General features: G+C 62.4%; 55 protein-coding genes and 1 pseudogene (1 of these 56 cut by a window edge). 29 read left to right on the forward strand and 27 right to left on the reverse strand.

Going from position 1 to position 55,615, the window contains the following annotated elements; all coding sequences use genetic code 11:
• Positions 1-1,350: replication initiation protein (locus P0D84_RS20980; RefSeq protein ID WP_323045013.1), on the forward strand; the 1,350-nt coding region annotated here is incomplete at its 5' end.
• A gap of 67 nt (positions 1,351-1,417) precedes the next feature.
• On the opposite strand, the gene P0D84_RS20985 is transcribed toward P0D84_RS20980, so the two are convergent.
• Together P0D84_RS20985 and parA are read right to left on the reverse strand one after the other, a co-directional pair.
• Positions 1,418-2,473 (reverse strand): ParB/RepB/Spo0J family partition protein, encoded by a 1,056-nt coding sequence (locus tag P0D84_RS20985; RefSeq protein ID WP_408339997.1) that lies wholly within the window; start codon positions 2,471-2,473, stop codon positions 1,418-1,420.
• Positions 2,474-2,497: 24 nt separating this feature from the next.
• Entirely contained in the window at positions 2,498-3,160 is a 663-nt protein-coding gene (parA, locus tag P0D84_RS20990) for a ParA family partition ATPase (RefSeq protein ID WP_054034704.1), read from the reverse strand.
• A gap of 791 nt (positions 3,161-3,951) precedes the next feature.
• On the opposite strand from parA, the gene arsC reads away from it, so the two are divergent.
• Positions 3,952-4,311, forward strand: coding sequence for an arsenate reductase (glutaredoxin) (gene arsC / locus P0D84_RS20995; RefSeq protein ID WP_408339999.1), 360 nt, complete (start codon positions 3,952-3,954; stop codon positions 4,309-4,311).
• Between the two features lie 35 nt (positions 4,312-4,346).
• Here arsC and P0D84_RS21000 read toward each other — a convergent pair.
• Positions 4,347-5,033 (reverse strand): annotated as a pseudogene (locus tag P0D84_RS21000) (ABC transporter substrate-binding protein); the annotation flags it as partial.
• Between the two features lie 92 nt (positions 5,034-5,125).
• On the opposite strand from P0D84_RS21000, the gene P0D84_RS21005 reads away from it, so the two are divergent.
• A complete protein-coding gene (locus tag P0D84_RS21005; protein WP_408340001.1) occupies positions 5,126-6,502 on the forward strand; it encodes a GntT/GntP/DsdX family permease in 1,377 nt (458 codons plus the stop codon).
• A 135-nt stretch (positions 6,503-6,637) separates the two neighbouring features.
• Positions 6,638-6,928 (forward strand): DUF1272 domain-containing protein, encoded by a 291-nt coding sequence (locus P0D84_RS21010; protein WP_408340003.1) that lies wholly within the window; start codon positions 6,638-6,640, stop codon positions 6,926-6,928.
• A gap of 111 nt (positions 6,929-7,039) precedes the next feature.
• Here the strand turns inward: P0D84_RS21010 and P0D84_RS21015 are convergent, their stop codons facing one another.
• Both P0D84_RS21015 and P0D84_RS21020 read right to left on the reverse strand, forming a co-directional pair.
• The gene (locus tag P0D84_RS21015; protein WP_408340005.1) at positions 7,040-7,243 is read right to left on the reverse strand and encodes a zf-HC2 domain-containing protein; all 204 of its coding nucleotides are present in this window, start codon (positions 7,241-7,243) and stop codon (positions 7,040-7,042) included.
• Complete coding sequence (locus tag P0D84_RS21020; protein ID WP_408340007.1) at positions 7,230-7,838, reverse strand: RNA polymerase factor sigma-70; 609 nt, start codon at positions 7,836-7,838, stop codon at positions 7,230-7,232. The genes P0D84_RS21015 and P0D84_RS21020 overlap by 14 nt, the downstream gene beginning before the upstream one ends.
• Before the next feature lie 459 nt (positions 7,839-8,297).
• Between P0D84_RS21020 and P0D84_RS21025 the strand changes: the two genes are divergently transcribed.
• From P0D84_RS21025 to P0D84_RS21035, 3 genes are all read left to right on the forward strand, one after another.
• Positions 8,298-8,429: a hypothetical protein gene (locus P0D84_RS21025; RefSeq protein ID WP_408340009.1), complete on the forward strand. Its 132-nt coding sequence runs from the start codon at positions 8,298-8,300 to the stop codon at positions 8,427-8,429.
• Between the two features lie 540 nt (positions 8,430-8,969).
• The gene (locus P0D84_RS21030) at positions 8,970-9,254 is read left to right on the forward strand and encodes a hypothetical protein (protein ID WP_179739894.1); all 285 of its coding nucleotides are present in this window, start codon (positions 8,970-8,972) and stop codon (positions 9,252-9,254) included.
• A gap of 11 nt (positions 9,255-9,265) precedes the next feature.
• On the forward strand, positions 9,266-9,538 hold the full coding sequence (locus P0D84_RS21035) for a DUF6723 family protein (RefSeq protein ID WP_408340012.1): 273 nt from the start codon (positions 9,266-9,268) through the stop codon (positions 9,536-9,538).
• A 133-nt stretch (positions 9,539-9,671) separates the two neighbouring features.
• Here P0D84_RS21035 and P0D84_RS21040 read toward each other — a convergent pair whose 3' ends face one another.
• Positions 9,672-9,878 (reverse strand): hypothetical protein, encoded by a 207-nt coding sequence (locus tag P0D84_RS21040; RefSeq protein ID WP_408340014.1) that lies wholly within the window; start codon positions 9,876-9,878, stop codon positions 9,672-9,674.
• Between the two features lie 297 nt (positions 9,879-10,175).
• Between P0D84_RS21040 and P0D84_RS21045 the strand changes: the two genes are divergently transcribed.
• Entirely contained in the window at positions 10,176-10,730 is a 555-nt protein-coding gene (locus tag P0D84_RS21045; protein ID WP_408340016.1) for an NADPH-dependent FMN reductase, read from the forward strand.
• A 93-nt stretch (positions 10,731-10,823) separates the two neighbouring features.
• Here P0D84_RS21045 and P0D84_RS21050 read toward each other — a convergent pair whose 3' ends face one another.
• On the reverse strand, positions 10,824-11,858 hold the full coding sequence (locus P0D84_RS21050; RefSeq protein ID WP_408340018.1) for a hypothetical protein: 1,035 nt from the start codon (positions 11,856-11,858) through the stop codon (positions 10,824-10,826).
• Between the two features lie 227 nt (positions 11,859-12,085).
• Positions 12,086-14,374, reverse strand: coding sequence for a hybrid sensor histidine kinase/response regulator family protein (locus P0D84_RS21055; protein WP_408340020.1), 2,289 nt, complete (start codon positions 14,372-14,374; stop codon positions 12,086-12,088).
• 692 nt (positions 14,375-15,066) lie between these two features.
• Here P0D84_RS21055 and P0D84_RS21060 point away from each other — a divergent pair.
• From P0D84_RS21060 to P0D84_RS21090, 7 genes are all read left to right on the forward strand, one after another.
• Positions 15,067-15,435: a response regulator gene (locus P0D84_RS21060; RefSeq protein ID WP_408340022.1), complete on the forward strand. Its 369-nt coding sequence runs from the start codon at positions 15,067-15,069 to the stop codon at positions 15,433-15,435.
• Positions 15,428-16,051 (forward strand): chemotaxis protein CheC, encoded by a 624-nt coding sequence (locus P0D84_RS21065; protein ID WP_408340024.1) that lies wholly within the window; start codon positions 15,428-15,430, stop codon positions 16,049-16,051. The genes P0D84_RS21060 and P0D84_RS21065 overlap by 8 nt, the downstream gene beginning before the upstream one ends.
• Complete coding sequence (locus tag P0D84_RS21070) at positions 16,048-16,998, forward strand: sensor domain-containing diguanylate cyclase (protein ID WP_408340026.1); 951 nt, start codon at positions 16,048-16,050, stop codon at positions 16,996-16,998. Before P0D84_RS21065 ends, P0D84_RS21070 begins: the two co-directional genes overlap by 4 nt.
• 186 nt (positions 16,999-17,184) lie before the next feature.
• Complete coding sequence (gene hpnD, locus P0D84_RS21075) at positions 17,185-18,033, forward strand: presqualene diphosphate synthase HpnD (RefSeq protein WP_408340029.1); 849 nt, start codon at positions 17,185-17,187, stop codon at positions 18,031-18,033.
• Between the two features lie 4 nt (positions 18,034-18,037).
• Positions 18,038-19,303, forward strand: coding sequence for a hydroxysqualene dehydroxylase HpnE (gene hpnE, locus P0D84_RS21080; RefSeq protein WP_408340031.1), 1,266 nt, complete (start codon positions 18,038-18,040; stop codon positions 19,301-19,303).
• Positions 19,300-21,357 (forward strand): squalene--hopene cyclase, encoded by a 2,058-nt coding sequence (shc, locus tag P0D84_RS21085; protein WP_408340033.1) that lies wholly within the window; start codon positions 19,300-19,302, stop codon positions 21,355-21,357. Before hpnE ends, shc begins: the two co-directional genes overlap by 4 nt.
• A 3-nt stretch (positions 21,358-21,360) precedes the next feature.
• Positions 21,361-22,077 carry a phosphorylase gene (locus P0D84_RS21090; RefSeq protein ID WP_408340035.1) on the forward strand — a complete coding sequence of 239 codons (717 nt, stop codon included), beginning with the start codon at positions 21,361-21,363 and terminating at the stop codon, positions 22,075-22,077.
• A gap of 456 nt (positions 22,078-22,533) precedes the next feature.
• Here the strand turns inward: P0D84_RS21090 and P0D84_RS21095 are convergent, their stop codons facing one another.
• The gene (locus P0D84_RS21095) at positions 22,534-23,601 is read right to left on the reverse strand and encodes an MlaA family lipoprotein (RefSeq protein WP_408340037.1); all 1,068 of its coding nucleotides are present in this window, start codon (positions 23,599-23,601) and stop codon (positions 22,534-22,536) included.
• Between the two features lie 2 nt (positions 23,602-23,603).
• A complete protein-coding gene (hpnN, locus tag P0D84_RS21100; RefSeq protein WP_408340039.1) occupies positions 23,604-26,219 on the reverse strand; it encodes a hopanoid transporter HpnN in 2,616 nt (871 codons plus the stop codon).
• A 212-nt stretch (positions 26,220-26,431) separates the two neighbouring features.
• Between hpnN and P0D84_RS21105 the strand changes: the two genes are divergently transcribed.
• Positions 26,432-27,037, forward strand: a complete 606-nt coding sequence (locus tag P0D84_RS21105; protein WP_408340041.1) for an MlaC/ttg2D family ABC transporter substrate-binding protein — start codon at positions 26,432-26,434, stop codon at positions 27,035-27,037.
• Between the two features lie 120 nt (positions 27,038-27,157).
• Here P0D84_RS21105 and hpnH read toward each other — a convergent pair whose 3' ends face one another.
• Entirely contained in the window at positions 27,158-28,318 is a 1,161-nt protein-coding gene (gene hpnH, locus P0D84_RS21110; protein WP_179739922.1) for an adenosyl-hopene transferase HpnH, read from the reverse strand.
• Between the two features lie 10 nt (positions 28,319-28,328).
• Complete coding sequence (gene ispH / locus P0D84_RS21115) at positions 28,329-29,273, reverse strand: 4-hydroxy-3-methylbut-2-enyl diphosphate reductase (RefSeq protein ID WP_408340043.1); 945 nt, start codon at positions 29,271-29,273, stop codon at positions 28,329-28,331.
• Positions 29,274-29,605: 332 nt separating this feature from the next.
• Here ispH and hpnC point away from each other — a divergent pair, with 332 nt between their 5' ends.
• From hpnC to gmtX, 6 genes are all read left to right on the forward strand, one after another.
• Positions 29,606-30,472, forward strand: coding sequence for a squalene synthase HpnC (gene hpnC, locus P0D84_RS21120; protein WP_408340045.1), 867 nt, complete (start codon positions 29,606-29,608; stop codon positions 30,470-30,472).
• An 11-nt stretch (positions 30,473-30,483) separates the two neighbouring features.
• Positions 30,484-31,656: a glycosyltransferase gene (locus P0D84_RS21125; protein WP_408340047.1), complete on the forward strand. Its 1,173-nt coding sequence runs from the start codon at positions 30,484-30,486 to the stop codon at positions 31,654-31,656.
• Between the two features lie 265 nt (positions 31,657-31,921).
• Entirely contained in the window at positions 31,922-32,221 is a 300-nt protein-coding gene (locus P0D84_RS21130) for a hypothetical protein (RefSeq protein ID WP_408340049.1), read from the forward strand.
• Between the two features lie 14 nt (positions 32,222-32,235).
• On the forward strand, positions 32,236-33,636 hold the full coding sequence (gmtY, locus tag P0D84_RS21135) for a gamma-mobile-trio recombinase GmtY (RefSeq protein WP_408340051.1): 1,401 nt from the start codon (positions 32,236-32,238) through the stop codon (positions 33,634-33,636).
• A gap of 9 nt (positions 33,637-33,645) precedes the next feature.
• Positions 33,646-36,255 carry a gamma-mobile-trio integrase GmtZ gene (gene gmtZ / locus P0D84_RS21140; protein ID WP_408340053.1) on the forward strand — a complete coding sequence of 870 codons (2,610 nt, stop codon included), beginning with the start codon at positions 33,646-33,648 and terminating at the stop codon, positions 36,253-36,255.
• Entirely contained in the window at positions 36,252-36,911 is a 660-nt protein-coding gene (gene gmtX / locus P0D84_RS21145) for a gamma-mobile-trio protein GmtX (protein ID WP_408340055.1), read from the forward strand. Before gmtZ ends, gmtX begins: the two co-directional genes overlap by 4 nt.
• A gap of 156 nt (positions 36,912-37,067) precedes the next feature.
• On the opposite strand, the gene P0D84_RS21150 is transcribed toward gmtX, so the two are convergent.
• Positions 37,068-37,646, reverse strand: coding sequence for a hypothetical protein (locus P0D84_RS21150; RefSeq protein WP_408340057.1), 579 nt, complete (start codon positions 37,644-37,646; stop codon positions 37,068-37,070).
• A gap of 339 nt (positions 37,647-37,985) precedes the next feature.
• Positions 37,986-38,996 (reverse strand): hopanoid-associated sugar epimerase, encoded by a 1,011-nt coding sequence (hpnA, locus tag P0D84_RS21155; protein WP_408340059.1) that lies wholly within the window; start codon positions 38,994-38,996, stop codon positions 37,986-37,988.
• A 420-nt stretch (positions 38,997-39,416) separates the two neighbouring features.
• Here hpnA and P0D84_RS21160 point away from each other — a divergent pair, with 420 nt between their 5' ends.
• Entirely contained in the window at positions 39,417-39,710 is a 294-nt protein-coding gene (locus P0D84_RS21160) for an acylphosphatase (RefSeq protein ID WP_179739934.1), read from the forward strand.
• A gap of 193 nt (positions 39,711-39,903) precedes the next feature.
• Here the strand turns inward: P0D84_RS21160 and egtD are convergent, their stop codons facing one another.
• The gene (gene egtD, locus P0D84_RS21165; protein WP_408340061.1) at positions 39,904-40,887 is read right to left on the reverse strand and encodes an L-histidine N(alpha)-methyltransferase; all 984 of its coding nucleotides are present in this window, start codon (positions 40,885-40,887) and stop codon (positions 39,904-39,906) included.
• 610 nt (positions 40,888-41,497) lie between these two features.
• Between egtD and rarD the strand changes: the two genes are divergently transcribed.
• A complete protein-coding gene (rarD, locus tag P0D84_RS21170) occupies positions 41,498-42,394 on the forward strand; it encodes an EamA family transporter RarD (RefSeq protein WP_408340063.1) in 897 nt (298 codons plus the stop codon).
• A 141-nt stretch (positions 42,395-42,535) separates the two neighbouring features.
• Here the strand turns inward: rarD and P0D84_RS21175 are convergent, their stop codons facing one another.
• Positions 42,536-43,075 (reverse strand): Mpo1 family 2-hydroxy fatty acid dioxygenase, encoded by a 540-nt coding sequence (locus tag P0D84_RS21175; protein WP_408340065.1) that lies wholly within the window; start codon positions 43,073-43,075, stop codon positions 42,536-42,538.
• Positions 43,076-43,166: 91 nt separating this feature from the next.
• Between P0D84_RS21175 and P0D84_RS21180 the strand changes: the two genes are divergently transcribed.
• Both P0D84_RS21180 and P0D84_RS21185 read left to right on the forward strand, forming a co-directional pair.
• Positions 43,167-43,880, forward strand: coding sequence for a Crp/Fnr family transcriptional regulator (locus P0D84_RS21180; protein ID WP_408340067.1), 714 nt, complete (start codon positions 43,167-43,169; stop codon positions 43,878-43,880).
• A 238-nt stretch (positions 43,881-44,118) separates the two neighbouring features.
• Positions 44,119-44,667, forward strand: coding sequence for a lytic transglycosylase domain-containing protein (locus P0D84_RS21185; protein WP_408345876.1), 549 nt, complete (start codon positions 44,119-44,121; stop codon positions 44,665-44,667).
• Between the two features lie 68 nt (positions 44,668-44,735).
• Here the strand turns inward: P0D84_RS21185 and P0D84_RS21190 are convergent, their stop codons facing one another.
• From P0D84_RS21190 to P0D84_RS21215, 6 genes are all read right to left on the reverse strand, one after another.
• Positions 44,736-45,620 carry a 4-hydroxy-tetrahydrodipicolinate synthase family protein gene (locus P0D84_RS21190; protein ID WP_408340069.1) on the reverse strand — a complete coding sequence of 295 codons (885 nt, stop codon included), beginning with the start codon at positions 45,618-45,620 and terminating at the stop codon, positions 44,736-44,738.
• Between the two features lie 2 nt (positions 45,621-45,622).
• Entirely contained in the window at positions 45,623-45,964 is a 342-nt protein-coding gene (locus tag P0D84_RS21195) for a hypothetical protein (RefSeq protein ID WP_408340071.1), read from the reverse strand.
• Positions 45,965-46,260: 296 nt separating this feature from the next.
• Positions 46,261-46,632 (reverse strand): hypothetical protein, encoded by a 372-nt coding sequence (locus tag P0D84_RS21200; RefSeq protein ID WP_408340073.1) that lies wholly within the window; start codon positions 46,630-46,632, stop codon positions 46,261-46,263.
• Positions 46,633-46,885: 253 nt separating this feature from the next.
• Positions 46,886-47,146: a hypothetical protein gene (locus P0D84_RS21205; RefSeq protein WP_408340075.1), complete on the reverse strand. Its 261-nt coding sequence runs from the start codon at positions 47,144-47,146 to the stop codon at positions 46,886-46,888.
• On the reverse strand, positions 47,139-47,888 hold the full coding sequence (locus P0D84_RS21210; RefSeq protein WP_408340077.1) for a DNA/RNA non-specific endonuclease: 750 nt from the start codon (positions 47,886-47,888) through the stop codon (positions 47,139-47,141). Before P0D84_RS21210 ends, P0D84_RS21205 begins: the two co-directional genes overlap by 8 nt.
• 380 nt (positions 47,889-48,268) lie before the next feature.
• Positions 48,269-48,628 carry a DUF3564 domain-containing protein gene (locus P0D84_RS21215; RefSeq protein WP_408340079.1) on the reverse strand — a complete coding sequence of 120 codons (360 nt, stop codon included), beginning with the start codon at positions 48,626-48,628 and terminating at the stop codon, positions 48,269-48,271.
• Between the two features lie 159 nt (positions 48,629-48,787).
• Between P0D84_RS21215 and P0D84_RS21220 the strand changes: the two genes are divergently transcribed.
• Positions 48,788-49,459 carry a DUF4410 domain-containing protein gene (locus P0D84_RS21220; RefSeq protein WP_408340081.1) on the forward strand — a complete coding sequence of 224 codons (672 nt, stop codon included), beginning with the start codon at positions 48,788-48,790 and terminating at the stop codon, positions 49,457-49,459.
• Positions 49,460-49,546: 87 nt separating this feature from the next.
• On the opposite strand, the gene P0D84_RS21225 is transcribed toward P0D84_RS21220, so the two are convergent.
• The 5 genes from P0D84_RS21225 to P0D84_RS21245 form a co-directional block, all read right to left on the reverse strand.
• Positions 49,547-51,232 (reverse strand): acid phosphatase, encoded by a 1,686-nt coding sequence (locus P0D84_RS21225; protein ID WP_408340083.1) that lies wholly within the window; start codon positions 51,230-51,232, stop codon positions 49,547-49,549.
• Between the two features lie 104 nt (positions 51,233-51,336).
• On the reverse strand, positions 51,337-51,624 hold the full coding sequence (locus P0D84_RS21230; RefSeq protein ID WP_408340085.1) for a hypothetical protein: 288 nt from the start codon (positions 51,622-51,624) through the stop codon (positions 51,337-51,339).
• Positions 51,625-51,757: 133 nt separating this feature from the next.
• A complete protein-coding gene (locus P0D84_RS21235; RefSeq protein ID WP_408340087.1) occupies positions 51,758-52,219 on the reverse strand; it encodes a GNAT family N-acetyltransferase in 462 nt (153 codons plus the stop codon).
• 214 nt (positions 52,220-52,433) lie between these two features.
• Positions 52,434-53,537 (reverse strand): NAD(P)/FAD-dependent oxidoreductase, encoded by a 1,104-nt coding sequence (locus tag P0D84_RS21240; protein WP_408340089.1) that lies wholly within the window; start codon positions 53,535-53,537, stop codon positions 52,434-52,436.
• 147 nt (positions 53,538-53,684) lie between these two features.
• Positions 53,685-53,888 carry a DUF3562 domain-containing protein gene (locus P0D84_RS21245; protein ID WP_408340091.1) on the reverse strand — a complete coding sequence of 68 codons (204 nt, stop codon included), beginning with the start codon at positions 53,886-53,888 and terminating at the stop codon, positions 53,685-53,687.
• Between the two features lie 332 nt (positions 53,889-54,220).
• Between P0D84_RS21245 and P0D84_RS21250 the strand changes: the two genes are divergently transcribed.
• Together P0D84_RS21250 and P0D84_RS21255 are read left to right on the forward strand one after the other, a co-directional pair.
• A complete protein-coding gene (locus P0D84_RS21250; RefSeq protein WP_408345879.1) occupies positions 54,221-54,823 on the forward strand; it encodes a lipocalin family protein in 603 nt (200 codons plus the stop codon).
• Between the two features lie 85 nt (positions 54,824-54,908).
• On the forward strand, positions 54,909-55,615 hold the 5' portion of the coding sequence (locus P0D84_RS21255) for a DUF1295 domain-containing protein (protein WP_408340093.1). 70 nt of this gene lie beyond the right edge of the window; the window shows 707 of its 777 coding nt (coding positions 1-707); it begins with the start codon at positions 54,909-54,911; its stop codon lies off the right edge, out of view.

The following is a 55,615-nucleotide window of genomic DNA, read 5'->3' on the forward strand; positions in this document are numbered from 1 at the left end:
ATGGCCACGAAGCGCGCGAAGAAGACCGATGTAGTCAGCCCGAGCTCAGCCGAATTGCGCAAGGCCGTCGAGGCGATTGCGATTCAGCCCAAGAGCGGCAAGATCACGCTCCTCACCCGCAAGCTATTCAACGTGCTGCTCGCGGTTGCTCAGCAAGCGGACGAGTCCGGTGACACTTATCGGGCCCTGCTGTCGGACATCGTCGCCAATTCGGCGTTCGATTCGAACGACACGGCGCTCGTCAAGGAGCATCTGCGGCGCATGGTGTCGGTGCAGGTTGAATGGAGCACGGGCACGTCCAGTCAGAAGCCGGGCCGTAAGTGGGGTATTTCCACGCTGATTGCCGACGCGGAAATTCTCGAAGACCCTACTACCCGCCGCGTCTGGGTGGAGTTCTCGTTTGCGCCGAAGATCAAGAAGAAGCTGCTTGATCCGGTTCAGTACGCGCGCCTGAGTCTGCAGTTCCAAAGCCAGTTGCGCAGTAGCGCGGGTCTCGCACTTTACGAGATTTGCGTTCGCTATCTGACCAACCCGAGCCATCTTACGATGCGGGAAACATGGGAATGGTGGCGTCCTATCCTCTCCGGCACACCGGATACGGAAGCGGGCGACGAGGCGAAACGCGAGTACAAGTACTTCAAACGTGATTATCTGCGCCCGGCCATCGCCGAGGTGAATGCTGTCACCAACATCTTCGTCGAGTTGATCGAGCACCGGGAAGGGCGGCGTGTCGCCGAGATCCAGTTCCGTGTGACCGAGCGCAAGCAACCCATGCTTGCACTCGACGAACACCCGAACGTGTTCGACAGCACACTGGTCGACCGGATGGTGAAGATCGGCATTCCGCTGAAGGAAGCGCAAACGCTGTACGCCGATAGTGAGGAAAACCGGATTCGCGCAGCGCTGCAAATGACCGAGCAACGCATGCGCAGCACGTCGTTGCCGGCTGTGCGCAGCGCGCCCGCGCTGTTCAAGGATGCGTTGAAGAAAGGCTATGCGCCGCCGGTCGAAGCGCTGCCGTCCGGCAGCGGTGGTAAGGCCGCCGTGGCGGCGCCGGCGGACGATCTGAAAGCACGTCTGCTCGGCGAGTACTCGGCGTATCGCCGTAAGGAAGCGCGCGAGCTTTACGACGAGCAAGGTGAGTCCGAGCGGGAGATCGCGCGGAAGTCGTTTGAGGAAGATCAGCTGCCGGATCTCGGCACTCACATGCGAGATGATTGGCGCCGTCGTGGGCTGGATTCGAAGATCGTTGAAACGGCGTTCTTCGATTGGCTGGCTCGCAAAACATGGGGCGAACCCACCGATGGCGACTTGCTCGCCTTCACGCTGAGCCAATCGCGCGCGGCATAATTGTCAAGAAAAACGGCGGCCACTCTCGTGCGCCGCCGACTCTTTCCGCCTGATACTTTCCCTGCTGTTACTTCAGCATCTTTTCAATCTGTCGAAGAATGTCGTCACGCTTTTCGCGCGTGAGGCCCTTCAGGCGCAGTTCGATTCGATCGTCGCCGTACGATTTCAGATCACCTACTGCGACACCGCCGAGCTTGATTTCCAGACGCTGCGCATAGCGCTGCCGTCCCACCGGCTTGGTGCTTTCCTGTGCGCTTGCTCTGCCCTTCACAATGTCCGCGACCTGTCGCGTGCTCAGGTCGTCCGAGAGAATTTTGTTGATCAGGCGCAGCGTCGCCTCAGCGCCGCGGGCGGTGTGATAACGGCCCACCTGATAGGCCATGTTCGAGCCGAAGCGGTCGGGTCTCGCGACCATCTCATGCATCACCGCCTCGGGAAGCTTCGCAATCGACAAGGCGACCGCGACGGTCGACTCGTCTAGCCCGAGATGTTCGGCGAGCTCCTTCTGGCTCTGGAAATGTCGATCGTCGAGAAAGCGTTTCCAGACGACGGCGTTGTCGAACACCGTCTGCGAATCGCGCTGGACGTTGAGGTCGTAGCCGAGCTTATAGCTTTGGATGCCGATCGGCAGATCGATGACGGTCGCCTTCACCGTTTCGTTGTTGGCTTCCTTCAGCGCTCGCACACGCCGGCCACCGTCGCTGACGAAGTAGGTGCCGGGATTGTCGTAATCGGGAATGACGTGAATCGCTTGCTGCTGGCCTTGCTTCGCGAGATTGACGGCAAGCTCGGCAATCGATGACTTCAGATAGAAATGGCGTGGATTGAACGGACTCGGCTTGATCGTCTTAAGCGCGAGCTCGATAACCTGGCCCGGCCGGTATGCGTGCTCGATCCGCCACGCACGGTAGGCCGCCGACTCATTGGCGTTATCGGCGGTATCGACTTCCGCGATGTCCGGCGACATGACCGGTTGGAGGCTGCGGCTCGGTACATCGCCAGTCTGGGTGCCATTCTTGACCAAACCGTCAATCGCATTCAGACGATCGAGAGCGGTTCGCTTTTCGCTGCTGGTCGTATCAGGACGTGCTTGAAAGCCTTTGGCGAATTGGGAGGGTTTCATTCAGGGTCCTTTATGCGCATAAATTCAGGGGAGCAGGGCGGCGATCTCGTTGGCGCATGCCCGTACTTCGATGGCGGCGAGCTTGGCGCCGCGATCGTTCATCTGAAGGACTGTCTGCCCTAACGCCATTGCCTGCTTATAGGCTTCACGCGTCGGGATCTGGGTTTTGAGCAGTGGGAAACCGAGTTCTTCCAACGCGCGCTTCAGTTCGCGCGTCAGCATCCGTTTCTCTTCGGTCTTATTCAGCAGAAAGACTGCGCGCAGGTCCTCGTTCATCACTTGAGCTTGCTGCACGAGCTTCACTAGTCCGACGCTCGACCAGTAATCGGCGGGTGACGACGAGGTCGGCATAATCGCGACGCTCGCCGCGAGCAACACGACGCCGGACACTTTCTCGGTGATGGAAGGCGGACAGTCGACGACGATGATGTCGTAGTCCGCCACGAACTTCTTGATCTCACGATGGATCTGGCTGCCGGCTTCGGAGAGATTGACGACCGGAAAGGGGATGCCGGTTTCGCCGTCTGAAGATGCGCTGGCCCAGTGGACCAGAGTGTTTTGACCATCTGCGTCTACGACAAGGACGCGCTTGCCTTTCTCATGGAATGCAGCGCCGAGGTGCATCGCGATTGTGCTCTTCCCGACCCCACCCTTCTGCTGAGTTACCGCGATGATTTCTGCTGCCAATCTTCACCTCCTCTTTTTAGACGCAGATGGATTTTACCTGGATGAATTCGCATTTCAATTGTTTTTGTGTAAACGCGAGAAGAATTAGCCGTTTGGCTTAGGTTTATGCGCATAAAGGCTGTGGGCGGTGGCGAGTTTCGACGTGTGGCTGCGAGGTGGCTATAGGCGGTGACTGGTTTAGCGGTGCCCGGGAGGATCCCTGGGGACGACGGGTTGAAGGAGAAAGAGTGAGATGGTCGCGCACAGGTGATATGACGCTAAGCGATCGGGATAGCTGGGGGGTGTTAGCTGGTACTCGACCAGTCAGACAATGTCAGCAGGGATATCGTCCAGTCCCGACTATGGGAATGATTCTCTCGAGCCAGTCGAGCCTTAAGCCTGTACCTCCGGCGCACCGCTTCGCGGTTTCGGGCTTGACCTTTTCCTCGGCCAGGAAAGGCAGCTATCAAGTCGGGAAATGACGAACGAACTGACACCGTCTGTTGAGTCAAGCGCTGCTGTCTACAGCTCATGCGTCTAGCGGCTAACCGCACAGTATGAAACGAGGCTTACCGCAGCGTGGCGCGCACCGTCGCAAAGAGATGCGACCACCTCAGCCGGCCGGCGCTTTATGCGCATAAACCGAACGACACCATTTCAAGAGACCAAGCCCCCTTCCCAACCAAACGAAATCGCACCGACCCGCCGGACCGCTATGTCCGACCTATGCGCCCACCGACCTCCCCCCACCCGCTAAAATCCCCGCCAAACTCCACCCTGCATTCCACCCAACCAACGCCTTCCAACCAACCATGATCACGATCTACCACAACCCCCGTTGTTCAAAATCGCGAGCCGCTTGCGACCTGATCGCTAGCACCTACAACACCGCAAACGAAGCTACGGAAATCGTCGAATACCTGAAGCAGCCGCTTACCGTCGCGCAGTTAAAGCAACTCAACGCGCAGCTAGGCTGCACAGTCCGCGAGATGATCCGGGACACCGAGGCTGAATACAAAGCACTCGAACTTTCGGACCCCACGCTGAACGACGCTCAGTTATACGAAGCACTGGCAAAGCATCCCATCCTCCTGCAACGTCCGATCGTCGTGCGAAACGGGCGAGCCGTGATTGGCCGTCCGCCGGAGAATGTCGAAGCGCTATTCGCCTAAGCGTCGAAACATCACGGCTCAAGTGCCTCAATGCCTTAAGTCTTTTCAGGCAACGCAGCGTCCTTCGTCACAATCCTCGTCGGGATGATGTGCAGTTTGCTAAGCGTGTCCGCAATACGTTGTTGCTCCGCAAGTACGTTCGCGTCGACGGGCTTGTAGATGTGCGCGTAGTGCCGCAAACCCGCTTCGATCACGCCTGCGTCGAGCCCTTGAATCGGCGCGAGCTGAGCGGCTGCTTCGCTGTAATGGCCGCGTACCCACGCTCCCACTTTACCCACCTCATCCATCGTGATCGCGAGCACGTCACCGTTTTGCTGCGCAAACGGCCGCGCACTCAGGAAGAACTGATGATGACTCACGATACCTTCGGCGTCGGCAAGCAAGCGGGCATTCGACTGGCGTTTTGCCGCCTCGAGGAACGGATCCCAGATCGCCCATGCATCGATCGCACCGCGTTCAAAGGCCGCGCGCGCATCGGCGGGCGCCAGAAAAACGGGCTGGATGTCGCTGTACTTCACGCCGTTCTTCTGCAACGCGGCGACCAGAAACCAGTGAACATCCGAACCTTTGTTAAATGCGATTTTTTTGCCCTTTAGATCGGCCAGCGTCTTGATCGGCGCGTCCTGATGGACGAGGATGCCTTCGGCATGCGGCGTCGGAATTTCATAAGCGGTGTAGACGAAGTTCGCGCCGGCCGCCTGCGCGAACACCGGCGCTGCCTCGTTGCGTGTCAGGCTCCGTGAAGGCGCTGCGTCCCGCTACAATCCGTCATCCGCGCGCAGTTGCGGCTGCGTCAATCGAAAAAAGGGACATCGTGCATCTGACGACAACACTCGCGCCGTGGTCATCCCACGACACTCAACTGATTTTGTCGTGCGCGCTCGGGCTCGCACTGATCATCATTTTCATCAGCGTGCTGAAGCTCGCACCGTTTCTGTCGATTCTGGTCGGCACGTTCGCGGCGGGATTTTCGGCCGGTCTGCCGCTGGAAGCGGTAGCCAGCGCGTTCAGCAAAGGCGCCGGTGCGTTGCTCGGCGACGTCGGCATCATCATCGCGCTTGGCGCGATGCTCGGTGCGCTGATGGCCGAATCGGGCGCCGCCGACCGGCTCGTCTCGACCATCCTCAAACATTCCACGCCACGCACGCTGCCGTGGATGATGGCGCTGGTGGCGATCATCGTCGGCTTGCCGCTTTTCTTCGAGGTTGGTCTGGTGATGATGGTGCCGATCATCTTCGTGATGGCGCGCCGCTCGCAGCAGCCGATCCTGCGGATTGCGATTCCCGCGCTCGCCGGCATGACCACGCTGCATGCGCTGCTGCCGCCGCACCCGGGTCCGCTGATCGCCGTGAGCGCGCTGCACGCCGACCTCGGCCTGACGCTCGGTCTCGGTCTGATCGTGGCGATTCCGGCGGTCATTCTCGCGGGCCCGGTCTACGGTATCTGGTTGTCGAAACGGATGCACGTGGTCGAGCCGGAAGAAATGGGCAAGCTTTTCACCGCGCCACAAAACACCGGCGAGCCGCCGAGTTTCGCGATCTCGCTCAGCACGATCCTGTTGCCGGTCGTGCTGATGTTGGGCCGCACCGTTGCCAAACTTCTGCTTCAACCCGAGACTTTCCTGTTCAACGCGCTCAATTTTCTGGGTGAGCCGTTGGTTGCGCTCGGGCTCACCGTGCTGTTCGCGGTGGTGGCGCTGGGCTGGTCGCGCGGCATGGCGCGCGACCGGGTCGGCGGCATTCTGCGCAAGAGCTTGCCGCCGATCGCCGCGCTGCTGCTGACGATCGGTGCAGGCGGTGGACTCAAGCAGGCGCTCGTGGTGGCCGGCATCAGTACGACGATCGGCAAGATCGCCGTTGGCGCGCACATGCCGCTGATTCTGCTGGCGTGGCTGATCGCCGTGGCGCTGCGGCAGGCCACCGGTTCCGCGACGGTCGCGACTACCACGACCGCCGGTATCGTCGCGCCCGTCGTCGCAGGTCTCAGCGCCACGCACAATTCGCTGATGGCGCTCGCTATCGGCGCCGGTTCCGTGTTCTTCTGCCACGTGAACGATGCGGGCTTCTGGATGGTGCGCGAATACTTCGGCCTGCAATTGAAGCAGACGGTGATGGTCTGGTCCGTGCTGCAGACCATCGTCTCTGTTGTTGGCCTTGCATTGACGTTCGTGTTGTGGACCGTGCTGACCTGAGCCCCGCATAGGGATTGCAGGCGTGGCAGGAATTGACGCTCCGCTGTCCATTCCGCATGACCCTGTCCGCTTACACTGCTTCGGCATAGCGAGGTGCAGTCCCGCACCTCGTACCCCAGTCAACGCGGAGCCACCATGCTTGAACTGAGACCGTCCTGCGAAGGATGCGGCAAATCACTGCCGCCGAACGCGTCCGACGCGATGATCTGCACGTACGAATGCACGTTCTGTGAAGTGTGTGCGCTCAGCACGCTGCGCAATGTGTGTCCGAACTGCGGCGGCAATTTCCAGCATCGGCCGATCCGCACGCGTGCGCAGCTGGCCAAACATCCGGCGCGTGCCGAAGCGCATCCCGTTTCCGTCGATGAAGCGACGCACGCCAGCTTCTTCGAGCGTTACCAGAACACGCCGCCTGGCGAGCGTTAAACGAGCCAATAGCTGAAGGTGACGTTCAGTGCAGTCGCCGTCCGCTATAGCCCGCGCGGCCGTCGTTCGACGCGCCGCTCAAGTCCAGACACCCAGACGCCCAGGCGCCGCTCAATCCTCGCGGCCGCCTACCCCCGGCGTCGCAATCCCGCTTGCCGTGTGCGCAGCCACGCGTAACAGACGGATCTGTTTGCGGTAACTGCGGCAGCCGCTGCAAGTTGGCAGATGCAGCCGGATCGCGACCCATTCGCCGGTCGTCAAAGGGCGCTCGAGCGCGTCCGACAACAGGCGCGTGATGTTCTTACACTTCCCCATTCGCATCCTCTCTGGACAGGCCCTTTTCGCTCAGGCAAGTGCGCAAGCGCAGTCGCGCGCGGTAAAGCAGCACGCTGCAGTGATTGGCGGTCATTTGCAGTTCTGCGCAGATCGCTTCGGTTTCGAGATCGAGGAATTCGCGCATCATGAACACGCGCCCTATGTGTTCGGGCAGGTGTTCCAGGCACATCTCGAACAAGGTCCAGAATTGCTGCTGACGCAGCGCGGTTTCCGGTGCCGGCCAGGGTTGCGGCTTGGCCTCGCGCGACCAGTGGCCGTTGTCCTTGAAGAGCTCGCGATCGAGCAGCGCCTCGCCGTCTATTTCGGATTCGAGCGCCGACAGGTTCACCGTGCGCTGCCGGGCGCGCAAGGTGTCGACGAGCTTGTGCCGCAGGATGCCGAACACCCACGTCTTATGTTCCGATTGCGCGGCAAACCGGTCGGCTTGCGTCCAGGCGGCGGCCAAAGCCTCCTGGACCGCGTCTTCGGCGGCAGCGGCATCGCGCAGTTGCAAACGGGCAAAGCGCAACAGGTCGCGCCGCAGTTGCGTCAGATAGACGGGATCGTCGAGCGCCGGCCCGCTTACTTGCGCCATGGCTGGCTCCCTCGCCGCGCTCGTGGTTGCCGCAGGTTTTCTTCTGAATCGTTGTGGCTCATAGGCAAGTGGGAATCTTCGCGCGGTTCTGGGGCGTGTGCGCCATTCTCCCGCGCGTTCCTGCGCAAGCGAATCAGTATTGAACATATGCCGCCAGCAAAAGGATGACCTGACGACCTTAGTCGCGCCGCAACGCGTTTTATGACAATTTCACAGCCGCGAAAACATTATTGCGAAAAATGAAATCAGTGCTGCGACGGTGAACTTTGAGCTAAGGCCCATGCGCTAGACGTGCCGCCAGGCACGTCGCAATCTGCCATAAACGGCGAATCTCAGATTATTGCATTACTTGAAAAAATATCTTCTAGTCTTCGCTGTTTTTAGGTGCACGCTGAATCGCTATTCTTCACTCCATCGATCACACCGATCGCGAACCAAACGCCAAAGAGGAGTAGCACCATGAAACGCATTCTTTCCATCCTGATCGCTTCCGTCGCTCTGTTTGCCGCAGCCTCGGGTGCAGCCCAAGCGGCTGCACCGGCACAATGCAACGGCCCGGCATCGTATTGCAATGTGTTCTTCGGCAACTAATCGTCTGAGGGACTCGCCGGTTATATGACCGGCTGTAGTTTGTTGACGAGAATGGTCTCGAAGTCCAAAAAGGGGCGCCGCTAAAGGCGCCCCTTTTTCATTGATCCAACCGTTCGACGTGCGTGCAACGCATCCGCGAAACATGGCCGCAGGCCTGCTCCATCGGCGTTCGAGCAGGACTGGACAGAAAGCAGTACGCAATACGCGGTAGTCCGAAGCAACACCCGCGCCCGGCATGTAAATGCGTCTAATGCTCACTCTTCTAACGTGTTACAGTGAGCCAACAGCTTGCAGTTCTTCTGCGCGTCTTTACGCAGCTTCTCAGGCATCAGCCTCTCATCACAGCGCCCTGAATCGAACGGGGTCCTTTCCTTCTACTCTTGTTTTGCGATGTCCTCGGCGCGGCCGGCCAGAAGCGGCCGCTGTCTACGCGCATCGTCGACCTATACCTTGTTTTTCGCTGGCACGCCGCGACTCGCCGGTGTCACGCCGAACCCAAAGCGATGCTTCAAGCGAGATCCTTCACCGGAGACGACCACCATGAGCAATACGATCAGAAGCTACCGGGGCCTGGAGATTTACCCGCTGGTATATCCGCACCAGCCGCGTTCTCCCGATGGCGCCCGCCACTACGACTCGGGCTTCGACGCCGCAGTGCGAATCTGCCGGCGCGGCACCGACGACACCTTGACCAGCAGCCGCGTTTTCCGCGTGCCGAGCCGTTCGCCATTCGGCGCGGCAGGCGACGCGCGGATTGCATCAGCCAGTTACGCGGAGCGAGTGATCGACGGCATGGTTGCCGGCGAGTCGATCGCCGGACTCTGATGCGAGCACCGATGGCAAGCCATGTTTCCAGGCGCTCGCAGAGCGCGCATTCCACGCCGCTCATTGGCCGCGCGAACTATCAGGTCGCGGTGTCGTCGCGTCGCACTTCCAGCGGAACGGTGCCGACGTTGAAAGTGATCCGTTTGAGCGACGAACGCGTGATTTACCCCTTTCAGGGCCATGCGGACATGCCATTTTTTGAGAATGCCGACGCTGCCCAACTATTTGCCGAGACATACGGTTGGCAGCTTGTGGACGGGGACATCGCCGTCCCGGAGGCATAAGACGCGGGTGACGCGTCGTCTGAGAACACGCGATTCCCCCGACGCCCGGCGGCCAGCCGTGGCGTCACGTGAAAAATTGTTGGGCTGCGCGAATCACGCGGCCCGCCATCAATCCCTGTCGCCACCGCGGCGATCAGATCTTCCCGCCGCCGTCGATGCCATTGCCCTGGCGCCACACTGCCTTGCCCCGTTCGGATAGCTCGCCGCTGCTATGAACCGCGTCCGCTTCCGTCCCGTCGACAGCCATTTCGCCCCCGGGTTGCTCCTGTGACCGCTGCTTTTCCTTCTTTCGAGCGGCTACGGCTTCGTCGTGCGACTTCCCTGCATAGTTCAGACTCATTGCCGGATCCTCCATGAAGTGGGTGAAAAAACGCCGGTTTGCCTCAAAACGTCCTAAGCCGGAAGCATGCTTGATTGACAAGGCAAAAGTACCAGTTATCCACAAGGTTATTCAGTGAATCTGTGGATAACTTTGGGCGCCAGCGGGTTATCCACCGGTAGTGACCTGCCATGCTGGTCCCGCGCAGCCAGAAGATGGCGTTTTTGTACCAGCCTTCGCAATTCGCGCGCGGCTTTTGCCTATGATGGACAGTTCATACCCTTCCGCGCGTCAAGCGCCTCACCTAAGGAAGCGAACATGGCCCATCACATCGCAGTGGTCGTCGGCAGCCTGCGCCGCGAGTCATTCAATCGCCAGTTGGCGCAAGCCGTGATTTCACTCGCCCCCGCGGACTTCACGTTCGAGTTCATCGATATTGGCTCCTTGCCGCTCTACTGCCAGGACTACGACGCCGACTATCCTGAAGTCGCCAAACAACTGAAGCAGCGCATCGAAGCCGCCGACGGCCTGCTATTCATCACGCCCGAGTACAACCGCTCCATTCCGGGTGTCCTGAAGAACGCGCTCGACTGGGGCTCGCGCCCGTGGGGCACCAATTCGTGGAGCAAGAAGCCCGCCGCGGTGCTCGGCACCTCGGTCGGCGCGACCGGAACGGCCCTCGCACAACAGCATCTGCGCAATGTGCTGGCCTACCTCGACGTCCCCACGCTCGGCCAGCCTGAAGTGTTCATCAAGCACGACCCGGCGGTCATCAACGAAAAAGGCGAGATCGCGAACGACGGCATCCGTAAGTTCTTGCAGAGTTTCGTCGACCGCTACGTCGCGTGGGTCAAACTGAATGCCGCTGCCTGACGGCAACTTCGGGCGACTTCGCGAAAGCCTAAGTTTCCAGGCGCCGACGTTGTCGCGACCTCGCGGCATCGCCGGCGTTACCACCGCGTCTGCCTAGACGTGGTGATGTCCTGTTACCCGTTCCCAGCCGTGACGTACGGCGAGCTTGAAGCGCTCCCACGTGCTGTCCGGCGAGGTGGTTTCCCAATGACGCCGGGCTTCCGGCTCGACGTCGTCCCATGGCCTGTCGCGATAACGCGCGTCTTGACCAATCTCGGCGCCGTAGCGATAGGCCGGCACGTAATCTTCATAGCGCGCATTGTCGGCCGAATATTGCTCGTCGTAATGGGCGCGGAAATCCTCTTCGTATTCCAGATACTCGTTCGGCATCTGACCGCCTAAGCCCGCGGTCGGCTGCCCCGCTTCGGAAACGACTTCCGAGGGCTGCAAGATCGCGCCCGAGCCCGGCATCGAACCGGCAGCGATCGCGCTGCGTCCTGCGTCACCGACCAGCGGATCGATGATTGGCTCGTTGACCGGATCGCGCACCGGCCGCTCAGCCAGTGGCGGCGGGACGAACGGCTCGGCGTCAGTGCCCATGAGCGGCGCCGGATAGAGTGGCTCGGCCGTGGTCGCGGGCCGAGCGGTCGAAGCGGACGTCGTGGCGCCTGGCGTGGCGCCGCCCGGCGCCGCCGCGCTCGAGCTATGCGGCGTGCCGGGTGTCACTGCGCCAATGCCGAGTTCGTCGAGTATCGAATGATCGCGACTCGCTTCCGGCTGCGTGTCCCAGGCGGGCGAGCGCTCGCCGATGTCAGTCGCGCCCAGCCTCGTCAAGGTATTACGAGCAAGTTCCGCGTGCGACTCACTGGCCGCGCTAACGCACACCAGCACCGCGCCACGGCGGACGGCTTCCGCGTAGCGTGCCGTGTCCGGCGCGCGGGAACCGGTCGAAAACAGGCTCGCGAGAAAGCGCTCGATATTGGCGAGCACGCCGGAGCCGGCAACCTCATCGGTTGCGGAGCCCACGGAGGGTTCCGGATTCGCCTGCAACTCGATCGTTTCGCGTGCAAAACCGGTCTGTACAAGCGTGTCGCGCGCGGCTTCTGCCTGAGAATAGGTGTCGAATAAACCAATCACGGTGTGATGCATGGCTGTCTCCCGACGTATTTGATGGGAACGGCCGGCGCAATAATGCGCCGGACCTCCTTCCCAAATAACGTCGCAACGATCATGCCGGGCGCGCTGGCCGCGCCCGCACGCCCGCTGGCCCTTGTCTGGGCAGATGACATCGTGCACGAGCGCAATGTCGGGCCGCCGCGCTTTTACAATCGGTGGTAAATCTCTAGCACCAGGCTGCGAGCCTGAACCGGCAGGCTTTAGTCGGCGGGATGCGCCGCCGCGGCCGGATCCGCACCCGTCTGCGCGAGGTCACGCTGGATGGCTTGCAAGAGTTTTTCCAGCAACGCGATATCGAAGGGTTTGGACAGCACTCGCACGTCCACATGCCGCGCACGGTCGAGTTCCTCCGCGTAGCCGGTGACCAGAATGACCGGCAGTTTGGTGTCGAACGCCAGTACGGCTTCGGCCAGGTCGATGCCGTTCAACGTGCCGGGCATGTGAATGTCAGACAACACCAGATCGAACGGCAGCGGCTCGCCGGTGCGCGCCTGCCTCGCGTGGGCGTCGTCGAACAGGCGCAGCGCGGTATCGGCGTTGAACACGCACGTGACCTGGTGGCCCATCATCTGCAATAAAGCCTCCGTGCCGGCGGCGACTTCATCGTTGTCCTCGACCAGCAGAATGCGCAGGCCTTGCGGTGCGCCGCTTTCGTCGACGCCCGCTTCCACCGGCAAATCCGCCTCGGGGGCGGCGTTGGCGCGCGGCAGATAGAGTCGCACCGAGGTGCCCGCGCCGATCGCGCTGTCGATCGCGGCAAGCCCGCCGGAGCGCTCGCAGAAGGCGAAAACCTGCGGCAGCCCGAGACCGGTGCCCATGCCCTGCGGCTTCGTCGTGAAAAGCGGTTCGAAGGCGCGCGCGAGGACCTGAGGCGGCATGCCGCCGCCGGTGTCTTCGAGTGAGAGTTGCACGAAGTCGCCGGTCAGCGGAAAGCCGTCCTCGCGGCGGAAGTTGATATTGGCGGCGCGAACCGTGAAGCGGCCGCCGTTAGGCATGGCGTCGCGCGCGTTCACGGCGACGTTGATCAGCGCCAGTTCGAGCTCTGCGACGTCGACCCGCATCGGCCAGATACCAACGCCGATGTCCATCACCAGCGAAATCTTCGCGCCGAGCGACGCGCGCAGCAGTTCGCGGCACGCCGGCAGCCAGCGTTCGAGCGCCAGCGTCTCGCTGCGCAACGGCTGCTTGCGCGCCACGCCGAGCAATTGCCGGGTGAGCGACTGGCCGCTCTTGAGCGCGCGCTCCATCGCCGACAATTCGCGGTCGAGTCCCGGCGTGCCGCGCCGCCGGACGATCTGCACGTTGGCCGAGACGATCATCAGCAGGTTGTTGAAATCGTGCGCCACGCTACCGACCAGATTGCCGAGCGCCTCCATCTTGCGCGACTGACGATACGCGGATTCGATCGAGCGGCGCATCGACGCCTCGGCCTGCCAGCGCTCCCACGCCTCTTCTTCGGCACCGAGGCGCCGCAGCGACAGCCAGATCACACACCACAGCACGATGGACGGCGTGAACATGGACAGGATCAGCAGGCTCAGGTGCCGGTACCACGCGGCCCAGATCGCCGAGGTGCGATAGCCGCACGACACGTACACCGGATAGGCGCCGACACGCCGGAAGGCGAGGATTACATTCTCGCTGTCGAGTTCAGAATGCATTCGTACGACGCCGGCTCGCCGCCCTTGCGCCAGTGCTTCCGCCAGCGGCGAGCCTGGCGCCACCGCCGCCGGCTCGCGCGGGCGGCGCGGATAGTGCGCGAGGACGGCGCCGTCGGTGCGCAGCAGGCTCATGGTCATTGGCGTGCTCTCGCCGCCGCCGAGCAGTTCCCGGTAGAACGCGTCGAAATAGCTGGGCCGCAATGCGACGGAGACGACGCCGGCAAACGAGCCGTCGTCGGCGCGCCGCTCCACGCCCGTGTTGAACACCTGCTCGCCCACCACATGTCCCGTCATCACCTTCGAAACATGCTCGAGGCCCTTGCCGTCGCGAATGCCGACGAAATCTTCACGATCGGCAATCGACAACACCGGCACGGGATAGAAACGGCTGGTGGCGAGCAGATCGCCTTGGCGGCCGAAAATCGAAACGGCCGCGACCTGAGGATAGCCGCCGCCCATGGTGCGCAGCTTCTCGTGAATCCCGCCTTCTTTTGCGCGAATGCCGTTATCGTCCAGACCTTGTGTCAGATCGACGATGCGCGCGTCGAGCGTCTCGTTCATGTCGAACACTTTCAGTGCGTGTTCTTCCGCTACGCGCACGGTGCGCAGCGTGACGTCGGTCGCATCGGCCATGCGCGCGCGCAGATCGCTGAACGCCATCGCCGCGACGTACACGCACGGCAGCACGATGGCCGCGATCAGCAGTGCGATCAGCGTGATGCGCCGGACGTGGAAATTCTGTTCCGGCACGGCGGGGAACAGCGCCGCGTCCTGACGGCTGGCGGGAGCGCGGCTCGCTTCGGGCGGGTCGAACCGGTCTGGGGTCATGGTCGATAGCCAGGATCGTTCGGAACGAAAGGGCCGGGGGTCGGCCTTATCGCAAAAAACATAGACATGCCGCGGCGCTGCTCGTTACCGTGACAAACGATCGCTTCTGATTTGTCTGCTGTCTAATGAGTGACAAATCAAGAAGCGCAAACGTACACAAAAGTGTAAATCCAAAAAAATACCCGCTGAATCTATCAAAAAATTTTCCAAAATAACGTTTAATGGGAGACTATTTTTAGTTGGGGCGAATTTGGCGGGTTGCCTTTCCGTGGTTTTACTTCGAAAATCAACCTCACCATAAATATGTATCCGCCATGTTCGGATACATCTGCCGCCGAGGGCAGCCTGACGACGCGCACAACGCGTTACGGAGGGCGCTCGCGGAAACACGCGCGCGGCGAGGGGACCAAGCCCCATCCATGAAGCCGCGCGGATTCATCTACGGGGTAGGCTTCGAACATGCCGGTCATAGCCATCGTTCACCGTGCTCGCACCCAGCCATGCGTGCCTAGGGGTGCTGTCAAAAGCGGTTCCGTCAAACGTGCCTCGCCGCGCGCACTCCCCGCTCGTTTGCAAGCTCCATTCTCGCAGGCCTCAGATCGCCTTGCCGCGGGTCGACAGACCGCCCGCTAAAGAAATCGCCTCTACCCGCCGTTAACGCGCCAGAGCTAATTCCGCTTACCGACCTGCCTATGCCTTTGCCTATTGTGATCGCCGACGATTCGTTGCTTGCCCGTAAGGTGCTCACCAAGGCATTGCCGCCGGACTGGGATGTCGACGTGTCCTACGCCACGAACGGGCGTGAAGCGCTCGGTTTGTATCGCGAAGGCAAAGCGTCGGTGATTTTCCTCGACCTGACGATGCCGGACATGACCGGTTATCAGGTGCTGGAAGCTTTACAGCATGAGGACCTGAACACCTTCGTCATTGTCGTCTCCGCCGATGTTCAGCCGATGGCCCAGTCGCGCGTGCGCGCGCTTGGCGCCGCCGCCTTCATCGCCAAGCCCGTGACGCCCGAGGCGGTACTACCCATCCTCAAGGAGTACGGGTTGTATGTCTGAGCCAGTCCTCACCGAAGACCAGCGCGACGCGCTGCAAGAGGTCGCCAATCTGGCGATGGGCCAGGCCGCGACGCGGCTCGCGAGCCTGCTCGACGCGTTCATCGAATTGTCGGTGCCGCGCGTGAAGGTGGTGGCGGTGAGTGAGGCGGCTCGCGCGCTGCGCGAGATGACCGGGATCGAGGACATGGTCTGCGCGGTGCGCCAGGGCTTTCGCTCCGACATCAAGGGCGAAGCGCTGGTGATCTGCCGCAGCGACAGCGTCGATCAGTTGTGTTCGCTGGTTAGCGATCCGTACTCGCGCTCGACCTACGAGGCGGTGAGCCAGAAAGAACTGGTGTTCGACGTCGCGAACGTGCTGACGGGTGCGTGTGTCTCGTGCATTCTCGACCAGCTCGGCCGCACGCCGGTCTTCTCCGCGCCGGGCCTGCTCGGACAAGCGCTGACGCTCGACGAAGTGTTCCAGCCCGGCGTGCTGCAATGGGAAGTCGCGTTGTTAGTGGAAGTCAATTTCGCGCTCGAGGATCAGAGCTTCCGCGCGCACCTCGTAATGTTGATGGCCGAAGAGTCGATTCGCCACATGAGCGAGGCGCTCGACGAGCTGTTGTCCAGCCTATGAATGTGCCTTTGGATGTGCCTGTGAAGTCGTTGAGCGATCTGGTTGTCGAACGTGTCGGTTTCGGTATCTTCGTGCTTGATCGCGATATGAACGTGCTGATGTGGAACCGCTTCATGCAGGATCACAGCGGCTTGTCGCCGGAACAGGTGGTGGGCAAATCGCTCTTCACGCACTTTCCGGAAGTGCCGCGCGTGTGGCTGTCGCGCAAGATCGAAAGCGTGTTCCAGCTCGGCAGTTTCGCGTTCAGTTCGTGGGAGCAGCGCCCGTATCTCTTCAAATTCGATCACGACCGGCCGATTACCGGCGGCGTCGATTTCATGCAGCAGGATTGCACGTTCATGCCGCTCATGCGCGATCGTGAAGTGGTGGCTGTGTGCGTGACCATCTCCGACGTCACGCATGTCAGCATCGTGCAGCGAGAACGTGAAGAGGCCGTTGCCAAGCTGCAGGAATATGCGGACCGTGATGGTCTGACGGGCATCGCCAATCGACGTTTCTTCGAAGCACGCCTGCGTGATGAGTACACGCGCTGGCAACGTTACGGCGGCGAGATGTCCGTGCTGCTGTTCGACCTCGACCACTTCAAGAAAATCAACGACCAGTTCGGTCATGGCGTCGGCGATACGGTGTTGCGCGTGATGGCGCAGCGGGTCGCCGACGTGGTGCGGGCGCAGGATACCTTTGGGCGCTTCGGCGGCGAGGAGTTTGCCTTGCTGCTGCCATGTACGCCGCTCGAAGACGCGATGCGGGTCGCGGAAAAGATCCGCTGCACGATCGCCGATACGCCTGTCGAAGTGCAGGGCACGAGTGTGCCGGTGACCGCGAGCGTCGGCGGTGCGGCGGCGCGCGTGGGTGTGGCGGCGTACGACGTGCTGATCAATGAAGCCGACGCGGCGCTGTATAGCGCCAAGCGGCAGGGACGCAACCGCTCGGTGGCGTTTATCTGAGCCTTCCGGCCCCCTATTCGCCCCCCAAACAGCGGCATCTCACAAAGATTGTTATACTTTTCGCCGTTTCCGGCATCCCTGCCGGGTGTTTTTCGCGCGTGTCCGCGCGCGCGGCCCGTCTGCCCTGCGGGTAGGCATTAAAACTTCTTGATCGCCTTTCAGCGGGCGCCTCCAGCGGAGATCGTCTTGGCTGTTTCCAATCTCGTCGTGGACGATACAGAAATCGACGCCGCTGCCGCCACGTCCGGCAGCTCGTTTTATCTCGCGATGCGCATCCTGCCGGCCGCGCAGCGCGATGCGATGTATCAGGTCTACGCTTTCTGCCGCGCGGTCGACGATATCGCCGACAGCGACATGCCGCGCGCCGAACGCGCCGCCGCGCTCGAGCGCTGGCGTGCCGACATCGACGCGTGCTACGCCGGCGCACCGCGCGCTTCCCTGCGCGCGCTGACGCGGCACATTCATACGTTCCATCTGCAACGCGAAGACTTCCACGCGATGATCGACGGCATGGCGATGGACGCCGCCGCCGACATCTGCGCCCCCGACGAAGCCACGCTCGACCTGTATTGCGACCGTGTCGCGAGTGCGGCGGGCCGCCTGTCGGTGAGAATATTCGGGATGCAGGAAGAGCCGGGCCGTTTGCTCGCGCACCATCTGGGCCGCGCGCTGCAACTGACCAACATCCTGCGCGATATCGACGAAGACGCCGGCATCAATCGCTGCTACCTGCCGCACGAGTTGCTGGCGCGCGAAGGCATTGCGGTGACGAGCCCGCCGCAGATCGCTGACGATCCGTCTTTGCCGCGCGTCTGCGCCACGCTCGCCGAGCGCGCCAAGCAGCATTTCGCCGCCTCCGACGCGATCATGGACCGCGAGCCGCGCAACCACGTGCGGGCGCCGCGCATCATGTCGGGCGTGTATCGCGTGCTGCTCGAACGCACGCTCGAGCGCGGTTTCGACATTCCGCGTACGAAGGTCAGCAAGCCGAAACTGCGCATGCTGTGGATCGTCGCGCGTTACGCGCTCTTCTGAGCTGATGCAAAAGCTCGTTCATGTGATCGGCGCGGGTCTCGCCGGCCTCGCCGCTGCGGTGCAATTGCAGCGGCGCGGCGCACAAGTCGTGCTGCATGAAGAGGCCGCGCAGGCCGGTGGCCGTTGCCGTTCGTATTACGAGCCGAAGCTCGGCGTGACCATCGACAGCGGCAATCATACGGTGCTGTCCGGCAATTTCGCCACGCTCAACTATTTGCGTGCGATCGGCGCCGCCGACGAGCTGGTCGGCCCGGCCCAGCCCGAGTATCCGTTCGTGGATCTGGCGACGCGGGCGCGCTGGACCGTGCGCATGTCGCCGGGCCGCTTGCCCTGGTGGATCTTCGATCCGAACGCGCGCGTGCCGAACACCGGGCCGACCGACTATCTGGCGCTCGTGCCGCTGCTGTTCGCCAAGCCCGGGCGCAGTGTGGCGCAGACCATGCGCTGCAATGGCCCGCTATGGGACCGCCTGCTGCGGCCGCTGTTTCTCGCGATGCTGAATATCGAGCCGCGTGAAGCGTCGGCTGAACTCACGGGCGCAATGGTCAGGGAGACGCTGGTCGCCGGCGGTCTGGCGTGCCGGCCTCTGGTGGCGCGCAACGGCTTAAGCAGCGCCTTTGTCGATCCGGCGCTGCGGCTATTGCAGCATGGCGGCGCGGCAATCCGGCTTGGTTCGCGCCTGACGGACATCGTATTTGCTGACACCGGTCGTGTCTTGGCGTTGAATTTCGCGGACGAAAGCATCGCGATCGATGCCAACCAGGCCGTGGTGCTCGCGGTGCCGCCGGACAGTGCCCAGACGCTCGTGCCCGGTTTGCGCTCGCCGAGTCGCTTCGCGGCGATCGCCAACGTGCATTTCGCGATCGAGCCGCCGTTCGGGATGGCGCCGCTCACAGGGCTGCTCAACGCGACGGCCGATTGGTTGTTCGCATTCGAGGGCCGCGTGTCGGTCACGATCAACGCCGCCGAACGCCTGCTCGACACACCGCATGAAGCGCTCGCGAAAACCATCTGGGCCGAAGTGGCCCGAGCCGTCAATTTGCCGGCCGAGCCAATGCCGGCCTGGCAAGTCGTGATGGAAAAGCGCGCGACGTTTGCCGCCTTGCCGGACCAGGAAACGCTGCGTCCCGGCACGCGCACTCGCTGGAACAATTTGATGCTCGCGGGCGACTGGACGGCCACCGGCCTGCCCGCGACGATTGAAGGCGCGATCCGCTCCGGCCAGAAGGCCGCGGACACGCTGCTGAATCAACCGATGGAACGCCGATGAACGACTTATCTCAAGCCCAGCCGCTGGACGCCGTCCTGCCTGAATTCGCCGATGCCGCGCTGAATGCGTCGAACGCTGCGCTGAATGCGTCGAACGCCGCGCCCATCGCCGCGCCGCAAGCTTCCGCTGGGCCGCTCGATGCCGCCATCACGCGTGCCACCGACGCGATCCTCGCCGCGCAGAATCCGGACGGCCACTGGGTCTACGAACTTGAAGCCGACGCGACGATTCCCGCTGAATACGTCCTGCTGGTCCACTATCTCGGCGAATCGCCGAACGTGGAACTGGAGCAGAAGATCGCCCGCTATCTGCGCCGCATCCAGCTCGCCGGCGGTGGCTGGCCGCTCTTCACCGACGGCGCGATGGACGTCAGCGCCAGCGTGAAAGCGTACTTCGCACTGAAAATGATCGGCGACTCGCCGGATGCCGAGCACATGGTCCGCGCGCGCGAGGCAATTCTGGCGGACGGCGGCGCGGAAACGGTGAACGTGTTCACGCGGATTCTGCTGGCGCTGTTCGGCGTGGTGTCATGGCGCGCCGTGCCGATGATGCCGGTGGAAATCATGCTGTTGCCCCAATGGTTCCCGTTCCATCTGTCGAAGGTGTCGTATTGGGCGCGCACGGTGATCGTGCCGTTGCTGGTGTTGAACGCGAAGCGGCCGGTGGCGCGCAATCCCCGCCGCGTGCGTATCGACGAATTGTTCCGCGCCGCGCCGGTCAACACCGGCATGCGAGATCGGGCGCCGCATCAGCACCTCGGCTGGTTCCGCTTTTTCCGTGGCGTCGACGTCGTGTTGCGCACGGTCGACGGGCTGTTTCCGAAGGCGACGCGCGAACGCTCAGTGCGCGAGGCGGTGAAGTTCGTCGACGAACGGCTGAATGGCGAAGACGGCCTTGGCGCGATTTTCCCGGCCATGGCCAACTCGGTGATGATGTACGACGTGCTCGGCTATCCAGCCGATCATCCGAAACGCGCGATTGCCCGTCGGTCGATCGACAAGCTGCTCGTCATCAAGGATGACGAAGCCTATTGCCAACCGTGTTTGTCGCCAGTGTGGGATACCTCGCTGGTGGCGCACGCGCTGCTCGAGACCGGCGAAGCGCATGCCGAGCAAGCGGCTGAACGCGGGCTCGCGTGGCTGCGTCCGCTGCAGATTCTCGACGTGCGCGGCGACTGGATCTCACGCCGTGCGAACGTGCGTCCGGGCGGCTGGGCGTTCCAGTACAACAACGCGCACTATCCGGACGTCGACGATACGGCCGTGGTCGTGATGGCGATGCAACGCTCGGCGGCGCTGACGCAATCGGATGTCGATCGCGCAGCCATTGCGCGGGCGCGCGAATGGGTGGTCGGCATGCAAAGCAGCGACGGCGGCTGGGGCGCGTTCGAACCGGAAAACACGCAGTACTACCTCAACAACATTCCGTTCTCCGATCACGGCGCGTTGCTCGATCCGCCGACCGCGGACGTGTCGGGCCGTTGCCTGTCGATGCTCGCGCAACTCGGCGAATTCCCGCAGGGCAGCGAACCGGCGCAACGTGCGTTCGACTACATGTTGAAGGAACAGGAATCGGACGGCAGCTGGTACGGCCGCTGGGGCCTCAACTACATCTACGGCACGTGGACCGCGCTGTGTTCGCTGAACGCCGCCGGTCTGCCGCACGATGACCCGCGCATGAAGCGCGCCGCGCAGTGGCTGCTGTCGATCCAGAACGAAGACGGTGGCTGGGGCGAGGGCGGCGAGAGCTACAAGCTCGACTATCGCGGCTACGAGCGTGCGCCGAGCACGGCTTCGCAAACCGCGTGGGCGCTGATGGGCCTGATGGCGGCGGGCGAGGTCAATCACGAGGCGGTCGCGCGCGGCGTCGAGTATTTGCAGCGCGAACAGCGCGAGCATGGCCTGTGGGACGAAACGCGCTTCACGGCGACCGGTTTTCCGCGCGTGTTCTATCTGCGTTACCACGGTTATCGCAAGTTTTTCCCGTTGTGGGCGCTGGCGCGCTTCCGTCATCTGAAACGCAACGGGCTGACGCGCGTCGCGGTCGGGATGTAACGGATGGCGTTTTCGACAACACCGTCAGCGAAGCCCGGCCGCAGCACCTTGCCGGTGATCGTGGTGACGGGTATGGCGTTCGAAGCGCGCATCGCCCGCGGCAAGGGTGTTGAAGTGGTCTACGCGGCGCGCGCCGATCTGCTGGAGCGGGCGTTGAGCGCGGCGGTCGCGCGTGGTTGTTCGGGGATCGTCAGTTTCGGGACGGCCGGTGGTTTGGCGCCCGACCTGGAGCCGGGCACGCTGATCGTCGGGCAGGCCGTCGAGGGGCCGTTTGGGCGGCTCGAGACTGATCGGCCATGGGCTGACAGGCTTGCTGCCGCGCTTTCCATCGGGCCGTTGGCGGTGCGCCTGCGGCGCGGTTTGCTGGCTGCCGTGACCGCGCCTTTAGTCACCGCCGACGACAAGCGCGCGCTGCATCGCTCAACAGGCGCTTTGGCGGTCGATATGGAATCGCATATTGCCGGCGCGACGGCCGCCGCGCATGGGCTGCCGTTTGCGGTGTGCCGCGCGATTGTCGATCCGGCCTGGCGAACGCTGCCTTCGGCTGCAACCGCTGGATTGCGGGACGATGGGACCACGGCGTTGGGGCCGATTTTGCGGGAGTTGCTGCGGCAACCGGCGCAGCTAGGGGCGCTGATTCAGGTCGCCGTCGATGCGCGGGCGGCGCGGACCTCGCTGGTGCAGGCGCGGCATGCTATGGGGGAGGCGGGGGTTTTGTAGATGGGGGATTGGTTTGTTTTTTTTGTGGCCGGTGGCCTTTCCTTGATTTCTTAGTGGTCTATTAGCGTCGCCCCTGTGCGGGGCGGCACCTACTTTTCTTTGCCGGCCGCAAAGAAAAGTAGGCAAAAGAAAGCGGCTCAAACCGCCAGCGCATAAGCGGGTCCCCCGCACAGTCGCGGTAGTGGTGCATCTGGAATCCGTGCCCTCGCGCATTCGGCGCTAGTGACACAGCCATCATTCTTCCAGCGACGCTTCGCGCGCCGAAGCGCGTGCTTCTTAAAACCACTCGTTTGCTTCGCGTCCGTGTCCGCAATCTGCAGGCGCGTGATTCATGTTCATCCGTGTTGTCGGCCGCCCGCGGCTCTGGCTTTTGTCGCGCATTCGCGCTTCTTTCCGGCAGTGCGCTCTTCGGCCGTCGGCACGCTTGACGCGCGCCGAATGGACGACCCACGCCCCTTATTGGATCGCCGGTATTGCCTCCTGCGGCTTCTTGTCCGTCGGCACGGTTTGCGGTGCCGGCGCCGGTGTCATTACGCCTGACGCAGCAGCAGGCGACGCCGCCGGGGTGTTTGGCGTCTCGCCCGGATCAGTGTAGTTCGGTAAGCCAGCCGGGCCGCCCGTGGCGCTTCCCGAAGCGGCGTTCGGGGCCGGCGGAGTCTCTCCCGGATCCGTGTAGTTGGGCACGCCTGCTGGGGCGCCCGTCGCGCTTCCCGATGCCGCGTTCGGGGCTTGCGCTGCGTCACCCGGGTCCGCGTAGTTCGGTAAGGCCGCCGGAGCACCCGCGGCGGGAGCGGCTGCGCCGGAGTCGCCGCCCTGGTCGTCGTAGTTCGGCAGCGGCGCTGCGTTCTCGCCGGTGCCGCGCAAACGCGCGCGGCGCTGCTGGCTATAGGCGTCACGTACGAATGAGTACTTGTCGAGCGCAGCCTGTTCCAACAGGTTGGATGCGCCCAGCAAGTCGGAGCGCGTGCTCACGAACTGCAACACGTACAGCGGATTGCGTGTCGCCGGCTCGATGTAGTTCAACGGGTTGAACTTCACGTCCACGATCAGACCCATGCTGTCACGCACCGTGCTCGGGCCGAATAGCGGCAAGACGAGGTAGGGGCCCGACGGCACGCCCCAGTGGCCCAGCGTCAAGCCGAAGTCCTGGTGGTGCTTCGGCAGACCGGCCGGCGTCGCCCAGTCGAGCAGGCCGCCAAGTCCAAAGGTCGAGTTGAACGCGAAGCGCACAATGTCTTCGGTGGCGTCCGTGATCTTCAGCTGCAACAGGTTGTTGGCGGCGTTGCTCAGGTCGCCCAGATTCGAGAAGAAGTTGCTCACCGCTGTGCGCAAGGGCTGCGGCGTCACCTTCTGGTAACCCTTGGCGACCGGAACGGCGACGTAGCGGTCGAGGCCGTCGTTGAAATTGAAAATCACGCGGTTCGCCGGTTCGAACGGGTCGCCCGGCTTGCGGTCGGGGCCGGTCGCGCAGCCGGAGATCAGACCGGTGGCGGCCAGCGCCAGCACGGTGGTTCGCAGCTTCATGCTTATATTCCTTTGTGCTTCGCGCGACGTTGGCGCGGCTTGCCCATCAGCACGGGTTGAAACACCACCGCGCCGATCAGCGTGCAAAACAACGAGAGTGCCAGCAAGCGTCCCATGCTCGACGTGCCCGGATGATGCGACAGCCAGAGGCTGCCGAACGCCGTCGCCGTGGTCGCCGCGCTGAACAACACGGCATGCGTGAGGCTCGACTGCAAAAGGCCAGTCTGCCCGTTGCGCCACGCCATCACGAAGTAAATCTTGAATGCTACGCCGACGCCGAGCATCAGCGGCAACGCAATGATGTTCGCGAAGTTCAGCGGCATGCCGAACACCACGCACAACTCCAACGTCACCAGCGCCGATACCAGCAGCGGAACCAGCGTGCGCAGCATATCGCCGACGCGTCGCAGTGCGATCCACAACAGAATCGCAATCGACAGCAATGCATAGCCGGCGGCCTGCAGGAACGCCTTGATGATCGTGTCCGCGGAATGCAGGATCGAAATCGGGCCGCCGATCGCGTCCGGCTCGGCTTTCTTCACGGCGTGCACAAAGCGGGCGAGCGTCGCGTCGTCGTTCGGATCGGTGCCGGCCTTGACCTTCGGCGCGATGTCGACGAGTGCCCGGCCGTCCTTCGAGACCCAGCTCGTGGAGATCTCCCTGGGCAGGTTGTCGCGCGTGATCTCGCTGGGCTGCAGCAGATCTGCCAGTTGCTTCAGCGCGATGCGCAGCGGCTCGGACATCGCGGTTTCCGCCCGGTCGCGCGTGGCGGCGTCGGCAGCGGCCAGCTTTTGCAGCGTCGCGGACAGATGCTTGGCCTCGGCGGCGCCCGGGCCCGGGTGGTCGTCGGCGGCGAGCGAGAGCTGGTTCGACGCGCGCTTCAACGCGGCGACGCGCACCGCGTCCGTCGCTTGAGGCGCGGGTTGCTGCTGCAGTGCGGGCAACAGTTGCTGCGCGGCGCTCGCAATCAGCATCAGCTTTTGCTGCTGCTCGGCCGGAATGAAGCTGTCCAGCGTGGTTACGCGGCCCACTTCCGGCAGCGTGCGCAGATGGGCGGCCTTCTGGTCCGCGTCGGCAAGCGTGGGCGCCAGCACGTGCACGTTATTGACCGCCGCTTCCGGCGAATCCTTCAGCGACAGCAGCGTCGCCATGGATTCCGTGTGCGGATCCTTCAGATGCAGCGGGTTGAAGTCGAAGCGCAGATGCGTGAGCAAAGGCGTGGCGCCGATCACGATGATCAGCGTGCCGATCAGCACCGGCTTGCGGTGACGATCGAGGAAATCGTCGACAGGGGCGAGTTGCTGGAAGCCGGGCGAAGCGACCTCGCCCGGCGGATTGAAGATTTTCAGCAGCGCCGGCAGCAGCGTCATGTTGGTGAAGTACGCGACGAACATGCCGACGCCGGCGATCTCGCCCAGTTCCGACACGCCGCGGTAAGCCGTCGGCAGGAACGAGAAGAAGCTCAGCGCGACCGCCACGGCAGCGAGCGTCAGCGGCACGCCGATGCTGTGCGCGGTATGCACGAGCGCGGCGGAAAGACGGTCGTCGCGATGACGCTCCTCACGATATTTGACGCCGAACTGCACGCCGAAATCGACCCCGAGCCCGACGAACAGCACCATGAAGGCGACCGAAATCATATTGAGCGCGCCGACCAGCAGCAGGCCGAGCGCCGCGGTGATTGCGAGCCCGACAAACAGCGTGATGAACACCGCGACGATCATGCGACCCGAACGCAGCGCGAGCCACAGAATGATCAGCACGACGATGAAGGTGCCGATGCCGTTGAGCACGGCGCCGTCCTTGACCGACGCGAATTCTTCGTCGGCGAGAGGCTGTTCGCCGGTCAGGCGGACCGTGGCGCCATAACGCGTATCGAGGTGCAGCGAGGCGGCGGTGTCACGGATCGATTTCGACGCGGTCGCGCCCGGCTCCAACGCGTCGTAGTTCAGCACCGGCTGCACCGTGACGAAGGCGCGCGCCGGCTCCGTGGCGGCGCTTTTGTCTACTAGCGCGCGCCACGAGAATGCCGCCGGCTGGCCGGCCAGCACGTGGTCTAGCGTGGTTGCGCTTTGCGACAGCAAATGGCTCATATCGGCCAGCTTCACCTGACCCAGTTGCAGTGGCAACAACAGGCTTGTGGTGAGCGTGCCGGCGAGGCCGGTCAGGCTCGGATCGTGCGCAAGGGCATTGACCAGCGGGCGGGACTGGACGAGCTGCGAGGTGGTTGAGAGGACTTCATCGGTTGCTGGGAACAACAGACCATTGTGTTCGAAGAACGGGCCGCCGGCGGGCTGCGAGACTGCGACGAACTCCTTCGGATCGGCTTTGAGCGCGGTCGTCAGGGCATTGGCGGCGGCATCGGCAAACTCCGGAGCGCGCGCTTCGACCACCACCAGCACGGTTTGACCGCGATCCGGGAAGGCCGCATCCATGGCATTTTCAAGCGACGACCATTGCTTGTCGGTCTCGATGAGCTTGCTGATATCGGTGTTGATCTTGAAGTTATGGGCGACGTAGAAGCCACTCAAAACGGCGAGCACGAGCGATAGAGCGATGATCCGTAACGGATGGCGCACCGAATAGGCGACGAGACGGACGATAGATGACTTCAGCATGTAGGCGGAGAGGGCCTTATCACGGATGGTGTTTTCGACGAAAGTGCACAAGTATACAGAGCCGGAGCGGTTCGGCTCCACTTCGGTAGCAAGGACGGCTCCCGGGCGCGCGCATGGGGCGGGAACGCATTATCGGTATACTTGGTCTATTCTGCTTTCGTCACGGGCTCGCGAGTCCGTCGGCGCTTACTTCTTGGGGTTTTGGCGAGCGTATGAAACGTTACCTGTCTGCTTTTCTGGCTGCGGCCGTGATGTCCACTGCGGCCTATGCGCAAAGCGCGCCTGATGCGCTGGTGAAGAGTGCCGTCGAAGGCACGGTTGCCGCGATGAAGGCTGATCCGCAGGCGCGTGGCGGCGACATGGCGAAGATCACCGAGCTGGTTCAGACGCGCTTTGTGCCGGCTACCGATTTTCAGCGGACCACACGGATCGCGGTAGGGAAGGCATGGAGCACGGCAACGCCCGAGCAGCAGAAGCAACTGGTCGAGCAGTTTACGTTGCTGCTGGTGCGCACGTACGCAGCATCGCTGTCGCAGTTGCGCGATCAGGATGTGAAATTCAAGTTCTTACCAGTCACCGTGCCTGCCGGCGCCAATGATCTGGTCGTGCAGTCGCACGTGATCAGCAATGGCGGCGACGATGCCATTGGTTACCGGCTGACCAAGGGCGCCAATGGTTGGAAGATTTACGACATCAACATGATGGGCGCCTGGCTGATTCAGGTTTATCAGACGCAGTTCGCCGATCAGCTTTCCAAGGGCGGCGTTGACGGGCTGATCAAGTTCTTGACGGCGCATAACGCACGCAGCGCCGGCTGACGTCACGCAAAAAGATTCACGCAAAAAGAAAAAGCGCGGTGGCAATCAGGCCACCGCGCTTTTTTTCAAAACCGGCACGTCATGGGGCGGATGGAACCGCTCAAGCCACCCCAGGCAAGCTTAGTGTGCGGAAGCGGAAGCCGCCGTCTGCACCTTCTTGCCCTTGCCCGCACGCCCAATCTCTTCGAGCTTGATCTCGACGTGCCGCGAGAACACGTACTCGGCCGGACGCTGCTTATCCAAAGCAATATCCTTGACGAAGGCGCCGGAAGTCTTCGGACCACGCAGGCTAACCTTCAACGCCTTCAGCGGATGCGCAACCGTATCCATCACGGCCGTTGCTTCGAAACCGCAGTGCACCATGCAGTCCGCGCACTTCTCATAGTTGCCCGTACCGTACTTTTCCCACTCCGTGGTTTCCATCAACTCCTTGAAGGTCTTCACGTAGCCTTCGCCGACCAGGTAGCACGGCTTCTGCCAGCCGAACACGGTACGCGCCGGGTTGCCCCAAGGCGTGCACTCGTACGTCTGATTGCCGGCCAGGAAGTCGAGGAACATGCCCGACTGGCTGAACGACCAGTTCTTGCCGTTGTTGCCGCGCTTGAAGATCTCGCGGAACAGATGCTTGGTCTTGTCGCGGTTCAGGAAGTGCTGCTGATCCGGCGCGCGTTCATAGGCATAACCCGGCGAGACCGTGATGCCGTCCACGCCCATTGGGCCCAGCGTGTCGAAGAACGCAGCGACGCGTTCCGGCACGGCGTCGTTGAATAGCGTGCAGTTGATGTTCACGCGGAAACCGCGGCGCTTCGCTTCCTTGATCGCGGCGACTGCCTTGACATACACGCCTTCCTGCGACACGGAGTGATCGTGCGCCTGCTCGTCGCCGTCCAGGTGAACCGACCAGACGAAATACGGATTCGGCTCGTAGTCGTCCATTTTCTTTTCCATCAGCAACGCATTCGTGCACAGATACACGAACTTCTTGCGCGCGATGATGCCCTTCACGATCTGCGGCATTTCCTTGTGCAGCAGCGGCTCGCCGCCCGCAATGGAAACGACCGGTGCGCCGCATTCGTCGACTGCGCCAAGGCATTCCTCGAGCGACAGACGCTGATTCAGGATGGGATCCGGATAATCGATCTTGCCGCAGCCATTGCAGGCAAGATTGCAGCGGAACAGCGGCTCCAGCATCAACGCGAGCGGGTAGCGTTTGTTACCGGAGAGATGCTGACGCATGATGTATGCGCCGACCCGGACTTTCTGTAGCAGCGGAATAGACAAGACGTCCTCCTTAAACTTCGCGTGCAGCGAGTGGTTGCATCAGTTTCGACGGCAACTTGAATTCGACTTTCTCTTCACGGCCCGCCATCGTCGTGACATCGACGGGCCCCAATGCGCGCAGCGCATCAATCACGTTCTTCACCATTTCTTCCGGTGCCGAAGCACCGGCCGTGATGCCGACGGTCTGCACATTGGCAAACCACTCCGGCTTCACTTCCGAACCGTCGGCAACGAGATAGCTCGCCACGCCGGTTTCGCTGCCGATCTCGCGCAGCCGGTTCGAGTTCGAACTATTGGTTGCGCCCACCACCAACAGCACGTCGACCTCTTTGCTCAGTTCGCGCACCGCCGCCTGGCGGTTTTGCGTGGCATAGCAGATGTCGCGCGTGTCGGGACCGACGATGTCGGTGAAGCGGCGCAGCAAGGCATCGATAATGCCACGTGTGTCGTCGACCGACAGGGTGGTCTGTGTGACGTACGCGAGCGGCGTATCGTGCGGCAGGTCCAGATGCGCGACTTCGGCCTCGCTTTGCACCAGCCGCACCTTACCCGGAATCTGGCCGATCGTGCCTTCCACTTCCGGATGGCCGGCGTGGCCGATCAGAATCAGCGTACGGCCGGCGGCCACATATTGGCGCCCTTGCACGTGGACTTTGGTCACGAGCGGGCAGGTCGCGTCGAGCACGTCGAGGCCGCGCTGTTCCGCGTCGCGCTCGACTGTCTGCGCGACACCGTGGGCGCTGAAAATCGCCACGGCACCGTGCGGTACCTCGTCGAGTTCCTCGACAAAGCGCGCGCCTTTCTGACGCAAATTGTCCACCACGTGGCGATTGTGAACAATCTCGTGGCGAACATACACGGGCGCCCCGTGTTGCTGTAACGCGCGATCGACGATCTCAATGGCGCGTACAACACCCGCGCAAAAGCCGCGGGGTTGAGCAAGGATGACTCGCATAAATTGGCGAACTCCGACTGACGCGGGTTTCGAAGAAGCCGGTAATTCTGACTTTATCGCCGCGATCATCTATTTAGTTGACGTCTTGAGCCCCGGCGATGAGCCGGTACAGCAAAACCAAACGCGCATTCTAACGCTATCAGGCCGGCTTTGCTTTCGGGCCCCGCCAAGGTGTTGGGCCGGCGCCGCGCCGTGGGCCGGCGTCCGGCGCGGCATTGGTGCCGTATGCGGCAATGGTTACACGCTGCAGCGGTTTGCCGGAACCCTTAAACTACGTGGTCCTGCGGCGCATGTTGGCGGCCGCATTACAAAATGGTTTCGAGGCTCGCTGGATGGACGTCGATCAATACGAAAATTTTCCGGTTGCGAGCGTGTTGCTGCCGAAGACGCTGCGCGCGCCTATCGAGATTATCTATCACGTTGTTCGCACCGCCGCCGACATCGCCGATGAAGGCGACTGGAGCCCGGCCGACCGGCATGCACGCCTCGCCGACTTCCGCGCCGGCCTCGACGCGATAGCGCAGCGGCGCGCGGCGCCGGTGCATCCGCTCCTGTTCGGCAAGCTCGCCGGTGTGATTGCACAGTATAAACTGCCGCTCGCGCCGTTCTACGATCTGCTCCACGCGTGCGGTCAGGACATCGACACCACCCGTTACGCGGACCGGGCCGCGCTGCTCGACTATTGCCGCCACTCGGCGAGCCCGATCGGACATCTGATGCTGCATCTGGTCGGCGCCGCCACGCCGCAGAATCTCGCCGACGCCGATGCGATCTGCACGGCCTCGCAACTGATCAGCTTCTGGCAGGACGTCGCCGCCGACTGGAAAAAGAACCGCCTGTATTTGCCCTTGGCGGATCTGCGGCGCTTCAACGTGACCGAGGCGCAGATCGCCAGGGGCGTCGTCGACGATGCATGGACGAAGCTGATGGCTTACGAAATTTCGTTTGTGCGGACCACGCTGGTACGCGGCGCGCCGCTCGCGTTGCGCATTCCCGGGCGACTGGGGATCGAACTGTGTGGCGCCATCCACGCTGGCCTGCGCATTCTCGAGCGGATCGAAAAGGCCGGCTATGACGTATTTCGCGAGCGGCCGGTGCTGAACACATTTGACTGGGGCGTGGTCGCGGTGCGCACTTTGGTGATGCGCCTGTCGCGGCGCGTCGGCGTGGAAGCGGGTTCACTCGAGGGTAATGCTTGATGGCGGGCTTAATGGCGGCGGTTCTATTTCTTCTTTCGTGTCTTTCGCTGCTGATCTGGGGTGTGTTGCTGTTGGCGCGGGGCGGTTTCTGGCGGGCGCGTCCCGCTGCGCCGCTTACGCTCGAACCGCGTGAAACCTGGCCGGCGGTTGCCGCCGTGGTGCCGGCGCGCAATGAAGTCGATGTGATCGCGCAAGCGGTCACCACCTTGCTCGAGCAGGACTATGCGGGCGAATTCCACGTCATCGTCGTCGACGACCACAGCACCGACGGCACCGCCGACGCCGCTCGTGCGGCCGCGTTGCAGCTGCAATGCCCGGATCGCCTGACGGTGTTGAGCGCGAAGCCGCTGCCGCCGGGCTGGTCCGGTAAGGTGTGGGCGCAGTCGCAAGGTATCGAGGCGGTACGCACGCTCGGCCTGCCTGCCGATTTTCTGCTTCTGACCGACGCCGACATCGGCCATCCCGCCGACGCCGTCGCGCAACTGGTCGCCCGGGCGGAGGCGGAGAAGCGCGACCTCGTCTCGCTGATGGTTCGCTTGCGCTGCGATTCGTTCTGGGAGAAGGCGCTGATTCCGGCCTTCGTGTTCTTCTTCGCCAAGCTGTATCCGTTCGCGTGGGTCAACAACCCGCGCAACCGCACGGCCGCGGCGGCGGGCGGCTGCATGCTGGTGCGGCGCAGCGCGCTGGAAGAAGCGGGCGGCATCGAGTCGATCCGCGCCGAGCTGATCGACGATTGCAGCCTCGCCGCGCGCATCAAGCATCGCGGCACGGGGCGTCATCCGATCCGTCTGGATGTGGCGGCGCGCAGCGTGTCGTTGCGTCCTTACGATAGCTGGCGCGAAATCTGGAACATGATCGCGCGCACGGCCTTTACCCAGCTGCATTACTCGCCGCTGCTGCTGGCAGGCACGCTGCTGGGCATGACGATCATCTATCTGATGCCGCCGGTGGCCGCGCTGGTGCTCGGTCCGCTGGGCTGGCCCGCGTGGCTCGCGTGGGCGCTCATGTGCTGCGCTTATGCGCCGATGCTCAGCTATTACCGCCGTTCGCCGCTTTGGGCCCCATTTTTGCCGCTGGTGGCGTTGTTCTATGTCGGCGCGACGTTCGCGTCGGCGGTGCGCTACTGGCGCGGCAAGGGTGGGCAATGGAAGGCGCGCGTGCAGGCGCCGGTGCAGGAGCGCTGAAACACGCGCTCACGGATTTGTCGGACGAAAAAAACGGCGCTCTCAGTTATTCCCCCCAAGCGGGAATACATAGTTAGGCAAAAAGTACTCAACTTTTTACTCAGCACCCCTTTCGAAGGGGTGTTTTTTTGCCTTGCGTTTGATAAAGCCATACCGTATTGTTTCATCGCATGTATTAGGGGCGCACCGTACATGTCTCGTTGGCGACGGTGTCGAGTAGCTGGCTTTCTTTGAAAAGCCGAGTAGCTTGGGCGCAGGTGGCGAAGTGGCAAGGGTTGATGAAGCTGAGTTGCGTCGTTGGCGAGGACTGCCGGCCGCGTTATTGATTTCGCGCCTGGCCGTCCATGCCAAGCGCGACTCGACGTTTGTTCCTATCAAGGGAAATGGAACGGAGCGTTGGCATGCGAGCATCGGCGGTCGGGAGTATGAGTTCATTGCCGACGGACCAAAGTTCTACGACACCCGTGCTGAACGCGGTGGCGGGGGCGCCGTGGATTTCGTGATGTACCTGCATCGCGTTGATTTCCGCGGTGCCGTTGCGTTGTTGCGGCGGCTGGACGTTTAAAAGAGCGATTGTCGATGTTCGTGACCGTCAAAGCCAAGGTCCACACCGACGCCACAGGCGTCAGTATCGAGCTTCCGGTGCTCCTGACGCCAGCCGGCGTGCTAGAGCCGCTGCTCGACTACTGCCTTTATCGCAGCCACGACCGTAGCCTGGCGTGGATGTCGAAGGTAGCCCGTTCGGTGCGGATGTTCAGCGAATACTTGCAGACCAACCCGGCCGAGCGCGACACCTACCGCCTGTTCCAGAATTTCTCCCAGCGGCTCTACACCGGAACGTTTAACCGGGAGACCGGGCTCGACCCCAGCGGCTTGTGCTGGGCGCCGCGCTCTCCGCAGGATGCTTCGCACATCATCACCCATCTCTCGGACTTCTTTGACTGGCTAGGCGAGATGCGTCCCGAGGCGGCCAAGGTAAATCCCCGCTATGCGGGTAGTGCCTTCGACCGGCAGACCGACGAGGCTGCCTATCAGTATCGACGCAGCAAGGCCTTCCTTGGACACTCCTGGGCGGCGAACGCCTCCTCCGCCGAGACCGGGCACCGCGTGAGAGGTCGACGCCTGCCCAAGGTCGAAAAGGGCGAGCCGCCGGCCTTCCCGGAGGAGCGCTTCGAGGAACTGCTCGCCAAGGGATTCTGCGCGGCCGGGCGCTATGACTACCGCGGCATGCTCGTCACCTTGCTGCTGCACGGCGCGGGCTTCCGCGAATCGGAGCCTTTCCACCTCTACATCCCCGACGTGTTCCCGGACCCCGCCAACCCACGCCAGGCCAAGGTGCTCATCCACCACCCGAGCCACGGTGCCGCGCCCGCCGATTGGCGCGACGAGCGAGGACGCTCACGTAAAGCCAACCGCGCGGAATACCTCGCCCACGAGTTTGGTCTCGCTCCGCGCACTGACATGATGGACCGCCGTCACGCCGGCTGGAAGGGCGGCACCCACGATGGCCCCTACTACAAGCAGGCGTACTGGTTCACGCCCGAGTACGGCGAGTGGTTCCTGCACATCTGGCGCTGCTACCTCGAACAGGTCGCACGTATTGAGCGCAACCATCCCTTTGCGTTCATCAACCTGAACCGCGAGCCCATCGGCGCCATGTACACGCTCACCCAGTACAACAAGGGGCACGCTGCTGCCTGCGAGCGCATTGGGCTCACGGTGAGCAAGGCGCTGGGGACAACGCCGCACGGTCACCGCCACGCCTATGGCCGCCGACTGCGCAACGCTGGTGTCGACAAGGCGCTCATCCGCCGCTTTATGCATCACGCCTCGCTGGAGAGCCAGGAGGTCTACACCCAGGCCAACACGGGCGAGGTACTGGCGGCGCTCGAAGCGGCCGCGCAGCGGCTGCGGGACAGGCACACCGTGACACCGTCCGCGTCCGGCCTGTTGCCGCCTGGCATCGAACTCAACGACTGAGGAACCCTTATGGCCGAAGAGAAGAAAACGACCGCTCCCCAAGCTGCTGCCATCCCGGTGTCCAAGGTGAAAGGGGCGAAGCGTAAGACGGAAACGAGCCTCGGCTGGGTCGAGCGCGAGTATCCGCAATTCGCCGCTTGGCGCGCCTTGGCGGTGGAGTGGTTGAAAGGCGAGACACGCGGTGTGCCCCAACGGCTCAAACCGTTGGTGGCCTTCTTCGAACGCTACCTCATCCAGCACGGCCTGCCGCTCGACCCGGCGGTGTTCCTGGCGCGCGCCACCGTTCTCCCAGATTTTTATCGAACGGCTTGCCCGGATTCGCACCACGGTATCAAGTACAACAACTCCATCCACGCCTTCCTTCGCTTCGTGCTGCTGCGTGAGTTCAGCGAAGCCGCCGACGACGGCCAACCGGTGGTCTCGCCGGCGTTTCGCAACCCGGTGCCCCGGATGTCCTCGAGCGGTCAGCCGAAGCGCGACGAGAGCGTGCATTCCCCGCTGCCTTACGGCTACATCGACGAACTGCGGCAGATGCTCGCGGCGGGGCCCCACTTCCGCGAATGGCAGTGGGCGCAGAGCGCACTGGGGGCAGAAATCGGTAAAGGCGGGCGCCGCGCGCCCGACTGGTTCGAAGTGACCGAAGACCAGATTGACCGAAACGACCCGGACTGCGTGTGGCGGGTCCGCAAGGTAAGCCCGAACTATCGCGGCGAGCAGGTACTGGAAATGTGGAGTCCGGTCCGTTGGGTGGCCCTGCTCGTGAAGCTCATTCTGCCGGTGCGCACGTTTCAGGTGCGCATGCTCGACTCGGGAGAAGCCGATACGTGGCGCTACGCGGCGGGGAACTGGACCTTGAACCCGAGCCGGCTCGCGCAGGGCAGTGAACGCCGACCGCTGCAACAGGGGGTGTTCCGCCGCAGCGACCCGCTCGCCGATGGCGAGGCCGTCTCGACCGTGCTCTACATCAACACCAACAAGACCGCCGACATCGCCAAGTCTGGCGCCGACAAGGGCTATGTGTTGCCGTGGTCCTTCGGCGGCCCGGTGCATCAGGACGTCTTCTACTGGCTGGAGAAGCTGCGCAACTGGCAGGAGAAGTACAACCCCGTCTCGCGGCGCAGGGCCTGGACGGAACTGGACGCCCGCCACATCATGGCGAAAAGCGAGGTGCAACTGGCCAGTTACTCGGACACATGTTTCCTATTCCGCTTGCCGGAAACCAATGAGGGCGAGCGCCATCTGCCTATCCGGGAAAGGGGGCTGGACAATTGCTGGTTTAGCCTGCTGGAAGCATTGGAACAGCGGCTGCACGACCGAGGCGAAACCCATCGCAACGGCGCACCGATTCGCCTCCTGCCTCCGGTGGAAGAGCGGAACGATGGACAGACGACTCTCTTCCCCTTGCACAGCCTGCGCGTCTCCCTCATCACCGCGCTGGCTCTGGAAGGACAGGTACCGTTCCCCATACTGCAAAAGCTCGTCGGCCACAGCCGCCTGCTGATGACCTTGTACTACACCAAGCCCGGTGCGACCCACATCCGCGACGTGCTCCTTGGCGCGGCGGAGCGGCTCGAGGCAAACAAGGAAGCGAGCATCCAGGACTTCCTGCTCGACACCGAGCACGCCGAACTCCTGGAAAGCGCAATCTGCAACAGCGTGCCCAGCCTCGCCGCCGCCATTCCACAACATCCCGCCGCGCGCAACCCGGCGGGCTGGATGCCGATGCACCACGGCCTGTGTCTCGTCGGCGGCAACACCAGCGAGGCAGAGGATAACGCCGCGGTGGGCGGCTGCTACAACGGCGGCCCCAAAATTGGTTCACCCTCACTTCTCAAGTACGGGCCGGTTCCAGGCGGCAGCCGCAACTGCGTACGCTGCCGGTGGTTCGTGACCGAGCCGCACTACCTGTCGGCGCTGGCTGCCCACTTCAACACGCTCGCCTATCACTTCGACGAGGCGCGCAACGCCTGCCTCACTCGTGAAAACGAACTTCAGGACCTGAAGAAGCAGAAGGCGGACGCCGAGGACGCCAAGCAACCGTTCGCGCGGATGGACGCCTACCGGCAGGCCGAACGGATGTGGGAGAGCGCCATGAAACGCTTCAGCGACCTCGCCGAAGACCTCGTCGCCTGCTGGCGGCTCATCGAACGCTGCAAGGCGGCGCTTGAAACTCCGCAGGGCAATGGTAGCCAGTTGGTGGCCGCCGGCACGGCGGGCGACGTGAATCTTGCGTTTGAGGAAACGGAGTCGGAGTTGCTCCAGCTCGCCGGCGTCTGCGAGAACGTCGAGGTCTACCCCGACCTCGAACCCGGCAAGGCGGTGTTCCGTCGCAGCCAGTTGCTCGATGCGGTGCTCTACCGCGACGACCTACCGCCCGTCTTCACGCTGATGAGCGAACAAGAGCAACTGCTCGCCGGCAACGCCTTCATGCGCCGCCTTGCCCAGCAGATGAACCCGGCAAATCCCGCACTGGGCCAGCGGGAAGTGATTTGTTTGATGGATGCGGGCACGCGCCTCAGCCGGCACCTCGATATCGACCTGGTTGCGCTGCTGTCCACGACAAATCCCGTCCCCGCGTTTCCCACCGGGGTCCAGGCCCTCTCGGGAGACGAAGCATGATTGACGCGACGGACATCCACCCGGACGCGGTCCTAGACTCGCTGCTCGCCAAGGGCGGGCGCTCGAACCGGCGTACAAATCTGGCGAAAATGCATGAGCTCTGCCGCAGGCAGCATGAGGCGGGCTCGCGCGACTTCTCACTGCCCGCCGTCGGCCGCCTAGCCGAAGCTGAAGGCATCATGAAGGGGCGGGCCCTCTACAACGCTCAGTCGGCCGACTACAAGGCGCTGATTGAAGCCTGGGCTGCCTACGCTGGCCCACCTGCGCCAAAGCCGCCGAAGACGCTGGCGAGCCACGAATATCTGATGCGTATCGAGGACCCGGCTATCCGCTCCATCATGCAGTCCATCATCGCGGAACGCGACAAGCTCAAGGCGCAGCTCAATGTGCTGAAAGCCAATGCGCAAGTGACGGTGGACCGGCGCCCACTCGGCTCGACCGTCGCGGCTGCACCTGGCTCGCAACCGGTGACCGTGCTCGCCATGGCCGCCCAGTTCACACCTTCGGAGCGCGAGGCATTGCAGAAGGCGGTTTCGGCCGACTACCTCGAAGCGCGCGGCCTGCGGGAAGGCAGCCACGGTGAAATCGTCAACGCGCGCGGCCGGACAGTGTTTGAGGTGGGGTTCGCGCGGGCGATTCGAAAAGTGCTTGCGTAGGCGAAGCAAAAATGAAAGGAGAGGACAACATGAGTGTGGCTTATTACCTTGCCTGCCTTGAATCCGGGCAGTATGTGTGGGTAGGGGCACTAGGTCCGGACCGCCAAGCTATGCCGGAAGGGCTGAGAGCGCCGTTTTTTTTACCTCGACCGTATGTCAGCCTTTGGTGAGCATCATGTACATCTGGATCACCATGTCGGGCGAAAACGTGAACGGCACCCAGCCGTGGCCGGTGTGGCGCATGACCAGCAGACGGTCGCCATTCGACTGTTTCTGCACGGCCATGACGGGATTCTTGGTCGAGACGAAGCGCCAGCCCGGCGAGATGCCCGGCGGCGGTTCCGGGGTCATCGAGGCCCGCGCGTTCGCCAATTCCTCGATCAGTTGGCCGATCTGCTCAGCACGCAGCGCGACCGTCTGGCCGCCGATCGTCATCGTGATCTCATTTTGCGCAGGGCGGTTGATTTCGAGCGTGGGCTGCGGCTGGGCGGCCGGATCTTCGCTGCCGGGTGCTGGTGCCGACGCCGCCGCTTTTACCGCGGTCGTGGCTGCCGCTGGGTCAGGCGCCAGGTCTTCTGTTTTCGACTCGGACGAGACGTGATTCGCCGCCGGCGCTGCCTGCGCTGCTGCCTCTGCGGGTGTCTCGGGGATGTTTTCGGCCTGCGGGGCCACGACAGCCTGGATGAGCTGATCGACGCCCACTTCCAGCGCGCCGAGCTGTTCGTGAAGATTCATGCGAGGTTTCTCTGGTAAGACCCGCGATTTTACCTGCTACGCGTGGGCTTTTACCTGCGCAAACACAGTGACGTTGTAACAAAGTGCGCGCAGGTCGCGCCGGGGGGTGTTCGGCGCGACCTGCGCGGCGTACGCGGCTCCGCCTATCCGGCTCGGCCTACGCGGCGCGACTTATGCGGCTCGACCTTCGCGGCTTGGCTTATGCGGCCTGGCCTATGCGGCTCGGCCTATCCGGCTCGGCCTATCCGGCTCGGCCTATACAGCCCGGCCTATACAGCCCGGTCTATGCGGCCCGGCCCATGCAGCCCGACTCACGCCCCCCCCCATTGCATGTGCGCGTCAGGGCTTCAAATACCCGGCTTGCCGGAACCATTCGAGCGCATCGCTCAAGCCCTCGCGATAAGGCCGCGCGCGATAGCCGAGCTCGCGTTCCGCCTTCGCCGATGTGAAGTACATCTTGTTCTTCGACATTCTCAAGGCGTCGACAGTGAGGAACGGTTCGCGCTTCGTGAACTTCGCGACCGCTTCGGCGCCAATGGCCAGCGGGTAAAGCGGCCCACGCGGCAAAGTCAGCGTCGGAGCCTTGCGGCCGGTCAGCGCGGCGATATCCGCGAGCATTTGTTGCAGCGGCAGATTTTCGCCGCCGAGAACGTAGCGCTCGCCGATCTTGCCGCGTTCGAGCGCGAGAAAATGCCCGGCGGCCACATCGTCCACGTGCACGAGGTTCAGCCCCGTATCCACGAACGCGGGAATCTTGCCGAGCGCCGCCTCGACGATGATGCGGCCGGTTGGCGTCGGCTTGACGTCGCGCGGACCGATCGGTGTGGATGGATTGACGATCACGGCAGGCAGGCCGTCCTCGGCGATCATCCGCTCCACCGCGCGCTCGGCCAGCACCTTGCTGCGCTTGTATACGCCGATCGCCTGGTCGGCTTTGAGCGGCGAGGTCTCATCGGCGGACTGGCCGGAACTGGTGACCTTCAGCGTGGCCACGCTGCTCGTGTAGACGATGCGTTCGACCCCTTCCTTCAACGCCGCGCGCATGGTCGCCTCGGTGCCTTCGAGATTCGAGCGCTCGATTTCGCTCGGGTCCGGCGCCCACAGGCGATAGTCTGCCGCCACGTGCAGCAGATAGCGCACGCCGCGCAGCGCGTTGCGCATCGACGCTTCGTCGCGCATATCGCCCACGACGATTTCCGCATCCAGCGCCTCGACGTTTTTGCGCGGACTGGTGGCGCGCACCAACACGCGCACCTTGAAACCCTTCTGTTGCGCGATGCGCGCCACCGACGAGCCGACGAAGCCGGATGCGCCGGTCACGAGCACGAGATCGCGATTCTGTTCGGTCATTCTGATTCATTCCCTGCGTGACAGTCGGCGGATTGTACGTGGCGCGCGTGCCGTGTGTTGCGCTGGGCGCCTTGAGCGCGTGGGCGAGCTCGGACGAGCTCATGCGCTGCCGAGCAATCTTGCCGCGACGCGACTAGAATGCCGGCTTGAAAGATTTTGCGTTGCATGGGACCGGGTAAGTGCTGAAGCGCTTACTCCGGGTCGACAGCGTTGCATGGGATCGGAGTAAGTGCAATGCATGGGACCAGAGTAAGCGCTAAAGCGCTAACTCTGGTCGACAGCTGAAGCGCTAACTTCGGGTCGACAGCGGTGCATGGGACCGGAATAAGCGCTGAAGCGCTAACTCCGGTCGACAGCGGTGCATGGGACCAGAGTAAGTGCTAAAGCGCTAACTCCGGTCGACAGAAGAGAGAGGACGGCATGGCCCCGGATCTGGATCTACGGATCGAAACGTATTACGTGCGCGTGCGCGGCACGGTGCAGGGCGTGGGCTTTCGCCACGCCACAGTGCGGCAGGCGCACGCGCTCGGTATCAAGGGATGGGTGGCGAATCTCGACGACGGTTCCGTCGAAGCCATGTTGCAGGGCTCGGCCAACCAGGTCGACCGGATGCTGTCGTGGCTGCGTCACGGGCCGCCGGCGGCGCGCGTGACCGAAGTGGCCGGCGAAGAGCGTGCGACCGAAAAGCGTTTCGAGCGTTTCGAGCAGCACTGAGCAACTGGACTGCGTACACGGCAAAACGAAGGCGGCGGGCCATCACATAGATGGCCCGCCGTTTTGTCGATCGTGTGTCTCGCGTGTCCAGCGCGCGGCCCGATAATGCTTACCGCTTACCGCTTACCGCTTACCGCTTACCGCTTACCGCTTACCGCTTACCGCTTACCGCTTACCGCTTACCGCTTACCGCTCACCACGCCACCAGCAAGCTCTCCGCGAAGCCCCATTGATCCTCGATCCACTGATGGCTGCACACAAACCCGGCGTCGTCGGCGATCGCGGGCATCTCGTCCGCGCGGTATTTGTGGCTGCTCTCGGTCCAGATCGTTTCGCCTGCCTTGAGCGAGACCTTCAATTGCGCGGCGCCCACGTGCGCGGTGAGATCGCGCTTCGCACGCAGATGCATTTCGATGCTGCGCGCGTCCGGATTGAAGCGGGCGACGTGTTCGAACGCATCGAGCGGAAAGTCGCCATCGAGTTCGCGATTGATGCGCGCCAGCAGATTCAGATTGAACGATGCCGTGACACCGATCGAATCGTCGTAGGCGGCCACGAGCACCGGCGTCGGCTTGATCAGATCCGTGCCGAGCAACAGCGCGTCGCCGGGCGCGAGCATATTGCGGATCTCGCGCAGAAACCGCGTCGCCGCGAGTCTGCCGAAATTACCGATCGTACTGCCCAGAAACAGGACAAGCAGCCGTTCGTCCGCCGCGCGGTTCTTGCTCACTTCGGCCAGTCCGGCCAGGTAATCGCGCTCGTAACCCACAATCGAGATCCGCTCGATGTCGCCGAGTTCGCGCCTGCACAACTGCAAGGCGCTGCGCGAAATTTCAATCGGACAGTAAGAAGTGGGGCGCTTTTTACACAGCGCTTCCAGAATGCGCCGCGTTTTGCGGCCGCTGCCGCTGCCCAGTTCGGCGACGGTCACGTCATGCGGCAGATGTGCGACGATGTCCGCTGCATGCCTCGTGAGCAGACGTTCCTCGGCGCGTGTCACGCCATATTCGGGCAGTACGGTGATCACTTCGAACAGCGCGGAGCCGACTTCGTCATACAGATACTTCGAGGGCAGCTCTTTCTGCGGCGTGTGGGTGAGTCCGGCGCGTACGTCGGCGGCGAAGGTGGCGCGCAGTAGATCGGGCGATGCGTCGTGCGAGAGGGCTGGCTGGGTCATGCTGGCTCCAGTAGTCACATTCGATGAGCAGGATTGCTGGCCGGGTGGCGGCAGGCGCACTGAAGCGCAGGTGATGCATGCCGCGGGAAGGAAAGGCGGGCTCGGTCCGCATGGACTGCCTTGCCGGCCCGGCTGATTGATGTTGCCGGTGACGCTTGCAAATGACGCTGCAATGGCGGTTGCGACGGATGTCCAGGGTGTCCTGAATGACGTTGCAAACGGTGTCGCCAGTTTCGTAGCAAGATTCGCGCTTGAACATCTGTGCGGGAAGTGGCGGGCGTTGCCGCTGCGGCTTCGCCCGTCGCGCGTGAAGTTATGTTCTAGTGCATCGGCGCGCGATGCGCACGGAATAAATTGCTGCTTGCTGCAACGAACCAGCGACGACTAACCGGCACGTTTGCGCCGGAACCCGTCTAGAATGCCCGCTTGCATCGCCTGGCGAAGATAAAAAACGCAGCGCTTGATCTACGCTGCCTGCTTGTGAGACTTCACTTCTAATGACAACAACTCAAGGCGCACAGCCGCCGCATGTTGCGCCGCACACACCTGCATCAGTATCGGCTCGCACGCCTGCACCGCAGGCCGAAACAATTGCGTCACGGGCCGCGTAATGAATCAGTATGACCCAAAGCGCGGTATCGCGCTGTCCGTCGGCGCGTCGGCGATGTTTGCATTACTGTCCGCCTACGCCAAGCTGCTTGCGCCGTTGAGCGGGCTCGACATTTTCGCGTGGCGCGTCGTGTGGACCGTGCCGGGCGCACTCTTGCTGATCCTGTTGCGCAAACGCCTGCCGATTCTCCGGCAACTTCTTTACCGCATGGTGACGCAGCCGAAGCTCGGCGTGGCGATGATTGTGAGCGCGGCTTTGCTTGGTGTGCAACTGTGGGTGTTTCTATGGGCGCCGCTGCATGGGCGCATGCTTGAAGTCTCGCTCGGCTATTTTCTGCTGCCGCTGGTGATGGTGCTGGTGGGACGCTTCTACTATCACGAGCGCCTCGACGGTCTGCAATGGCTAGCCGTCATCTGCGCCGCGTTGGGCGTTGCGCATGAACTGTGGATGACGGGTGCCTTTTCATGGCCGACGTTGCTCGTCGCGCTCGGTTATCCCCCGTACTTCGTGCTGCGGCGCAAGATCAACCAGGACTCGCTGGCGATGTTCACGGTGGAAATGGCGCTGCTGTTGCCGGCGGCGGCCGTGTTTATCGTCATCGGTGGTTCGCTGACCCTGATCGGCGGCCGTATCGACATGTGGTGTTTGCTGTTGCCGGGGCTCGGCGCGCTCAGCACCGTTGCGCTGGCTTCGTATCTGAAGGCGAGCCGGTTATTGCCGGTCGCGTTGTTCGGCATTCTCGGCTATGTCGAGCCGGTGCTGCTGGTGTTTGTCTCCATCACGTTGCTCGGTGAGGCGCTGAGCGCCGAGCAGTTAGCCACGTATATTCCTATCTGGATTGCGGTCTCGCTGACGGCGTTGCATAGCGTGCGGCTCGTTCGGTTCGCGGTGCGTTGAGCTGCGGTGGTCCAGACACGACGACCCGTAGAGTTGAGACGGTTGATTGAGTCGGGATGGCCGGTTGAGTTGGGACGGTTGATTGAGTAGGGATGACGGACTGAGTTGAGCATAGGCCGCTAAATCGGGCGCCCCTATTTGTCACCGATGCGCCGCCGCGCTGTCCGCATTGATACGGGTCGGGCCGACCTGTGCCTCGATCGCCTCACGCAGTGCGGGCCGCCAGCCAAAACCAAACAACGCCTCAGCGAGGACGAACAGCGGCCCGATCAGCAGACCGATCACATCGTCGACAAAGGCAGGCTGGCGATGTTCGTATGCCACGTGGCCGATGAACTGAAAGACCCAGCCGATCACAAAGAGACCAATACCCGAGCCGAGCCAGGTGAGCGTAGCTTGCGCGGCGAGCCACTGTCCGCAAGCGACGCACAACGCCGACACCACGGCCATCATCACGCCGAGCGGCACGTCGAGCACGAGGTAGTAGACGGTCGCCGCGGCGAACAATATCCATGCGGGCGATAAGATCAACGACAAGCCACCCACGCTGAAAGCGGGCCGGCTCAACAAGACAGCCAGTGCCAGCACGATCATCGGAATGCCGATGAAATGCGTGGCGATATTGCGCCGGTCGCGATGGTAGGCCGCGTATTGCGTCAGCTGTTGTGTCAGCGTTCTCATGGATGCCGCTCCTCCTTCAAAGTCAGCATAATCGCGGGCAGCGGAATTTGAAACCATCGGGTAGCCGACAATCCGACACGGATGCCGTCCTATGACTGCGAGTATTTCATCGAATGAGCTTACCGCGTTGCTGGAGCGCAGCGCATGGTTTCGCTCGGCGCCCGCTGCCATGCAGGCGCAGCTGATCGAAGCGGGGCGTGTCGAACGTCTCGCGGCCAGTGAGCGGCTCTTCACGCGCGGCGATTCCGACGACGGCCTCTATTGCGTGCTCGACGGTCTCGTGAGAATCGGCGCGGCGAGTTCGGCCGGCAAGGAAGCGTTGCTCGCGATCATCGAGCCAGTGAACTGGTTCGGCGAGATCGCCCTGTTCGATAACCGCCCGCGAACCCATGATGCGTATGCCGAACGCGATTCTGCGGTGTTCCATATGCCGCGCGCCGCGCTTGCCGCGCTGCTCGAACGCACACCCGAGTATTGGCATGTGTTCGGTTTGCTGTTGACGCAAAAGTTGCGCCTCGCTTTCGACGCCATCGAGGAGGCCGCTTTGCTTCCCGCCGCGCAGCGCGTGGCGCGCCGCCTGTTGTTGATGGCGGGCGGGTACGGCGAACCCGGTGCATTGCGGCGTGTACTCAAGGTGCCGCAGGAGGATCTGGCAATGATGCTGGCTTTGTCGCGGCAGACGATCAATCAGGTGCTCAAGCAATTCGAAGCGCAGGGCGCGTTGAAGCTGGGCTATGCGGAAATAGAAATCGCCGACGTGCAAAAGCTCAGCGCACTAGCCGATCTGAATCCGCCGGCGGATTGATCGAACTGGATTCCTGGCAAGCCACGCGAAAGATGCATGTATGTCCGATTCGCGTGCCGCGCGATACGACATTTTTATAAGCATTTTACGGCGTACCCCTCTTTCTTTGGCGATTCGCTACACCAAGCCCGGTAAGGTCGAGACATCCCGGTCAGGAAGCGAACCTATGCATGGAAATAGCGCTCTGGATGGCGAGCAACCACAACGAAACTTTCGCCTGAGAGTCAGCTTGAAAGTGATGCTGGCAGCGATCGCCTTCTCGCTGTCCGTGGCATCGCAGGCCGTTGAGGCCCAGTCGGCATTCGCCGTCCAACCGCCGAGTGCCGCGAGCGACGCGACGTCCGACAGCGACTTGCCGGCGCTCGGCGATATCACCACCTTACTGCGCGCACAGTTTCGCGTTACTCCGACGGAATCGATGAAGATCGCACGCGCGGTGCTGATCGAAGCAGATCGCCAAGCCATCTCGCCGATCTTGCTGCTTGCCGTGATGTCGGTCGAGTCGAGCTTCGATCGCTACGCGGTCAGCATTGCGGGTGCGCGAGGACTTATGCAGATCTTGCCTGCTGCGCACCCGCGATTGATTGCGGGCACAACCGACTTGTCCGATCCGGCGATCAATGTGCGGATCGGTTCGACCATTTTGCGCGACTACCTCGATGAAAGTGGCGGCGATCTCGACGCCGCGCTGCTTCGTTACAGCGGCGGCGGGCGCGGTTACGCGCGGCGTGTCGTGCTGCGGATGCAGCGGCTGGACGCAAGCTTGCGCCACGAAATGATGAACTGATTCGTGGCGCATTCGTCTGCAAACCTGCTCCGCAGATCCGCAGATCCGCAGATTCGCCGCTCCTCGCGTTAGCTCATCGCTCCAGCAAATTCGGCGCGCAGGTCCTGCAGCCTGTCGCGCGCAGTGCTCAGGCGTTCGACGAGTTGTGCCGACGCGCGCGTGATCGGCATACGCGTTTCATCAGTCATCGAGTGATCGAACGCCAGCATCGCCTTGATTGCGGACGGGTTGGGCGCGGCGAACAGCAAGCGCAGGACGGGTAGCAAACAGGCGAACAGATTGCGTGCCTCCATGTCGCGTGCGTGCCGGATCAATTCCTGTACGGCAACCAGCAGATCCGCGCAGACATGTGCGCTTGCCAGAATGCCGCCAGTGCCGCCGTGGTTCAGGCAGTCGTCCAGAGCTTCATCGGTGCCGCACAGCACGTTGACCGGCAGGCCGCGCAGCTTCTCGAAGTGTTCCTTCACGCATTCCTTGATCGCGACGATGTTGCTGTATTCGACCAGGCGCGCGACCGTGTCCGGCTCGATGGTGACGCCGATCCGATGCGGCACGTTGTACAAAACGATAGGCCGCTCGGTGGCAAGTGCGGCTTGTTCGAAATGCCACTGCACGCCGGCCTGATCCGGACATACATACGACGGAGGAGACACGAGATAACCCGCGCAGTCCCACCGCTCATAGCGCTGAATATCGTGCAGGACATCGCGCGTATTCGAGCCGCCGACGCCGATCAGCATCGGCAGGCGGGAGCCGATCACATCGGTCAGAGCCTGCAAAACGGTAAGACGCTCGGATTCCTGTAATAAAGCGGCTTCGCCCGTCGTGCTCAAGGCGACAAAACCGCTGATCTCCGTGCGCAGATAGTAGTCCGCGAGGCGCTGCAACGCGTCGACGTCGACTTCGCCATTGCGCAACGGTGTGACGATGGGCAACCAGATGCCTGAGAACATGATTAGCGCGCCTTTGCGACGGCTTGGCGGCGCTTCAGAGGTCCGATCAATGCTGCGGGGAGTGTCGAGATGAGCGTATGGAGCGTGAAATCGAGGTCGTCGAGTGCAATGTCGAGTTGCACGCGCACTTCTTCACGATCGGCTTCCGTGCTGACGACATACACACCGAGCGGCGAATGAAGCAGTGTGCGTAACTGGGTGCCTGGAAGATCGTGCGGCGGGTGGGGCAAGACGACCTGGAGGCGGGCGCGGGCCGCGGGGAAGGGAATGACATTGTTGCGTTGGACCGGCGGCGCGCTAAGCGGCTGCGTTTCGAAACTGTCGATTGATTGCGTGAGAGCCATTTGATGCGGCGTTCGGTGACGCCACGGTTGATCAAGACACTTCGAGATTAGACGTCTACGGGTAAACGCAGTGCAAAAATTTCGGTGTCTGCTGAAAAAATCATGGGGACTCGACGAGTCGTTCGAATCGAATCAGGCAGCTATGCTGGCAAATAAGCTTTGCGTGCGCTTGAACCGGGGTCCATGCGGTGCGCCCATAAAAAAGGCGAGTCGTGAGACTCGCCCTCCCTGAACGGCAGTTCGGCTTCGATTAACTACGCATGCGTGGCCGGTGCTTGCCGAAAACCGATCACGTGTTATTGCGTTTTCGTCGTGTCGGTCTTTGCGCCGTCGGCTTTTACCGGGGCGTTGCTGGCCTCTTTCGCGCCTTCCGTTTTGGTCTTGCCTGCGCTTGCTTCGACAGCGGTCTTTTTCGTGGCTTTTTGCATCTTTGCCGTGTGAGCGGCGGACGTCTTTTTTACATGCGCCTTCGCGGTGGCTTTGGCCGGCGCTTTTGTCGTTGCCGCGCCGTTGTCCGCGGCGCCGGTTTGCGCGGCGGTGCTGGCCTTCAGATTCGCTTGACCGGCGGGTTGCATTTGCGCCGGTTGCGCGGCCGACGGCGCTGCGGTTTGCGCAAAAGCGGTCGACACGACGAGAGCGGAAGCGAGAGCAGCGAAAAGCGTCTTCATGGTGTAACTCCTGGTTTGACCGGTTATTTCTTGTGTCGCGGCTGAAATGTTTCAGCGCTGCCGGTTTAACGTTGGCCGGAAGACAGCAGTTGACGATGCTCTGGTGACAAAACGTAACGGCGGATACATATCGGGGTTCTGAATAAATCGCGAGCGACGGCAAGACGACGTACGGCGGCGGCGGCGTCGGCGGCGCTGAACAGCTGACCCGTTGCGATGCAATGTTGGCTCGCCTGACCCAATACGTCTGGCGCTATTGAAACGGATTCTGTACGACGCCGGGCTTCGCGTCCGGCTCGTCTTTCAGCTTCGCCGGCAAATTGGTTTGCGCTTGCAATGCGGCCACCACCGCGTCGATCGCTTCCTTCAGCGCCAGCGCCGCTTTCAGTCCGCGCTGGTCCTGAGTCAATTCCAGCGTTCCGTTCAGCACCACGCGCGTGGTGCCATTGCTGACGGTGAGTGCGTCGCCCTGGATGTTGAGCACGTCGTCATCGTTCGAATAGGGTTTAAACACCTTTCAGTCCTCCCGGTCGCTGATCTTTGAGATTCTCTGGAATACCCGGAAAACGGATACCCGAGGCCGCCTCGAGTTCGTGAATCGTCCTGATGTCATAGCGGTTGGTCGAGACGTTGTCCACCATGACCGCAAACGCCATTTGCCGGGACGGCACGTAGACCACCTTGAACAATTGCGTCGGCACGAAGACGCGCGTCGGTCCGATGGTCTGCAATTGCTGGCCGCTGAAGATCGGTCCGGTGACGACATAGGTATCGTCGTACGACATCGCAATCCGGCGCACCGACGTTTCGATACGCGCCCACAAGCGCTGATTGTTCTCGCGATTCTGTGGCACGACGTTGGCCAGCGAAAACGATTGTGCCATCGCTTCCTGATTCCAGCGATTGCCCGCCGGACTCATATGCCCGCGATCGAAACCGCTGCGTTTATAGTCGGCGAGCGTTGCGCCTTCACCGTCGGGCAAACGCGCATCTTCGAAGAATTTGTTGGTGCGCACCATGTCTTTGGCGGCTTCGATATGGTCGCGCGTCAGATGCTCGGCGGACCACAACGGACCATGCGTGATACCCGAATGCAGCACCGCGAAATCGCTATAGCAAAGCATGCGCGTTTTCGGCGCCATCTTCTGATTGGTCAGAACCGGCCATTGCGCGTTCGGGGTGAACTGGGTGCAGGAAGGCGCCGCGCTTGCGTGAGCGGCAACAGCGAACAGCAGACAGGCGAACCACTTCTTCATGTGTCAGTCAGTCGAGGGATCGGGGGCGCAAGTATAGCGTCGCGAGCGCCTATCGAGCGACGCGGAACGCAGGAAAACACAGAGGAAGAAAGTGGATTTTTGCGCGGCGCGCGGCGCGCGGTGATGAAGATGATGCGAGCGCAGGAAGCGCGAGGCCGCACAGAAGAAATCCAAAAGCGCCACACAAAAAAAACGGGCCGCTTTGCAGCGACCCTAATGCGTGGAATTCGGACTCTACGCATGCAAACTTAAGACCGGCTTAAATGCGCGACGCAGAATGTAGAGCGAGGGTAACGATCAAACACGCGCACGAACGCACCCGCACGTGCGCCGTGCGGCTTGGTGAGTAAGAATTTCACTGACGAAAAAAGCGCAGGAACCTAATTGCCGAAAACGCTGTTTTCAGCGCGCACATTTTGCCGGTCGACGGCTTGCAAGCGCCAGAAGCCGCTGGTCGGTGCGCGCGTGGGCAAGGCTGTCCACGCAGCGGCGCCTTGCGCCGCGCTGACGCGTTGTTTGCGATCGACGTGCAAGCCGCGCAGCGTGCACAGCGGCGCATCGGTGCTCGGCGCGCACAGCGTGGTCACGCCATTGTCATCGTGCAATTCGCCCCACGGGGGTAGATCGATCCCTTGATGCGCTTCCCTCGACCACCGGTGTTCTTCGGTGTCGAGCCATAGCACGGCGTAATCGTGGCTGACGGTGGGATCGGAACCGTTGATGAGGATAGTTAGGCGCATGGCAGTTCCGTACAAATTGCGAAGTGTGGCTCTATCAGTCTATGCCGCAGCGCGTGTTATGCAAGGCAAAGGTACGACGATCAGGCACGAAAAAAACTTACGCACCGTACATACGGCGGTACGATAGCCGCGTCTATCAGCCATTCGCGGGGGCGCGTCATGCTGCGTCGATTTCTGCAACTCACGATGCTGGCGGGATGCCTCGGCGCATCCACGCTGAGTGGCGCGGCAGACAGCGTCCCTTTCGCCACGCCCAAACCGATTGTCTATGTGTCCGACTTCGATCTTGATGTGGCCAACGTGACACCTGACAGCGGACCCGGTCAACGCGCGCGCCGTCTGCGCGGTTTGCTGCCGAGCGGTCCGGGACCGTTGGGGCACGATTCGAATCCGCAGGACCACGCCAAAGACATCGTCAACGAGATGGCGGAGGCGCTGACGGCGGATCTGCAGAAAGGTGGCGTCGACGCACGCCGCAGCGCGCCCGGGCAACCGTTGGCGGCAACGGGCTGGCAAGTGCGCGGTGTATTTCTGAGTGTCGACGACGGCAATCGTCTAAGGCGTGCCATGGTGGGTTTTGGCACGGGCCAGAACGATATTCAGGTAGCGGTGTCGTGCGACAGCCTTGGCGCGGCGGATTTGCCGCCGCTGTATCAGGCGGTCGAAGAGGCGGACAGCAAGGCTAAGCCGGGAGCGGTGATCAAACTCAATCCGTATGTGATCGCGGCCAAGTTTGTCATGGCGAGTGGCGACGATAAAAAGACGATCGAGAAAGCCGCTCAGGAGATTTCGGATTCGGTGATCGCGAAGCTGCACGGGGTGACGCAGTAATTCGCTGCATCGTGCGAGGTAAGATGCCTGCGGTGCCACCGCAGGCATACAGACACGCCGCCGCAAACCTACGGCAAAGCGAACCGCTCATGCCAGATCCAACGAACCCGTCAAATCGCCGAGCGGCGCCAACCCATTCTGCGCAAACGCCCGATCTCGCGCCAGCACGCCATCCAGCGGCGCCAGCCCATGCACGCGGCTGATCAAGCGAAGAATCGAATTCGTGTCATACACCGTATGATCGACGTATCCTTTCTTCGCCAACGGCGAAATCACCAGGGCCGGAATCCGCGACCCTGGCCCCCAGCGATCACCCTTTGGCGGCGAGACCGGATCCCACCAGCCGCCGTTCTCGTCGACGGTCACGACCACGACAGTATTAGCCCATTGCGGGCTGCGCTGAATATGCTCGATCACATTCGCAATGTGCCGGTCGCCGGATGCGACGTCCGCATACCCCGCGTGCATGTTCAGATCACCTTGCGGCTTGTAGAACGTGACAGCCGGCAAACGCCCCGCGTCGATGTCGGCAATCAAACGATTGGTCGATGCGTCGTCACCCAAACCCGCGTCGCGCAGATACTTACGCCGCGCCGCGGTGCCCGGCGCGTAGTTGGTGAAGTAGTTGAACGGCTGATGGTGGTATTGGAAATCGGGCACCGCGCCCGTGTCCTGATGCTCCAACGCGTATTGCCACGCCCCGCTGTACCACGCCCAGTCGACACCCTTGTCCGTGAGACGGTCGCCGATCGTCGCGTAGTTTTGCGGCGGCAGCACGCGCGGATTCGACCGATCGGCGAACGCCGGATTGCCGCCTTCGGCCGGGCGCACATTGCTCGGCTGATACGGCGGCGCCATCGTGTTGACAGCGTAGCCGTCGGCGCTAAACGCGCCGTCGTTGACGAATTTCGGCGGACCGCCGAGCGCGGACGCCGGCGAGTCGGTTGCCTGCTTCAAGCGCGTGCCGGTCGGATCGTCACCTTCGACGACCGAGACCATCTTCTTCGCCGGACTGTTGTGGATGTCGGGATAGAACGGCGCTTGCGCCGAGATCAGGAAGATGTGGTTCAGCCAGGAACCGCCGAAGGCCGCCATGAAGAAGTTGTCGCACAGCGTGTATTGCTGCGCGAGATTCCACAGACGCAGCGAATCGGCGGAATTCCGATAATGTCCCATCACGAGGCCGCCGGAATCGCCCCATGCGGCAAACTGGTTGTTGCGCCCGGCGTTGATCTGCATCTGGTTCTGATAGAAGCGATGCACGAGATCGCGCGTGATCACGCCGTTCGGCAGCGGCGCGCCTTGCGCGTCGGTGATATGGAAGGGCGCGTTGCGCAGGTGGCGGATATCTTTTTCACCAATCATGTAGCGCTTGCCGTCCACCTCTTGCGCTTGCGGTACGAGGCCGCCCCAGATTGCCGGCAGGCGCGGCAACGGCGTCTTGCCGTCGCGGTCGAGTTGTAGATAACGCTCGGCGCTCACCGCATCGAGTGGATGCTTGACGCCCGGAAAGTTGCCGTACAGGTTCGCGAAGCTGCGGTTCTCGGCGTAGATCACCACGATGTGTTTGACCTGATCGTGCAGCGCGGCGTCGAGGCGTAAGTCGGCGGCGCTGCGCTGCGCCGTGTCGCCTGCAGCACTTTGCTCGGTCTTGCAACCGGCCAGCGCGAGTCCGAGGCCGACGGCAGCGAGCCCGGTCAGGACGCGGCGGCGCTCGGGGTCTTCGGGGGCGTTGTCGGGGTTTGGCGGCAGGATGGAGTCGTTGTCTGTCATCGGTAGGTTTCGAAGTTAGCGTGACGGGCAGTCTGGTTGCCGCTCGGGGCGGCGAGTGCGCGGCACCGGGTTCGGATACGAAGTGATCAGAAAGCTTGGCGAAGCTAAGGTAGTCGTCGCTTCACGCGCCAGCTGTTGTGCGTTGCGTCAACGGCAAGCAGAAGCCAATGCCTGGCGTCGACGGGATGGCGCCGCTGGGTTGCATAACCGTCGACGGTTAATTCGAGTTCGTCGAACGTGCGCCGATGGCAAGTGGCGTGCGCACCGGAGCCGTCCGCGAATTCGACTACCGCCGCCACCGCGTGAGCCGGCTCGGGCAGGTGCGCGATATGCACTGCGCAGCCCGGATAAAGATGCGAGTCGGCAACCTCGATCTGGATGGATTCGGACATGGGTGTGGCCTCCGGACGCATGGCGGGAGCCAAAGCGCGGCAATGAGACTTCGCGCGATGGATCGCATCAAAGGATAGCACCGCGCGCAACGAAAATGAGCGCTGCGTGCTTTGCATCCCACACCACGCAACATCACAAAGCCTTGCGATAGACCACGAAGCCCGACCGTTCCGCGACCTTGTCGTACAGCTTCATCGCCGTGTGATTCGTCTCATGCGTCAGCCAGTAGACCCGCTGCAAACCGTCCGCCTTCGCCCGTGCATACACCGCTTCGATCAGCGCCCGGCCAACCCCTTTGCCGCGCTCGGCGTCCAGCGTGTAGAGATCTTGCAGGTAGCAGGTCGGCGCCACCATGGTGGTGTGACGGTGATACAGGAAGTGCACAAGGCCGAGCAACTGCCCGTTGCGTTCGGCGACCATCGCATGCATCGGCTCATAGGCGTCGAAGAAACGCCCCCATGTGACTTGCGTGATCTCACGCGGCAATGCCGTTTCACCCGAGCGGCCGTAGAACGCGTTATAGGCGTCCCACAGTGGCAGCCAGGCGTCGAAGTCGGCGGCCGTGACGGGCCGGATATGAATCGCATCGGACACGGGTGTGGTTCCTTATGGGGTTATCGTTGCGGGCGAACGGCGCCGCCGGAACCGTCAGCATAAGGAATTTGCGGCGCCATTGTTAGCGCCACACTGCGACCAGAATTTGGAGCCACGAATCTGGACTACGGCCTCTTGATGTCGAATGAATGTTCACGCGGTCAATCAGGCACACGCCGCTGAAGCAGGCACGTTTGTGCGAAGACAAGGAAACCTAAACCGTTTCCGCCCTAAGCCAACGCGCGAGCATGACATCGTCATCCGTATCCAGCGCTTGCGCGACCCGCTGCCCGACTGCTGCGCCGAATTTATAGCCATGGCCGGAGCATGCCGACACCACCAGCGTGTTGCCAAAGCGCTTCGAAAAGAAGCGTCTGTCCGCCGTGAACGTATAGGCGCAGGTTTTTACTTCGGTCACCGTATATTCGTCGATTCGCGAGAACGGCGGTGAAAACAGCCGACGCAGACTATCGCCTTCTTCACGCGCCGCAACGCGATTCGCATCAGGATCAGGCGCACGCGATTTGCACACACCAGCGCCGAACTTCAAGCCGACGCCATCGATTGGCGGCAGCACATAACCGTCGCTATCACCGCCAATATCGACAATGGCAGGCGCATTCGACCACGCCTTCTCCAGATCCGCCGGTGGCTCCATATAGGCAACCGCGTTGCGATAAGTCACCAGGTTTTCGGCGAGCGCGGGCAACAGTTGCAGCGTCCACGCACCTGTAGTCACCACGAGCCGGTCGGCGCGAATGATCGTGTCGTCTGCGATCCGCACGGAGGCCGCGTGCGCATCGACCGCGAGCACCTTGGTGTGGGTACGAATCTCCGCGCCGCGCATCTTGAGCCACGCTTTCATGTCGCGTGCAATGCGTTCGCTAAACAGCGCACCGCCGTCATGATCGAGGTACGCGTAGCGAAACGTGGCGGGGTCGAGAAACGCATAACGCTCGGCCGCTTCCTGCGGATCGAGCCGTTCATATTCGAATTTCATCCGGTCGAGGCCGGCGCGGAATCGCTCGGCGCCATCGCCTGCGCATTGCGAAATGCCGAGCACGCCGCAGTTCGCATAGTGGGAGACGCCCAGATCATTCCACAGCAGATCCCAGCTATCGAATGCTTCGGCGATGGTGCGTGCGTACCCGTCGGCATCGCCATAGGCGCGCCGGATCATGCGATGCCGGTCGCCCGAGGCGGCGAGTGGATTCGGAATCGAGCCCTGCTCGATCAGCGTGATGTCGTGTCCCAGCTTCACGAGCGACCACGCCGTGCTCAAACCGGCAATACCCGCGCCTACGATCGTCACCCGCATGCCATCTTCCCCCGAGTCGATGTATCCGGGTCAAAGTCTAGCAGTGGGAAAAATAAAGCGGTGTGCGATTCGAGTACATCGGCACACGAGCGAGCCGGTCGATTCAAAGTGGTGCCAGCCAGGCGGTGGTCTCCGCGCGCCGCCGTATCAGTGTTCGTGCTTCGACGGATGGCGCAGCTTGTCGCGTACTTTCTTCGCGGCGAACAGCGGCACGTAATCGAACACACGCGCTTCGTGCCGGTAGTCGGCCAGTGTTTCTGCATACATCCTGGAGACCGTTTCCGCGGGCGTGTCGGTTTCCTCTGCGATGCTTCTCACCACTTCGTCGACGTTAGGCTTGGGTTGGGACATGATCTCTCCGGGACAGCGGGTTGGATAGGCAAGTTACCAAAACGGGCGCACGACAGGAGTTTCATTACAGGATGCGATTGGCCGCGATACCAATTGAATCGGTCTATCGCATGAACCTTTCCACAGAGATTTTTGTGTTGCATTGCCGCGGGCGCCCGCGTCGCGCGGTAAAGCGGGAAATCAATGGGTGTGCCGGTGGTGACTATCCGGGAAGTGGGCCGCTGGTGCCTTACTTCGCCGATCAGGGGTTCGCACTGAAATGCGACCTGAACGCATCCGTCGAGCCTCGTCGAACGTACTACGTTTATTACCGCCACGTTCGAGGCCACGTCATGCGCCGTTTTGTCTGTGCCGCCGCTGTCGTTGCGACTGTTTTGCTGCTGCCCCTGACGGGGTGTTCCAACAACCCGCCCAATCCCAACCCGCGCGCCAGCGAACCGCTCGTAACGGTGCCTGTCGATCTGCCGCGCTACATGGGCACCTGGTACATCATCGCGAATATTCCCTATTTCGCCGAGCGTGACCTGGTGGGCAGCCGCGCGGAATGGAAGCTGCGACCGGACGGCAAGATCGACGATTCGTATTACGGCCGCAAGAAGCGTTTCGACGCCCCCGAAAAGCACTATCAGTTCCTCGACACGCCCGTGCCGGGCAAGGAAGGCGGCGAGTGGAGCGTGCAGCTGTTCTGGCCGGTCCACGTCACGCAGCTGACGCTCTACGTCGACCCCGATTATCACTACACGATTCTGGGCTACCCCGGCAAGAACCTCGGCTGGATCTTTTCGCGTGAGCCCGACATGAGCGACGACACTTATAAGTCGCTGCTCGTGCGGCTCGATGCAATGGGCTACGACACGTCGCGTTTCAGACGCGTGCCGCAGCATCCCGACCAGCTCGGCAAAGCAGGTTTCGCCTCGCCGGACGACAAGGACTAAAGCCACATGTGCCGGATGGCGCGCCCGCCGCATCCGTTCGTGCCCTTACAGCGTATAAACCGCATTGCTATTGAACGAGGCCTCCATGCCGCCACTTGCCGCCGCCGTGATTGCCTTGATCGGGCTCGTCGTGATCTTCAGCGCCGTCTGGGCATGGCAATTGAAGAGCGAGAACGCCGGCATGGTCGACCCGGTTTGGGCCTATTCGCTCGGCCTCGTGGCGGTGCTGTATGCCGTGCTCGGCACCGGCGATCCAGTGTCGCGTGCATTGAGTGCGCTGGGTGGCCTGATTTGGGGCGTGCGGCTCGGCACGCATCTGTGGAAACGCAATGACGGCAAGCCCGAAGACGCACGCTATCGCCGTTTCCGGGAAGAATGGGGCAACAAGGCAACCAGCAAGATGTTCTGGTTTTTCCAGCTGCAAGTCGTGATTTCGCTGCTGCTGTCGCTTGCGTTCCTCGTGCCGTCGTACCGCGTCAGTCCTGCGGCAACAGGCTGGATCGTGTTGGCTATCGCGCTGTGGATCGTCTCGGTAGCCGGCGAAGGTAGCGCGGACCGGCAACTCAAACGCTTCACGCAGGACCCGGCCAATCACGACAGTGTGTGCCGTGTCGGCTGGTGGCGCTATTCGCGGCATCCGAACTACTTCTTCGAATGCGTGCATTGGCTTGCTTATATCGCGCTGTCGATCGGCACGCCGTGGGGATGGTTCACGGTGTTGCCGCCGGTGCTGATGGCGTTTCTGCTGCTGAAGCTCTCGGGCATTCCGCTGCTCGAAGAAAGCATGGTGAA

The sequence above is a fragment of the Paraburkholderia sp. RL17-337-BIB-A genome, assembly GCF_046025895.1.
Classification (GTDB): Bacteria; Pseudomonadota; Gammaproteobacteria; order Burkholderiales; family Burkholderiaceae; genus Paraburkholderia; species Paraburkholderia fungorum_C.

What these genes read in the sequence shown, in the direction of transcription:
- P0D84_RS21245 (WP_408340091.1), bottom strand. Translation starts at nt 53,888, where the DNA reads ATGTCCCAACCCAAGCCTAACGTCGACGAAGTGGTGAGAAGCATCGCA.
- P0D84_RS21215 (WP_408340079.1), bottom strand. Translation starts at nt 48,628, where the DNA reads ATGCGCCTAACTATCCTCATCAACGGTTCCGATCCCACCGTCAGCCAC.
- P0D84_RS21035 (WP_408340012.1), top strand. Translation starts at nt 9,266, where the DNA reads ATGGCAAGCCATGTTTCCAGGCGCTCGCAGAGCGCGCATTCCACGCCG.
- P0D84_RS21125 (WP_408340047.1), top strand. Translation starts at nt 30,484, where the DNA reads ATGGCGGCGGTTCTATTTCTTCTTTCGTGTCTTTCGCTGCTGATCTGG.
- P0D84_RS21225 (WP_408340083.1), bottom strand. Translation starts at nt 51,232, where the DNA reads ATGACAGACAACGACTCCATCCTGCCGCCAAACCCCGACAACGCCCCC.
- P0D84_RS21015 (WP_408340005.1), bottom strand. Translation starts at nt 7,243, where the DNA reads ATGGGGAAGTGTAAGAACATCACGCGCCTGTTGTCGGACGCGCTCGAG.
- shc (WP_408340033.1), top strand. Translation starts at nt 19,300, where the DNA reads ATGAACGACTTATCTCAAGCCCAGCCGCTGGACGCCGTCCTGCCTGAA.
- P0D84_RS21025 (WP_408340009.1), top strand. Translation starts at nt 8,298, where the DNA reads ATGAAACGCATTCTTTCCATCCTGATCGCTTCCGTCGCTCTGTTTGCC.
- P0D84_RS21045 (WP_408340016.1), top strand. Translation starts at nt 10,176, where the DNA reads ATGGCCCATCACATCGCAGTGGTCGTCGGCAGCCTGCGCCGCGAGTCA.
- P0D84_RS21210 (WP_408340077.1), bottom strand. Translation starts at nt 47,888, where the DNA reads ATGAAGAAGTGGTTCGCCTGTCTGCTGTTCGCTGTTGCCGCTCACGCA.
- P0D84_RS21230 (WP_408340085.1), bottom strand. Translation starts at nt 51,624, where the DNA reads ATGTCCGAATCCATCCAGATCGAGGTTGCCGACTCGCATCTTTATCCG.
- P0D84_RS21055 (WP_408340020.1), bottom strand. Translation starts at nt 14,374, where the DNA reads ATGACCCCAGACCGGTTCGACCCGCCCGAAGCGAGCCGCGCTCCCGCC.
- hpnN (WP_408340039.1), bottom strand. Translation starts at nt 26,219, where the DNA reads ATGCTGAAGTCATCTATCGTCCGTCTCGTCGCCTATTCGGTGCGCCAT.
- P0D84_RS21050 (WP_408340018.1), bottom strand. Translation starts at nt 11,858, where the DNA reads ATGCATCACACCGTGATTGGTTTATTCGACACCTATTCTCAGGCAGAA.
- P0D84_RS21250 (WP_408345879.1), top strand. Translation starts at nt 54,221, where the DNA reads ATGCGCCGTTTTGTCTGTGCCGCCGCTGTCGTTGCGACTGTTTTGCTG.
- P0D84_RS21040 (WP_408340014.1), bottom strand. Translation starts at nt 9,878, where the DNA reads ATGAGTCTGAACTATGCAGGGAAGTCGCACGACGAAGCCGTAGCCGCT.
- ispH (WP_408340043.1), bottom strand. Translation starts at nt 29,273, where the DNA reads ATGCGAGTCATCCTTGCTCAACCCCGCGGCTTTTGCGCGGGTGTTGTA.
- hpnA (WP_408340059.1), bottom strand. Translation starts at nt 38,996, where the DNA reads ATGACCGAACAGAATCGCGATCTCGTGCTCGTGACCGGCGCATCCGGC.
- P0D84_RS21200 (WP_408340073.1), bottom strand. Translation starts at nt 46,632, where the DNA reads ATGAAGACGCTTTTCGCTGCTCTCGCTTCCGCTCTCGTCGTGTCGACC.
- P0D84_RS21105 (WP_408340041.1), top strand. Translation starts at nt 26,432, where the DNA reads ATGAAACGTTACCTGTCTGCTTTTCTGGCTGCGGCCGTGATGTCCACT.
- P0D84_RS21195 (WP_408340071.1), bottom strand. Translation starts at nt 45,964, where the DNA reads ATGGCTCTCACGCAATCAATCGACAGTTTCGAAACGCAGCCGCTTAGC.
- P0D84_RS21020 (WP_408340007.1), bottom strand. Translation starts at nt 7,838, where the DNA reads ATGGCGCAAGTAAGCGGGCCGGCGCTCGACGATCCCGTCTATCTGACG.
- rarD (WP_408340063.1), top strand. Translation starts at nt 41,498, where the DNA reads ATGAATCAGTATGACCCAAAGCGCGGTATCGCGCTGTCCGTCGGCGCG.
- P0D84_RS21180 (WP_408340067.1), top strand. Translation starts at nt 43,167, where the DNA reads ATGACTGCGAGTATTTCATCGAATGAGCTTACCGCGTTGCTGGAGCGC.
- P0D84_RS21150 (WP_408340057.1), bottom strand. Translation starts at nt 37,646, where the DNA reads ATGAATCTTCACGAACAGCTCGGCGCGCTGGAAGTGGGCGTCGATCAG.
- P0D84_RS20985 (WP_408339997.1), bottom strand. Translation starts at nt 2,473, where the DNA reads ATGAAACCCTCCCAATTCGCCAAAGGCTTTCAAGCACGTCCTGATACG.
- P0D84_RS21160 (WP_179739934.1), top strand. Translation starts at nt 39,417, where the DNA reads ATGGCCCCGGATCTGGATCTACGGATCGAAACGTATTACGTGCGCGTG.
- hpnC (WP_408340045.1), top strand. Translation starts at nt 29,606, where the DNA reads ATGGACGTCGATCAATACGAAAATTTTCCGGTTGCGAGCGTGTTGCTG.
- P0D84_RS21095 (WP_408340037.1), bottom strand. Translation starts at nt 23,601, where the DNA reads ATGAAGCTGCGAACCACCGTGCTGGCGCTGGCCGCCACCGGTCTGATC.
- P0D84_RS21070 (WP_408340026.1), top strand. Translation starts at nt 16,048, where the DNA reads ATGAATGTGCCTTTGGATGTGCCTGTGAAGTCGTTGAGCGATCTGGTT.
- P0D84_RS21240 (WP_408340089.1), bottom strand. Translation starts at nt 53,537, where the DNA reads ATGCGGGTGACGATCGTAGGCGCGGGTATTGCCGGTTTGAGCACGGCG.
- arsC (WP_408339999.1), top strand. Translation starts at nt 3,952, where the DNA reads ATGATCACGATCTACCACAACCCCCGTTGTTCAAAATCGCGAGCCGCT.
- gmtX (WP_408340055.1), top strand. Translation starts at nt 36,252, where the DNA reads ATGATTGACGCGACGGACATCCACCCGGACGCGGTCCTAGACTCGCTG.
- P0D84_RS21175 (WP_408340065.1), bottom strand. Translation starts at nt 43,075, where the DNA reads ATGAGAACGCTGACACAACAGCTGACGCAATACGCGGCCTACCATCGC.
- P0D84_RS21065 (WP_408340024.1), top strand. Translation starts at nt 15,428, where the DNA reads ATGTCTGAGCCAGTCCTCACCGAAGACCAGCGCGACGCGCTGCAAGAG.
- P0D84_RS21090 (WP_408340035.1), top strand. Translation starts at nt 21,361, where the DNA reads ATGGCGTTTTCGACAACACCGTCAGCGAAGCCCGGCCGCAGCACCTTG.
- gmtY (WP_408340051.1), top strand. Translation starts at nt 32,236, where the DNA reads ATGTTCGTGACCGTCAAAGCCAAGGTCCACACCGACGCCACAGGCGTC.
- hpnE (WP_408340031.1), top strand. Translation starts at nt 18,038, where the DNA reads ATGCAAAAGCTCGTTCATGTGATCGGCGCGGGTCTCGCCGGCCTCGCC.
- P0D84_RS21060 (WP_408340022.1), top strand. Translation starts at nt 15,067, where the DNA reads ATGCCTTTGCCTATTGTGATCGCCGACGATTCGTTGCTTGCCCGTAAG.
- P0D84_RS21220 (WP_408340081.1), top strand. Translation starts at nt 48,788, where the DNA reads ATGCTGCGTCGATTTCTGCAACTCACGATGCTGGCGGGATGCCTCGGC.
- egtD (WP_408340061.1), bottom strand. Translation starts at nt 40,887, where the DNA reads ATGACCCAGCCAGCCCTCTCGCACGACGCATCGCCCGATCTACTGCGC.
- P0D84_RS21010 (WP_408340003.1), top strand. Translation starts at nt 6,638, where the DNA reads ATGCTTGAACTGAGACCGTCCTGCGAAGGATGCGGCAAATCACTGCCG.
- P0D84_RS21030 (WP_179739894.1), top strand. Translation starts at nt 8,970, where the DNA reads ATGAGCAATACGATCAGAAGCTACCGGGGCCTGGAGATTTACCCGCTG.
- P0D84_RS21190 (WP_408340069.1), bottom strand. Translation starts at nt 45,620, where the DNA reads ATGTTCTCAGGCATCTGGTTGCCCATCGTCACACCGTTGCGCAATGGC.
- P0D84_RS21185 (WP_408345876.1), top strand. Translation starts at nt 44,119, where the DNA reads ATGCTGGCAGCGATCGCCTTCTCGCTGTCCGTGGCATCGCAGGCCGTT.
- gmtZ (WP_408340053.1), top strand. Translation starts at nt 33,646, where the DNA reads ATGGCCGAAGAGAAGAAAACGACCGCTCCCCAAGCTGCTGCCATCCCG.